At 59.9% G+C, this 54,940-nt stretch carries 56 protein-coding genes (2 of these 56 running past the window's edge); 21 read left to right on the top strand and 35 right to left on the bottom strand.

Annotated features, from left to right (window positions below):
• Window positions 1-388, top strand: partial view of a bifunctional DNA-formamidopyrimidine glycosylase/DNA-(apurinic or apyrimidinic site) lyase gene (gene mutM / locus ACSJLU_RS24270; RefSeq protein ID WP_025304697.1) — the 3' portion only. The gene continues 428 nt to the left of window position 1, outside the view; the window shows 388 of its 816 coding nt (coding positions 429-816); its start codon lies off the left edge, out of view; it ends in the stop codon at window positions 386-388.
• A gap of 3 nt (window positions 389-391) precedes the next feature.
• On the opposite strand, the gene coaD is transcribed toward mutM, so the two are convergent.
• The 3 genes from coaD to waaA are packed head-to-tail and all read right to left on the bottom strand — an operon-like array spanning window position 392 to window position 2,932.
• On the bottom strand, window positions 392-877 hold the full coding sequence (coaD, locus tag ACSJLU_RS24265) for a pantetheine-phosphate adenylyltransferase (protein ID WP_004931181.1): 486 nt from the start codon (window positions 875-877) through the stop codon (window positions 392-394).
• Window positions 878-880: 3 nt separating this feature from the next.
• Complete coding sequence (locus ACSJLU_RS24260; protein WP_025304696.1) at window positions 881-1,654, bottom strand: glycosyltransferase family 2 protein; 774 nt, start codon at window positions 1,652-1,654, stop codon at window positions 881-883.
• Entirely contained in the window at window positions 1,655-2,932 is a 1,278-nt protein-coding gene (gene waaA / locus ACSJLU_RS24255) for a lipid IV(A) 3-deoxy-D-manno-octulosonic acid transferase (RefSeq protein WP_025304695.1), read from the bottom strand.
• A gap of 125 nt (window positions 2,933-3,057) precedes the next feature.
• Here waaA and ACSJLU_RS24250 point away from each other — a divergent pair, with 125 nt between their 5' ends.
• A complete protein-coding gene (locus tag ACSJLU_RS24250; protein ID WP_043141040.1) occupies window positions 3,058-4,071 on the top strand; it encodes a glycosyltransferase family 9 protein in 1,014 nt (337 codons plus the stop codon).
• 44 nt (window positions 4,072-4,115) lie between these two features.
• On the opposite strand, the gene ACSJLU_RS24245 is transcribed toward ACSJLU_RS24250, so the two are convergent.
• The 3 genes from ACSJLU_RS24245 to rfaQ are packed head-to-tail and all read right to left on the bottom strand — an operon-like array spanning window position 4,116 to window position 7,425.
• Complete coding sequence (locus ACSJLU_RS24245; RefSeq protein ID WP_197823193.1) at window positions 4,116-5,216, bottom strand: glycosyltransferase; 1,101 nt, start codon at window positions 5,214-5,216, stop codon at window positions 4,116-4,118.
• A gap of 2 nt (window positions 5,217-5,218) precedes the next feature.
• Entirely contained in the window at window positions 5,219-6,346 is a 1,128-nt protein-coding gene (locus ACSJLU_RS24240; protein WP_025304692.1) for a glycosyltransferase family 4 protein, read from the bottom strand.
• The gene (rfaQ, locus tag ACSJLU_RS24235; protein WP_342096792.1) at window positions 6,343-7,425 is read right to left on the bottom strand and encodes a putative lipopolysaccharide heptosyltransferase III; all 1,083 of its coding nucleotides are present in this window, start codon (window positions 7,423-7,425) and stop codon (window positions 6,343-6,345) included. Before rfaQ ends, ACSJLU_RS24240 begins: the two co-directional genes overlap by 4 nt.
• Window positions 7,426-7,635: 210 nt before the next feature.
• On the opposite strand from rfaQ, the gene ACSJLU_RS24230 reads away from it, so the two are divergent.
• Both ACSJLU_RS24230 and ACSJLU_RS24225 read left to right on the top strand, forming a co-directional pair.
• Window positions 7,636-8,592, top strand: coding sequence for a polysaccharide deacetylase family protein (locus ACSJLU_RS24230; protein WP_025304690.1), 957 nt, complete (start codon window positions 7,636-7,638; stop codon window positions 8,590-8,592).
• Between the two features lie 8 nt (window positions 8,593-8,600).
• Window positions 8,601-9,695, top strand: a complete 1,095-nt coding sequence (locus tag ACSJLU_RS24225) for a glycosyltransferase family 9 protein (protein ID WP_025304689.1) — start codon at window positions 8,601-8,603, stop codon at window positions 9,693-9,695.
• A gap of 36 nt (window positions 9,696-9,731) precedes the next feature.
• On the opposite strand, the gene ACSJLU_RS24220 is transcribed toward ACSJLU_RS24225, so the two are convergent.
• The 6 genes from ACSJLU_RS24220 to rfaD are packed head-to-tail and all read right to left on the bottom strand — an operon-like array spanning window position 9,732 to window position 16,105.
• Window positions 9,732-10,709 carry a glycosyltransferase gene (locus tag ACSJLU_RS24220; RefSeq protein ID WP_342096791.1) on the bottom strand — a complete coding sequence of 326 codons (978 nt, stop codon included), beginning with the start codon at window positions 10,707-10,709 and terminating at the stop codon, window positions 9,732-9,734.
• Window positions 10,706-11,947, bottom strand: a complete 1,242-nt coding sequence (locus tag ACSJLU_RS24215) for an O-antigen ligase family protein (protein ID WP_342096790.1) — start codon at window positions 11,945-11,947, stop codon at window positions 10,706-10,708. The genes ACSJLU_RS24220 and ACSJLU_RS24215 overlap by 4 nt, the downstream gene beginning before the upstream one ends.
• A 28-nt stretch (window positions 11,948-11,975) precedes the next feature.
• Entirely contained in the window at window positions 11,976-13,142 is a 1,167-nt protein-coding gene (locus ACSJLU_RS24210; RefSeq protein ID WP_025304686.1) for a glycosyltransferase, read from the bottom strand.
• The gene (rfaC, locus tag ACSJLU_RS24205; protein ID WP_025304685.1) at window positions 13,139-14,104 is read right to left on the bottom strand and encodes a lipopolysaccharide heptosyltransferase RfaC; all 966 of its coding nucleotides are present in this window, start codon (window positions 14,102-14,104) and stop codon (window positions 13,139-13,141) included. Before rfaC ends, ACSJLU_RS24210 begins: the two co-directional genes overlap by 4 nt.
• 2 nt (window positions 14,105-14,106) lie before the next feature.
• On the bottom strand, window positions 14,107-15,153 hold the full coding sequence (gene rfaF / locus ACSJLU_RS24200) for an ADP-heptose--LPS heptosyltransferase RfaF (protein ID WP_025304684.1): 1,047 nt from the start codon (window positions 15,151-15,153) through the stop codon (window positions 14,107-14,109).
• Window positions 15,154-15,175: 22 nt separating this feature from the next.
• Window positions 15,176-16,105, bottom strand: a complete 930-nt coding sequence (gene rfaD, locus ACSJLU_RS24195; protein WP_025304683.1) for an ADP-glyceromanno-heptose 6-epimerase — start codon at window positions 16,103-16,105, stop codon at window positions 15,176-15,178.
• A 239-nt stretch (window positions 16,106-16,344) separates the two neighbouring features.
• Between rfaD and kbl the strand changes: the two genes are divergently transcribed.
• Window positions 16,345-17,541 carry a glycine C-acetyltransferase gene (gene kbl / locus ACSJLU_RS24190; protein ID WP_004931154.1) on the top strand — a complete coding sequence of 399 codons (1,197 nt, stop codon included), beginning with the start codon at window positions 16,345-16,347 and terminating at the stop codon, window positions 17,539-17,541.
• A 9-nt stretch (window positions 17,542-17,550) separates the two neighbouring features.
• A complete protein-coding gene (tdh, locus tag ACSJLU_RS24185; protein WP_025304682.1) occupies window positions 17,551-18,576 on the top strand; it encodes an L-threonine 3-dehydrogenase in 1,026 nt (341 codons plus the stop codon).
• 40 nt (window positions 18,577-18,616) lie between these two features.
• Here tdh and ACSJLU_RS24180 read toward each other — a convergent pair whose 3' ends face one another.
• The 3 genes from ACSJLU_RS24180 to gpmM are packed head-to-tail and all read right to left on the bottom strand — an operon-like array spanning window position 18,617 to window position 22,461.
• Complete coding sequence (locus tag ACSJLU_RS24180) at window positions 18,617-19,570, bottom strand: divergent polysaccharide deacetylase family protein (RefSeq protein ID WP_049205333.1); 954 nt, start codon at window positions 19,568-19,570, stop codon at window positions 18,617-18,619.
• A 2-nt stretch (window positions 19,571-19,572) separates the two neighbouring features.
• Window positions 19,573-20,907, bottom strand: coding sequence for a murein hydrolase activator EnvC (gene envC / locus ACSJLU_RS24175; protein WP_028128084.1), 1,335 nt, complete (start codon window positions 20,905-20,907; stop codon window positions 19,573-19,575).
• A gap of 9 nt (window positions 20,908-20,916) precedes the next feature.
• On the bottom strand, window positions 20,917-22,461 hold the full coding sequence (gpmM, locus tag ACSJLU_RS24170) for a 2,3-bisphosphoglycerate-independent phosphoglycerate mutase (RefSeq protein ID WP_342096789.1): 1,545 nt from the start codon (window positions 22,459-22,461) through the stop codon (window positions 20,917-20,919).
• Between the two features lie 297 nt (window positions 22,462-22,758).
• Between gpmM and ACSJLU_RS24165 the strand changes: the two genes are divergently transcribed.
• From ACSJLU_RS24165 to cysE, 5 genes are all read left to right on the top strand, one after another.
• Window positions 22,759-23,193 carry a rhodanese-like domain-containing protein gene (locus ACSJLU_RS24165; protein ID WP_016929700.1) on the top strand — a complete coding sequence of 145 codons (435 nt, stop codon included), beginning with the start codon at window positions 22,759-22,761 and terminating at the stop codon, window positions 23,191-23,193.
• Between the two features lie 28 nt (window positions 23,194-23,221).
• Window positions 23,222-23,470 (top strand): glutaredoxin 3, encoded by a 249-nt coding sequence (gene grxC, locus ACSJLU_RS24160; RefSeq protein WP_019452217.1) that lies wholly within the window; start codon window positions 23,222-23,224, stop codon window positions 23,468-23,470.
• 57 nt (window positions 23,471-23,527) lie between these two features.
• Window positions 23,528-23,998 (top strand): protein-export chaperone SecB, encoded by a 471-nt coding sequence (secB, locus tag ACSJLU_RS24155; protein WP_025304678.1) that lies wholly within the window; start codon window positions 23,528-23,530, stop codon window positions 23,996-23,998.
• The gene (gpsA, locus tag ACSJLU_RS24150) at window positions 23,998-25,017 is read left to right on the top strand and encodes an NAD(P)H-dependent glycerol-3-phosphate dehydrogenase (protein ID WP_060448503.1); all 1,020 of its coding nucleotides are present in this window, start codon (window positions 23,998-24,000) and stop codon (window positions 25,015-25,017) included. The genes secB and gpsA overlap by 1 nt, the downstream gene beginning before the upstream one ends.
• 106 nt (window positions 25,018-25,123) lie before the next feature.
• Window positions 25,124-25,945, top strand: coding sequence for a serine O-acetyltransferase (gene cysE, locus ACSJLU_RS24145; RefSeq protein ID WP_025304676.1), 822 nt, complete (start codon window positions 25,124-25,126; stop codon window positions 25,943-25,945).
• A 61-nt stretch (window positions 25,946-26,006) separates the two neighbouring features.
• Here the strand turns inward: cysE and ACSJLU_RS24140 are convergent, their stop codons facing one another.
• The 5 genes from ACSJLU_RS24140 to cpxR all read right to left on the bottom strand — a co-directional run bounded on the left by ACSJLU_RS24140 (window position 26,007) and on the right by cpxR (window position 30,213).
• Window positions 26,007-26,678 (bottom strand): DUF3313 domain-containing protein, encoded by a 672-nt coding sequence (locus ACSJLU_RS24140; protein ID WP_025304675.1) that lies wholly within the window; start codon window positions 26,676-26,678, stop codon window positions 26,007-26,009.
• 104 nt (window positions 26,679-26,782) lie between these two features.
• On the bottom strand, window positions 26,783-27,556 hold the full coding sequence (locus tag ACSJLU_RS24135) for a CHAD domain-containing protein (protein WP_342096788.1): 774 nt from the start codon (window positions 27,554-27,556) through the stop codon (window positions 26,783-26,785).
• Between the two features lie 50 nt (window positions 27,557-27,606).
• A complete protein-coding gene (trmL, locus tag ACSJLU_RS24130; RefSeq protein WP_025304673.1) occupies window positions 27,607-28,080 on the bottom strand; it encodes a tRNA (uridine(34)/cytosine(34)/5-carboxymethylaminomethyluridine(34)-2'-O)-methyltransferase TrmL in 474 nt (157 codons plus the stop codon).
• A 43-nt stretch (window positions 28,081-28,123) separates the two neighbouring features.
• Window positions 28,124-29,518 carry an envelope stress sensor histidine kinase CpxA gene (gene cpxA, locus ACSJLU_RS24125; protein ID WP_015379421.1) on the bottom strand — a complete coding sequence of 465 codons (1,395 nt, stop codon included), beginning with the start codon at window positions 29,516-29,518 and terminating at the stop codon, window positions 28,124-28,126.
• On the bottom strand, window positions 29,515-30,213 hold the full coding sequence (gene cpxR, locus ACSJLU_RS24120) for an envelope stress response regulator transcription factor CpxR (protein ID WP_025304671.1): 699 nt from the start codon (window positions 30,211-30,213) through the stop codon (window positions 29,515-29,517). Before cpxR ends, cpxA begins: the two co-directional genes overlap by 4 nt.
• A gap of 148 nt (window positions 30,214-30,361) precedes the next feature.
• On the opposite strand from cpxR, the gene cpxP reads away from it, so the two are divergent.
• The 4 genes from cpxP (at window position 30,362) to ACSJLU_RS24100 (ending at window position 34,243) form a co-directional block, all read left to right on the top strand.
• Window positions 30,362-30,841, top strand: coding sequence for a cell-envelope stress modulator CpxP (gene cpxP / locus ACSJLU_RS24115; RefSeq protein ID WP_004931122.1), 480 nt, complete (start codon window positions 30,362-30,364; stop codon window positions 30,839-30,841).
• 132 nt (window positions 30,842-30,973) lie between these two features.
• Window positions 30,974-31,876, top strand: coding sequence for a CDF family cation-efflux transporter FieF (gene fieF / locus ACSJLU_RS24110; RefSeq protein ID WP_043141001.1), 903 nt, complete (start codon window positions 30,974-30,976; stop codon window positions 31,874-31,876).
• Between the two features lie 231 nt (window positions 31,877-32,107).
• Window positions 32,108-33,070 (top strand): 6-phosphofructokinase, encoded by a 963-nt coding sequence (gene pfkA, locus ACSJLU_RS24105; protein WP_004931116.1) that lies wholly within the window; start codon window positions 32,108-32,110, stop codon window positions 33,068-33,070.
• Between the two features lie 183 nt (window positions 33,071-33,253).
• Window positions 33,254-34,243, top strand: coding sequence for a sulfate ABC transporter substrate-binding protein (locus ACSJLU_RS24100; protein WP_043140999.1), 990 nt, complete (start codon window positions 33,254-33,256; stop codon window positions 34,241-34,243).
• Between the two features lie 65 nt (window positions 34,244-34,308).
• Here the strand turns inward: ACSJLU_RS24100 and tpiA are convergent, their stop codons facing one another.
• On the bottom strand, window positions 34,309-35,076 hold the full coding sequence (gene tpiA / locus ACSJLU_RS24095; RefSeq protein ID WP_004931113.1) for a triose-phosphate isomerase: 768 nt from the start codon (window positions 35,074-35,076) through the stop codon (window positions 34,309-34,311).
• Between the two features lie 127 nt (window positions 35,077-35,203).
• Window positions 35,204-35,788, bottom strand: a complete 585-nt coding sequence (locus ACSJLU_RS24090; protein WP_043140996.1) for a DUF1454 family protein — start codon at window positions 35,786-35,788, stop codon at window positions 35,204-35,206.
• Between the two features lie 199 nt (window positions 35,789-35,987).
• Between ACSJLU_RS24090 and ACSJLU_RS24085 the strand changes: the two genes are divergently transcribed.
• Complete coding sequence (locus ACSJLU_RS24085; RefSeq protein ID WP_016929710.1) at window positions 35,988-36,407, top strand: DUF805 domain-containing protein; 420 nt, start codon at window positions 35,988-35,990, stop codon at window positions 36,405-36,407.
• Between the two features lie 11 nt (window positions 36,408-36,418).
• Here the strand turns inward: ACSJLU_RS24085 and fpr are convergent, their stop codons facing one another.
• The gene (gene fpr, locus ACSJLU_RS24080; protein ID WP_004931107.1) at window positions 36,419-37,165 is read right to left on the bottom strand and encodes a ferredoxin--NADP(+) reductase; all 747 of its coding nucleotides are present in this window, start codon (window positions 37,163-37,165) and stop codon (window positions 36,419-36,421) included.
• Window positions 37,166-37,168: 3 nt separating this feature from the next.
• Window positions 37,169-37,780 (bottom strand): helix-turn-helix transcriptional regulator, encoded by a 612-nt coding sequence (locus ACSJLU_RS24075; protein WP_043140982.1) that lies wholly within the window; start codon window positions 37,778-37,780, stop codon window positions 37,169-37,171.
• A 297-nt stretch (window positions 37,781-38,077) separates the two neighbouring features.
• Here ACSJLU_RS24075 and emrD point away from each other — a divergent pair, with 297 nt between their 5' ends.
• Window positions 38,078-39,262, top strand: a complete 1,185-nt coding sequence (gene emrD, locus ACSJLU_RS24070; RefSeq protein WP_025304666.1) for a multidrug efflux MFS transporter EmrD — start codon at window positions 38,078-38,080, stop codon at window positions 39,260-39,262.
• 194 nt (window positions 39,263-39,456) lie between these two features.
• Here emrD and glpX read toward each other — a convergent pair whose 3' ends face one another.
• The 3 genes from glpX to ACSJLU_RS24055 all read right to left on the bottom strand — a co-directional run bounded on the left by glpX (window position 39,457) and on the right by ACSJLU_RS24055 (window position 42,993).
• A complete protein-coding gene (gene glpX / locus ACSJLU_RS24065) occupies window positions 39,457-40,467 on the bottom strand; it encodes a class II fructose-bisphosphatase (RefSeq protein WP_342096787.1) in 1,011 nt (336 codons plus the stop codon).
• 129 nt (window positions 40,468-40,596) lie between these two features.
• The gene (glpK, locus tag ACSJLU_RS24060) at window positions 40,597-42,105 is read right to left on the bottom strand and encodes a glycerol kinase GlpK (protein WP_025304664.1); all 1,509 of its coding nucleotides are present in this window, start codon (window positions 42,103-42,105) and stop codon (window positions 40,597-40,599) included.
• 42 nt (window positions 42,106-42,147) lie between these two features.
• Window positions 42,148-42,993 (bottom strand): MIP/aquaporin family protein, encoded by an 846-nt coding sequence (locus ACSJLU_RS24055; protein WP_004931095.1) that lies wholly within the window; start codon window positions 42,991-42,993, stop codon window positions 42,148-42,150.
• A gap of 524 nt (window positions 42,994-43,517) precedes the next feature.
• Between ACSJLU_RS24055 and zapB the strand changes: the two genes are divergently transcribed.
• A complete protein-coding gene (zapB, locus tag ACSJLU_RS24050) occupies window positions 43,518-43,757 on the top strand; it encodes a septal ring assembly protein ZapB (RefSeq protein ID WP_004931092.1) in 240 nt (79 codons plus the stop codon).
• Between the two features lie 60 nt (window positions 43,758-43,817).
• Here the strand turns inward: zapB and rraA are convergent, their stop codons facing one another.
• The 7 genes from rraA to priA all read right to left on the bottom strand — a co-directional run bounded on the left by rraA (window position 43,818) and on the right by priA (window position 51,880).
• A complete protein-coding gene (rraA, locus tag ACSJLU_RS24045) occupies window positions 43,818-44,303 on the bottom strand; it encodes a ribonuclease E activity regulator RraA (RefSeq protein WP_004931090.1) in 486 nt (161 codons plus the stop codon).
• A gap of 75 nt (window positions 44,304-44,378) precedes the next feature.
• Window positions 44,379-45,296, bottom strand: coding sequence for a 1,4-dihydroxy-2-naphthoate polyprenyltransferase (locus ACSJLU_RS24040; RefSeq protein ID WP_015379416.1), 918 nt, complete (start codon window positions 45,294-45,296; stop codon window positions 44,379-44,381).
• Between the two features lie 96 nt (window positions 45,297-45,392).
• A complete protein-coding gene (gene hslU, locus ACSJLU_RS24035) occupies window positions 45,393-46,727 on the bottom strand; it encodes an HslU--HslV peptidase ATPase subunit (protein ID WP_025304663.1) in 1,335 nt (444 codons plus the stop codon).
• A 12-nt stretch (window positions 46,728-46,739) separates the two neighbouring features.
• Entirely contained in the window at window positions 46,740-47,270 is a 531-nt protein-coding gene (gene hslV, locus ACSJLU_RS24030; RefSeq protein WP_004931085.1) for an ATP-dependent protease subunit HslV, read from the bottom strand.
• 102 nt (window positions 47,271-47,372) lie between these two features.
• Window positions 47,373-48,299, bottom strand: coding sequence for a cell division protein FtsN (ftsN, locus tag ACSJLU_RS24025; RefSeq protein ID WP_342096785.1), 927 nt, complete (start codon window positions 48,297-48,299; stop codon window positions 47,373-47,375).
• 65 nt (window positions 48,300-48,364) lie between these two features.
• The gene (cytR, locus tag ACSJLU_RS24020; protein ID WP_038872675.1) at window positions 48,365-49,393 is read right to left on the bottom strand and encodes a DNA-binding transcriptional regulator CytR; all 1,029 of its coding nucleotides are present in this window, start codon (window positions 49,391-49,393) and stop codon (window positions 48,365-48,367) included.
• A 291-nt stretch (window positions 49,394-49,684) separates the two neighbouring features.
• On the bottom strand, window positions 49,685-51,880 hold the full coding sequence (gene priA / locus ACSJLU_RS24015) for a primosomal protein N' (RefSeq protein WP_033654545.1): 2,196 nt from the start codon (window positions 51,878-51,880) through the stop codon (window positions 49,685-49,687).
• Between the two features lie 200 nt (window positions 51,881-52,080).
• Between priA and rpmE the strand changes: the two genes are divergently transcribed.
• Entirely contained in the window at window positions 52,081-52,296 is a 216-nt protein-coding gene (rpmE, locus tag ACSJLU_RS24010) for a 50S ribosomal protein L31 (protein ID WP_004931078.1), read from the top strand.
• Window positions 52,297-52,373: 77 nt separating this feature from the next.
• Here rpmE and metJ read toward each other — a convergent pair whose 3' ends face one another.
• The gene (metJ, locus tag ACSJLU_RS24005; protein ID WP_006317756.1) at window positions 52,374-52,691 is read right to left on the bottom strand and encodes a met regulon transcriptional regulator MetJ; all 318 of its coding nucleotides are present in this window, start codon (window positions 52,689-52,691) and stop codon (window positions 52,374-52,376) included.
• Between the two features lie 304 nt (window positions 52,692-52,995).
• On the opposite strand from metJ, the gene metB reads away from it, so the two are divergent.
• Together metB and ACSJLU_RS23995 are read left to right on the top strand one after the other, a co-directional pair.
• On the top strand, window positions 52,996-54,156 hold the full coding sequence (gene metB / locus ACSJLU_RS24000; protein ID WP_060448501.1) for a cystathionine gamma-synthase: 1,161 nt from the start codon (window positions 52,996-52,998) through the stop codon (window positions 54,154-54,156).
• A 2-nt stretch (window positions 54,157-54,158) separates the two neighbouring features.
• A protein-coding gene (locus ACSJLU_RS23995; protein WP_043140969.1) for a bifunctional aspartate kinase/homoserine dehydrogenase II crosses the window boundary here: on the top strand, window positions 54,159-54,940 show its start. 1,654 nt of this gene lie beyond the right edge of the window; the window shows 782 of its 2,436 coding nt (coding positions 1-782); it begins with the start codon at window positions 54,159-54,161; the stop codon falls past the right edge of the window.

Raw genomic sequence — 54,940 nt, 5'->3', positions numbered from 1 at the left:
CTACCTGTATGAAAAATCACGCAATAAGCGCACGCTGATCAAACCGTGGCTGATGGATAACAAGCTGGTGGTCGGCGTCGGTAACATTTACGCCAGTGAATCGCTGTTCAGCGCCGGGATCCTGCCCGATCGTCCGGCGGGATCGTTGAGCAAAGCCGAAGCGGAACGGCTGGTGAAGACCATCAAGGCGGTGTTGCAGCGCTCCATCGAGCAGGGCGGTACGACATTGCGCGACTTTTTGCAGTCGGACGGCAAACCGGGGTATTTCGCGCAGGAGTTGCAGGTTTACGGGCGGGCGGGAGAACCTTGCCGCGCGTGCGGCACGCCGATCGAATCCGCCAAGCACGGGCAGCGCAGCACCTTCTTTTGCCGGCGCTGCCAGCGCTGAGCATCACTCGGCGGCGAGCTTCGCCATCAGCGCCTGCGTAACCACGTCAGGCAGGAAAGGCGCGATATCGCCGCCGTGACGCGCGACCTCTTTCACCAGTGAAGAGGAGATGAACGACCACTCTTCGGAAGGCATCAGGAACACGCTTTCCAGCGTCGGCATCAAATGGCGGTTCATGTTCGCCAGCTGCAATTCGTACTCAAAGTCAGACACCGCCCGCAGGCCGCGCACCAGGATATTGGCATTCTGGTGAGCGGCAAAGTGCGCCATCAGCTCGCTGAAACCCAGCACTTCCACATTGTCCAGATGCGAGGTGACCTGCGTCGCCAGCGCCACGCGCTCATCCAGGCTGAACAGCGGCTTTTTGCTCGGGCTGGCGGCGATGGCCAGAATCACGTGATCGAACATCAGCGACGCGCGCGTCACTAAATCCAGGTGGCCGTTGGTCATGGGATCGAAGGTCCCGGGATAGATGGCTTTGCTGGTCATGATTCACTTCTCTGAGTAGTTGCGGCCCAATGCCCATAATGCGGCATATTTATTGAAGGTATATTGCGCGTTGACCACCGCTAACAGCAACCCCTGTTTACCGTCAAGGAAACCGGCCCGCAGCAGCCAGGTTTTGACGAAGGCACCGAGCGTGTGGGTCAGGATGGACAGATAGCCGCAACGCTTGCCGGCCCGGTGGCGTTGCGTGGCCCACTCTTCGGCATAGCGCAGCTGTTTGCGCTGGAAGGCGAAGAAGTCGCGGCAGGTCAGGTGCAGCATATCGCCGCTGAGGGGGATCACTTTGGCGTCGCCGATGTTCAGCGATTCGTGCACCAGATCGTCGTTATAGCGATAGCGTTGGTTGGCGTACAGGCGGTTGACGCGGTCGGGATACCAGCCGCTGTGGCGCATGAAACGGCCAAGGAACAGGTTGCGCCGCGCACAGCTGTAGACGGCGCCGTCGTCCGGTGCGTTCAACACCCGCTCGATGGATTGCCGCAGCTCGGGGGTGACGCGTTCGTCGGCGTCGATCATCAAAACGTAGTCATGACTGGCGTAGCTTTGCGCCAGCTGACGCTGCTTGCCGAATCCTTGCCAGTCGGTGTGCGTGAAGACTTTGGCGCCCAGACTTTCGGCGACGGCGACGCTGTCGTCCTCGCTGCCGGAGTCCAGCACGATGATTTCATCGGCCCAGGCGACAGAGCGCAGGCAGTCCGGCAACAGCCCGGCTTCGTTTTTGGCGATCATCACCACCGACAGGCTTTTGCGGCTGCTCATTCAGTGACTCCGGGGCGGCAGGTGCGGTTCCAGCAGCTGCAGCAGGCGCTGCAACGCTCCCTGATTCTGATACAGCACTTCCACCGCATGGCGGCCGTAGTAGCGACGGTAATCTTCGTCGGTCAATAGGGTTTCCACTTCCTTCACCAGCGAATCCACGTCGGTCACGGTGATCAGGCCTTCGGCCTGCGAGAGCTTGGCGCAGATGTCTTTAAAGTTGAAGGTATGTGGGCCCATCAGCACCGGGATGGCGTGCGCGGCGGCTTCCAGCGGGTTGTGCCCGCCGCGTTCCACCAGGCTGCCGCCGACAAAGGCCAGATCGGCGATGCCGTACAGCAGCATCAGTTCGCCCATGGTATCGCCGATCACCACCTGGGTGCTGCCGGACGGGATTTCGCCGCTGCTGCGCAGGGTGTAGCTGAAGCCGGCCTTCTGCACCAGCTCTTTGGCGGTCGGGAAGCGCTCCGGGTGACGCGGCACCAGGATCAGCAGCAGGTCGGGGTGTTTTTCCAGCAGTTTGCGGTGCGCTTCAAGCAGGATGGTTTCTTCACCGTCATGGGTGCTGGTGGCGATCCACACCGGGCGGCGCGGCGCCCATTGGCGGCGCAATGTAACGGCGCGGGCGGCCAGCTCTGGGGTGACGGAGATATCGAATTTCAGGCTGCCGGTTACGGCCAGCTGCGAGCGTTTCAGGCCCAGTTCGATAAACCGATCGCCGTCTTCCTGGTTCTGTGCGGCGATCAGCGTAATGCGGCGCAGCATATCGCGCATGAATCCGCCAATTTTCTTGTAGCCAGCGGCGGAGCGAGCCGACAGGCGCGCATTGGCGATCACCAGGGGGATTTGCCGCTGATGCAGTGCGTTGATCAGGTTAGGCCATAGCTCGGTTTCCATGATGATCACCAGCTTGGGATTCACCTGGTCGAGGAAGCGGTTCATGGAACCGGGCAGATCGTAGGGCAGATAGACATGATGCACGTCTTTGCCGAAAGCGGACTGGACGCGTTCTGAACCTGTCGGGGTCATTGTGGTCACAGTTATCGGCAAAGCGGGGTAACGATGGCGCAGCGCCCGCACCAGCGGGATGGCCGCCAGCGTTTCGCCGACGGAGACGGAATGCAGCATAATGCCGCCCGGCACGACTTTCCCGGCGCAGAAGCCATAGCGTTCCGCCCAGCGTTTACGGTAGGCTGGAGCTTTGCGGCTGCGCAGCAGTAAGCGGAGCCAGATCAGGGGTTGGATGAGGTAGAGTAGTACCTGATATAAACGCAGCAACATTCTATCAATTTCATTTATATGGGTTATTCGGAATAGTACCATAACTGGAAGGGAAAGGCGCTAATTTGGTAACCTTGGGTGTCAGTTTCAGACAACCGGCGAGCGATTTCGCCGATAGGCTCGGAATGAAGAATATTTTAATTATTCGCCGCGACAACATCGGCGATCTTGTTTGCACTACGCCCTTGATTGAAGGGGTGAAAATTGCCTATCCAGACGCAAAAGTTTATCTGCTGATCAATAAAGTCAGCCAGGACGTTGTTAAAAACAACCCTCATCTCGAGAAAGTCTTTGTCTATAAAAAGGCCAAGCACAAGGCGAAAAATGAAACGACGTTGGGCGTTTATTTCGAACGTCTGATGATCTTCCTGAAGCTGCGCAAAATAAAGTTCGATGCGGTCATTCTGGCCAACCCGGTGCCTTGCAAATACAGCCTGCGTTTAGCAAAAATGGCCGGCGCCACCCATATCATCGGTGCCGATCTGGGCACGAAAGAGATTCAGCGCCCGTTCCGCAAGGACGATTTCCGCGGCCTCCATCAGGTCGAACACACCTACAGCTATTTATCGGCGATCACCGATCAAGCCATTCCGATCCCGCCGGTGCGGGTATTCCTGACGCCGGAAGAGCGGCAATTGGCGGTGCAGCGGCTGCAGGAACGTCTACCGTCGGTCGAACGGGTATGCGCCGTGCATATCAGCAGCCGCAGCCCGAAAAGACGCTGGCCGGTTGAACGCTATGCCGAAATCATCAACCGTCTGACCGCCGATCCCCACACCGGCGTGCTGATCTTCTGGTCGCCGCAGGGCACGCTGGCGCCGGACGACATCGGCGATCGGCAGCGCGCCGAACAGCTGCTGGCGCTGTGCCAAAACGAACGCGTCGCGCTTTATCCGACGGCGTCGGTGCGCGAGCTGTTGGGCGGGTTTGATTTATGCGACCGGGTGCTGTGCAGCGACGGCGGGCAGATGCATCTTGCCGCCGCGTTGAATAAGGACATGGTGGTGTTCTTTGGCGATACCGATAAAACGTCCTGGCATCCATGGACTGGCCGCCATCATATTTTGCAGAGTGAGTCGGGGCACTGTGAAGATGTTTCTGTCGATGAGGTTTGGCAGAAAATGCAGGCACTCAGCTAACGAAGAAAATAAGGCAGGTATCACCTGCCTTATTTATTTTTTTATTATTTTTCTTTCAGCTCAATATATTGACGGCAAATAGGGTCCAGCCCATAGCTCAGCAATTGCTGTTGATTTATCTGTGGCGGATTGGCGTAAATTTCCGCCATTTTTTCTGCCAGCGACGCTTCGTTTAATTCCGCCAACGCGTTAGCCATGCCGGCTTTTTCCAGAATTTCCGCAGGGCCGCCCGGACAGCGGGTGCTGACCACCGGCGTGCCGCACAACAGCGATTCTACCAGCACGTTGCCAAACCCTTCACTGTCGGAGCTGAGCACCAGCAGCGAGGCATGGCGAATAAATGGGTAGGGATTGGCCTGGAAACCGAGGAATAGCACGCGCTCTGCGATGCCCAAGTCTGCCGCCAGACGTTTGACCTCGGCGACGCGGGTGTCATCCCCGGTGCCGATCAAAGCCAGCGGCGCCTGAATGCCGGAGAGCGCATAGGCTTTCAGCAGGCGGTCATGCCGCTTGGTGGCGTGAAAGCGGCCGACGTGCACCAGATACTCCTGGCCGGCCAGTTCGCAAGGCGCCGCCGCCTGTTGCCGGATGGCGTCGATATCGAACGGATTGTTGATGACCGCCAGGCGGCGCGGGCGGATCGGCAAGTTCCGATGCAGATCGTCGCCGACCGCCTGTGAAACGGCGACGATATTTCTCCCCTGGTAAACGTTGGCGATTTTACGTTGCTTGAGCCAGCGATCCAGGCCCTTGCGATGGCCGAGGTAGGAAGTGGAGAGAATGCCGTGAATGCAGAACCACAGGCGATCCGAAGCCAGCCGCTTGCTGCGGCTGACGATGCGATCGGTTTTGTGCAGGTTGGAGAACACCAGATCGAACGCGCCGTGTTGGCGCTCGTGTTCGGCTATCGCCCGATCCAGCGCGGCGGCGCGGCGTGAGAGCTCGGTCAGCTTGCGCCAGGGGGCACGGCTGCGATCGGCCACCACCTGATAATCAATGCCCGGCGGGATAGGGTAATTGCAGACGTCGCGCAGCGAGATCAGACTAACTTTATGCCCCTGTTGCTGCATGCCCTGGCACAGGGTCAACACCACTTTTTCCGCGCCGCCTCCCGGCAGGCCATCGATGATCATCAGAATACGCATAGCTAATCCAGTAACCGGTTATAGAGGGAAATGAGCTGTTCGGACAGATGCGCCGGCGTGGCCGTCATAATGCGCAATCTTGCCGCTTCGCCCATGGATGATCCCAGTGCCTGGCGCGGCAGCGCCCGAATGGCCTCCGTGATGGCCGGTACGTCGAGCGCGTCCGTCACAAAGCCGTTCTGGCCAGGGGTGATAAACTCGGCGCCGCCGCAGGTGGTGCTGGTGACAACCGGCAGGCCGCAGGACATGGCTTCCAGAATCACATTCGGGAACGGATCGTACAGCGTCGGCAGCAGCAGCGCATCCGCGGCCTGATAGAACGGCAAGGTCTGTTTCTGCACGCCCATAAAGTGAATGCGATCGCCGCAGCCTAGCGACTGCGCCAGCGCCCGGTAGCGTTTTTCGGCCTTGTCTTTGCCGACCACCAGGAGGTGGCTGTCGGTCACCGCCACGGCGCGGATGGCGGCGGCCAGCCCTTTGCGCTCGAAACCGGAGCCGACGAAGACCAGGCAGTGCGCCTGTTGCGGGATCTGATATTGCTCGCGCAGACGCCGGCGCTGGGCCTCGTCGGCGGGCGGGAACTTTTGGTTGTCGATGGCGTTATAGATCACCGTGATTTTGTCGGCGGGCACGCCAAAGTCGGCGATGATTTCCTGCTTGATCATCTCGGCGTTACAGATGACGGCTTTCAGCTCCGGCGCGGCGTACATGGCGCGTTCGGCGCACATTACATAGCGGTGATAGCGATTGGAGAACAGCCATTTGCGGCGCCACTCTGGCAGCAAACGCGCGCGTTGCAGCAGCCAGCGGCGGTGTACGCCGTCGCCGGCGCGGTAGATGTCGCAGCCGGGAATGCGCTCGTGGCTTTGCACCAGATCGAAACGCTCTTTCTGCCACAGCGCCCTGGCCGCCACGGCGAAGCCTCGCTCGCGGCTGATGCGGCCGAGTTTTAACGGGTTGCACAGGTGGATATGCCAGTTGGGATTGGCGTCACCCTGCCATTCGCGGGTGATGACGTTCAGATCGAGATCCTGTTGTTCCAGCGCTTCCAGGGCGCGGGAAACGAAACGTTCGGCTCCGCCGTCCGGGCGGTATTTTTGGCGAACGATCGCCAAACGAAATGCTTTCATGCCAGCGTGCTCCGCGCGGCTGCAATCACCGCGTCTGTAGGAATAAGGTCGAGATACCGTTCGTCGGTGCCGGTATCAATGGCGTCCGGATCGGGCAGTTCGCCGAAGTCGCCGGCCCAGATCACGGCGCCGGTAGCCTGCCATGGTCGCCAGAAAGTCAGCTTGGAAGGGCCGAACAGCGCCACGCACGGCGTTTGCAGCGCGGCGGCCATGTGCATCGGCACCGAATCCACGCCGATAAACAGCTTGGCGTGATCAATCAGGGCGGCCAGTTGGCGCAGCGTCAGCTGGCCGGCCAACGAGATTACGCCCTGCGGCGGGCAGAGCGCCAAAATGCGCTCTACCATGGCTTGTTCTCTGGCGTCGGGGCCGGAGGTGATCACCAACTGGTGTCCGTCGGCCTGCAAGGCGGTGAGGGTGGCGGCCATTTTCTCTTCGCTCCAGCATTTGAAGAACCAGCGCGAGGTGGGCTGAACCACAATATAACTGCCGGTGACGCCCTGTTTCTGCAACCGTTGCTCACAGGTCTGCCAATCCTGCGGATCGTAACTCATGGTGACATGCTCATTAAGCGTGGGCAGGTTCAGCGGCGCCAGCAACGAGAGATTTTGTTCGACGGTATGCAGGTGGGCGTGATTGTCCACCGGCACCAGCTGCGTGTGACAGTGGCGCCACAGGAAGCCGCGGCGTTTGGGGAAATCGAAGCCCAAACGGATGCGCGCGCCGGTCAGGCGCGTGATGATGGCGCTGCGCCACTGATCGGCCAGATTGACCACCAGATCGTAGCGCTGCGCCTTCAGGCGGCGCAGCAGCGCCAGCTCGTGCCCCAGATGCGCGCGGACGCCCTGTTTCTTCCATTGGCGGTCGATGGCGAACAGCGTCGACAATTCCGGATTACTGGCCAGCATCTCCTGCGTTTCCTGATACAGCAGCACATCGATCTGCGCCTGCGGGTAGTTTTGCCGCAGGCTGCTGATGACCGGCGTGACCAGCAGCATATCGCCGTGATGGCGCAGTTTTATGATCAAAATACGCTGTACGGATGGGGCGGAAGTTAGTGCTGGCGCGTCGTTCATCATGAGTCGCTTTCTGGGAAACCAATCTTTGATTCTAAATGACCCGATCGCATGTGGCTACTGTTGCACGGTTTTCTTGCCGGGCCGCAAAAAAATTGCCGAGCCGGGGACGAATGCGCTTCAACGTTGTCCAAACCAGGCAGCAAAGTCGTTTGCCCTGGCGAAACGGCCTGCGTAACATAGTGCATTCTGTTGATATCAGGCTCGATATTCATGACTAAACCGGCGTTTCTCATCACCATTGATACCGAAGGCGATAATCTGTGGCAAAACCACGATCGCATCGCGACCGAAAACACGCGTTTCTTGCCGCGCTTTCAGGCGCTGTGCGAGAAATACGCCTTCAAACCGGTTTATCTCACCAACTATGAAATGGCGATGGACCCGGCTTACGTCGAGTTCGCGCGCGACGTGATCGCCCGCGACGCCGGCGAGGTCGGCATGCACCTGCACGCCTGGAACAGCCCGCCGTTGACGCCGCTGACCGACGATGACTGGCGCCACAAGCCTTATTTGATCGAGTATCCCGCCGATCAGATCCGCGCCAAGGTCGATCACATGACCAAGCTGCTGGAAGATGCCTTCCAGACCAAAATGCTTAGCCATCGCGCCGGCCGTTGGGCGTTCAACGAATACTATGCCTCACTGCTGCTGGAATACGGCTATCAGGTGGACTGTTCTGTGACGCCGCGGGTCAACTGGCAGTTTTCGCCGGGTAACCCGCAGGGCAACGGCGGTACCGATTACAGCCGGTTCCCGTCGCAGGCCTATTTCATCGATCCGCAGAACATCGCCAAGCCGGGCGCTTCGGCGCTGCTGGAAGTGCCGATGAGCATCCAGTACAAGCATTCGGCGCTGATGAATGCGTTCAAGCAGGGCTATGATCGGCTGCGCGGCAAGCGCCGTTCGCCGTCCGTCAACTGGCTGCGGCCGAGTGGCGGCAACGTGGCCAAGATGATCAGCGTGGCCGAGACGTCGCTGGCGCAGGGGCATGACTACGTCGAGTTTATGCTGCACTCCTCCGAGTTTATGCCGGGCGGCAGCCCGACGTTCAAAACTGAACAGGATATCGAAGTGCTGTACCGCGATCTGGAGCAGCTGTTTGACTGGCTGCAGCAGCGCACGGTGGGCATGACGCTGGCCGAGTATTATCAACTTAAAGCGAACTAAGCACGCACATGTCGAAGAAATGGAAAATCAAGGTTGCCGACTGGTTCTTGCGGCGCTATACGGCGAAGTACGGCCGTTTTCAGGACAAGGCGACGTTCGACGGCGCCCAGCAGTTTGACAATATCGTCATCTATTCCACCACGGCGTTGGGCGACTTCATGTTCAACACGCCGGCATTGAGGGCGATGCGGGAACGCTACCCCAACGCGCACATCACGCTGGTGGTGCACAAGAAAAACCGCGAGCTGGTGGAAAACGGCCGCTATTACGATCGCGTGGTGTATTGGGACAGCAAGATCAAGACGATACGCCCATTGCTGAAATCGCTGCGCGAACATCAGCCGGATTTGGCGCTGATCCTGCACTCCCATCTGCCTTATGACATCATCAGCGCCGTACTGGCCGGGGCGAAGTACATTATCCGCGATAACTACAGCTCGGGCATTTGCGGGCTGGAGCCTTGGCTGACCAACTATGTCTTCCATTATTACGGCCACTTCGTGCGCCGCAAGCTGGAGCTGATTTCCATTTTAGGTTGCCGCAGCGACGATCCGACGATGGAAATTCCCGTGGATTATCAGCGCGGCGTCAAAAGCAGCGACCACCCCACCATCGGGTTTCAATTGGGGGCATCGACGGAGTCGCGTTGCTGGCCGGTTTCACACTATGCGCGGCTGGCCGATGAGCTGGTGGCGAAGCACCCCAATGTACGCATCGTGCTGATTGGTGCGCCGTTTGACGACGGCAAGGCCAAACAGTTTATGAGCTTGATCGGCCCGCAAACGCAGGCCTGCGTGGATAACCAGATCGGCAAAACGGGGCTGCAAGGCTTGCTGACGTTGCTCGACAGTTTCCATGTTCTTGTCACCGGCGACACCGGGCCGCTGCATCTGGCGGTGGCGTTGAAGGTGAAAACCATCAGCCTGTTCGTGACCGCCGATTCACGCTCCACCGGGCCGATTCAGGATCCTGAACTGCACCGCATCATTCAGGTGTCGCGTACCGGCTATACGATGCCGCTGGAGGCGGAAAGCCCGATGGGGGTTATTCAACCGCAGCGGATTTATGACGAACTGGTCGCGCACGTGCCTTTAGCGCGCTAAAGGTGCGGCGACGCATCGGCCGCGAGGCCGATGCGGTTAGCGCGGCCTGCGCCCGCGCAGCTTCGAAAGCAAGGTATCCACTCGCGCATAGCGCATCTGACGGACTTTTTTGCCCGGCACGTCGCTGTTGCGGCAGACAGCGGCGGCGCGGCGCAAAATGTGCAGCGTTGCCGGCGCGTAATGATAATACCCGTACACCGCTTTCGACATGCTTTTCACCTCGGAAAAGCAGTTGGCCAGCATCAGGGCGGCCAACCGGCGCAGCGGCTCATCCCCAGAATGCTGCGCCACAAAGCGCAGCATTTTCTCCATAGCGAACAACAGATCGTCAATATCTTTGGGTTTGATATTGCGAGTGATGCCCTGGCTGTTGTCCCGATAGAAGTAGAGTTCGCACTCAAGATGGGCGATGCGGCGAGTTTTGAAATACTGAAAAGGCGTGAAAATCACGTCTTCATAGCGCCTGCCGTCTTCGAACGCTTCCCCTGCCAGCAGCGTGCGTTTATATACCCGGCTCCAGAGATGCCACATTGAGCGCGCGAACAGCGGTTGCAGGCAGCTCAGCCCCAACGATGAAAAGTCGTAGGCTACGGGCTGCGTCGCGCGGTTCTCGGATTTCGGCGGTTGTTCGGTGAACTTCTGATAATTAAAATCGATCAGGTCATACTCACCGGCGATCAGCAGGGGATGCAGGATCGCCAGATAGTCGTCGCTTAGCAGATCGTCGCCGTCGAGAAAGGTGACGTAGCGCCCGGTGGCTTGCTGCAGGCCGACATTGCGGGCGTGTGCAATACCGCCGTTGGCCTGAGAAATAAAAGCCACCTGCGGATGCTGCCGCTGCGCCAGATACCGGCTGACCAGCGCCCCCGACGCATCGGTAGAGCCATCGTCGATGATCACCACCTCAATATCATCAGAAATCTGCGTAAATAACGAATTCAGCGCAGCGATGATGAACGCTTCGTTATTATAAAACGGCACGATAACGCTGAGCAGCGGTGGCTGAATGTTCACGCGGCCTGCTCCTGTGTGGAAGTCTGTCTCGCCACGGAGAGCACTCCGGCGATCAGCGCCAGACAGAACATGGCGGTGCCTTCCGTGCTGAAGAAGATGACGTCGCTCAGCCCGTAAACGAACAGGCTGGCGCTGACGCTCAGCAACAGCGCGTTGCGCTGCGGCCGGAACGAAGAGAAGAACAGGCAGACATAGAGTGCCAGCAGCAGCAGTACGCCCCAGACGCCCTTGAGCGAATAGGTTTCCAGCAGCTCGTTGTGCAGGTGGACGTTGATATAGGGCATAACGCCAGACAGGCGAGGTTGCTGTGCGACCATCGCACGGATCTCTTCGCCGCGCTGTTCGGCGGATTGGCCCCAGGGGGCTTGTGAGCCGGTATGCCATGCCAGCGTTTGCATCGACAGCCGTGAAATGATCGAGTTTTCAGTCTGTGGCTGATCCATCAGACGCATATCGGTCTCAAAGGCCTGAATGCGTTCTTCTATCTGCGGTTTAAACACCAGGCCGCAGGCTACGAGCAGCAGCGGTACCGAGGCCATCAACGCGAGCTTGTGTTTTCTGGAAACCAGTTGCTTGGTGGCCAGCAGCGACAGACAAATCGCCACCGGGTAGACCAGCATCGCCGCGCGGGTGCCGGTGAGCACCAGCGCAGAGAAGGACAGCAGGAATGCCGCAATGTATAACACCAGACGGTAGCGGGTGCGCAGCATCAGGATGGCTTGCATCATGACCAGATCGATGGCGGTCATCAGGTAGGCGGCGACCGTGGCGCGATCGAAGTTGAGCTCTACGCGCGGGATATCCAGACGCAGCCCTTGATAGAGGGAATAACCGTTGATCGCCAGACCGGTGACGAGAGCCACAACGATCAACAGGCGCTGCACGCACAACCGCTCATTGAGCGCAATCAGCAAGATGAAAGCGGTCGCGAGCTGCAGTTTGCCGGTCGACATATAAGAGCGATAGATATTGATGTAGTCACCCGGCTGTTTGAAGTGATGCATCCAGAGGATGGTTCCCATACCTACGCTGAACATCAACGCGGGCAGCAGCAGATTTCTAACGTTGCTGAAGTAGTAGCGCGGATACAGGCAAACGGCGATAAAGGCGATGTAGCTGGAAACGTAAAACAGATTGCGTCCGGTCGCGGAACCGAAAGGGATGGTGCAAAAAGCGATGGCGCACCCCAGATAGATCAGATAGCTGAAGGCAGGGTGCGGCGTTCTGTATTTTAGCATCGGGCGTGTTTTCCGGCTCACGTTTCAATTAAGCGATAAAGGATCGCAGCGTGTCGTCGAATTCAACTTTGAACTGAGCATAGTTGAAATGCTCCGCAGGATAGCGCTGCGCATTTCGGCTCAGAGTCTGGTAGGTTTCTCGCTCCAGCAATTTCTCAACGGCATCCGCACAGTCGATATGCGACAGCAGCTTGGGCGCTACCAGGCTGTCGGTCAACGGATCGTAGACCTCATGCGGGAAGTCGACCTCGATATCGGTGAGCTGCCGGTGCTGTTCGATGGTGACCGACGGCGTCAGGCCAATGCCGCAGACCCCGTCTTTCACCGCTTCCGGCTGGCCGTCGACCTGCGGGAAGATGACCGGCACGCCGAAATAGAGCGATTCCATGCAGGACAAGCCGAACGGCTCGGTGATCGGCGTGCTCATGTAGATGTGCGTGCGATTGAAGAAACCGGCGACGTCATCCTGATAACCGCTGAAAGTGATGCGGTCGCCGAGCTGAAGCCGATCCGCCAGCGCCTCGAACGCCGCGCGATCCGGCCCTTTGCCGGCCACTTCCAGCGTGACGTCATGCCCGCGCCGCAGCAGCTCCTGCATCATCAATAAGGAAACGCTGATGCCTTTCAGGCTGACCAGGCGTGAGGCCGTGCCGATCCGGACCGGCTGCGACAGCGTTTTCGGTGTGTTGTCGATCCCCGCCGGCGTCTTGATGCGGTTGATCACCACGTGATTGGGGCAAGGCAGATTAAAGCGCAGCTCCATCACTCGCTTCGACGCGTGTGAGGCGGAAATGACGCCGTCCAGCATGGCGAAGAAACGCAGCGTCTTTTTATTCTTGGGGTAACGCCAGGAGCAGCCGTGATCGTAGTAAACCAGCTTGCCGCGCTTGGGTTTGGCCGCCAGCCCCGGCACCAGGTCCCAGACGATCACCACGTCGGCGTTGGCCCGCTCGATTTTCCACTTCAGCAAAAATTTGCGCAGGAACTGCGGGCAGCGCAGCGGCAGCGCATTGATCAGGCGGTTGGCGAAGGTGACGGGCTGATGCGCAGGCAACTGGCGGCGGATCTCTTCGCCAATGTCGCCGCTGATGCACAGGACCTGGTTGCTGCCGTCGGTGGTATCGTTGATGTACTGCAGGAACAGGCGCTCGACGCCGCCCATTTTACCCAGGTTGATAATGTGCAGTTTTTTCATGCTATAACCTTTTGCAACGCCTGCCATGCCGTATCGGCGTCAATTGTCGCCATGCTTTTTTCCGGCGAAATCAGCGAGTGCTGATTTTGCCCGTAGCCGCCGATCAGGCCGGGATCGGTTGGCCCGAACAGCGTGATGTTCGGTTTGTCGAGCGCGGCGGTCAGATGACTGAGTCCGGTGTCGACCGAGACCACGCCCTTGGCGCCGGCCAGCACGTCGGCCACCTGCTGCAGGCTGAGCTTCGGCAGCACTTCGACATGTGGAAAACCTTCCGCCAAGCGTAGCGCGCGCTGATGTTCATGCTCTGCGCCCCACGGCAGTTTGATCTTCAGCCCGCTGTCGGCCGTCAGCGCGATCAGCTCGCGCCAGTTCTGCTCCGGCCAATGCTTATCGTCACGGGTTGTCGCGTGCAGAAACACCAGATATTGACCGGCATCGACCGGCGGCTGGCTGAGAAAACGCGCGGCGATGGCGTAATCGCCGTAGCTGCCCGGTTTATCGTAGCCGAGGCTTTTGGCGAACAGCTCGCGCGTGCGTTCCACCGCGTGCTGCTGTTTGTCTATCTCATGACGCACGTTGTAGAACCAGCTGGCGAACGGCTCGCGCGCGCTCTTGCAGTCCGGGCCATGTTTGTTGCCTTTGGCGACGCGGGTGATCAGCGCGGCGCTTTTGATCAGGCCCTGCGCGTCGATCACCACGTCGTAATGGCGTTCTTGCAGCGCGCGCTTGAAGTCGCAGCGCTGCTGTCGGGTGTCGCTGCCGAACCAATTTTTACGCCAGCGGCGAATGGCCACCGGGATCACGCGATCCACTGCCGGATGCCAGGTGGGGATTTGGCTGAAACCTTCTTCCACCACCCAGTCGAAGCGGATATCGGGAATGGCCTGCAGCGCGTCGGTCAGGGCGGGCAGCGTATGCAGCACATCGCCCATCGAGGACGTTTTTACGATTAACACCTGCATGACTATTCCTCGCTGGCGACAAGTAACGGCGTCAGCGCATCCAACACTTGCTGCGGCTGAATATCGATCAAACTTTGGTGGTATCCCTGCTCGGCATCGCCTTTACGCACCTTGTGATAACCGCTGATCAAGCGGATAACCCGCGCCTTGTCGGAGAGCGGCGGCGTGAAGTCGGGGCTGCTTGGGCCGTACAAGGCTATCAGCGGTTTGTTCAACGCTGCGGCAACGTGCATTAAACCGGAGTCGTTGCTGACCACCGCCCGGCAGGCCGCGATCAGGATCACCGCCTGCTCCAGCTGGGTTTTTCCGGCCAGGTTAAGGCAGAAATCGCGCGCGTCTTCCTGCAACGCGGCGCGGATCTGTTCGCCGGCCTCGTGGTCTTTTGCCGAACCGAACAGCGCGATTTGATAGCCGCTCTCGATCAGCCGTTGAGCCAGCGCTGCGTAGTGATAGTGCGGCCAGCGCTTGGCGGGGCCGAACTCCGCGCCTGGGCAGAAGCCGACGATCGGGCGGCTGTCGGTCAGGTTGAAGGCCGAAGTAGTTTCGGCGATCTCTTCGTCGCTCACCCGCAGCTGCGGCCACAGCAGCGGCTGCGGCAGATCGTCGGCGCGCTGAACGCGGCCTTTGTCATAGGCCAGCGCCACATAGCGCTGCACCATCAGCGGGAAAGCGGCCTTGTCGAGCACGCGGACGTCGTTCAGCAGGCCGTAGCGCATTTCGCCCCGCCAGCCGGTGCGCTGCGGGATATCGGCGAAGAAAGGCACCAACGCGGATTTGAACGAGTTAGGCAGAACGTAAGCGCGATCGTAACGGTTGGCGCGCAGGGCGCGCCCCAGGCGGCGGCGTTCGCCGAGCCCCAGCGCGCCGTGGCCCAGCGGCATCGCCAGCGCCTGATTGACTTCCGGCATGCGCGCCAGCAGCGGACGGCACCAGGCCGGCGCCATCACATCGATCTCCGCCGACGGGTATTCGGCCTTCAGGGTGCGATAGAGACTTTGCGACATCATCATGTCGCCAACCCAAGAAGGGCCGATAACCAGTATTTTCATACCCAGCGTTAATTCCTTCAGCTTATGCGGTGCGGTTCAACCAGGCCATATACTCTTTCACGCCTTCGGCGACCGTTTTGAACGGTGCGTCGTAGCCGGCGGCGCGCAGCTTGGTCAGATCGGCCTGGGTGTACGCCTGATAGCGGCCCTTCAGCTTTTCCGGGAACTCGATGTATTCCACCGCGCCTTTCTGATGGAAGTCCACCACCGCGTCGGCCACCGCCTGGAAGGTTTCCGCCCGGCCGGTGCCGCAGTTGAAGATGCCGGATTTGCCGGTTTCCCAGAACCACAGGTTAACCGCCGCCACGTCGCCGACGTAGATGAAGTCACGCTTGAAGTTTTCGCTGCCGGCGAACAGTTTCGGGTTTTCGCCGCGGTTGATCTGGGTGTTCAGGTGGAAGGCGACGCTGGCCATACTGCCTTTGTGGCCTTCGCGCGGGCCGTAAACGTTGAAGTAGCGGAAGCCGCAGATCTGCGAGTCCGCTTCCGGCAGGATCTCACGCACGTACTGATCGAACAGGAATTTGGAGTAGCCGTACACGTTGAGCGGCGCTTCATACTGACGCTCTTCGATAAACTCTTCGCGGCCGCCGTAAGTGGCGGCGGAGGAGGCGTAGAGGAACGGGATTTCGCGATCCAGGCAGTAGTGCAGCAGATCTTTGGAGTACTGATAGTTGTTGTCCATCATGTACTTGCCGTCCCACTCGGTGGTCGCGGAGCAGGCGCCTTCGTGGAACACCGCTTCGATTTCGCCCAGATCGTCGCCGGCCACGATGCTGGCGATAAAGTCTTCTTTATCGATATAGTCGGCGATGTCCAGATCGACCAGGTTGACGAATTTGGTGCCGTCTTTCAGGTTATCCACCACCAGGATATCGCGATATCCCTTGTCGTTCAGTGCCTTAATGATGTTGCTGCCGATCATGCCGGCGCCGCCTGTGACGATAATCATTGGGTTACCCCTGCTAAGCTGCTGGCGGGGCACAATGCCCCACGCTCAATGGCGGTTATCATAGCATTTCATGCCGCGGCAAACAGCGGAAGGGCTCCGAATATCCCGCATTGCCATTGAAGTCCGCTTTTTGCCGTGATATCTGCTGCAATTTTAATATTCTCTCCCGCGCATTCTCGTCAGTTTGGTTACAAATCAGTAAAATATGCCGTAAATAGCCCAATCCTGGAGATAACCGAATGTCAGCGTCTTTTTATCAGCAGTTGGAACAACAGCTTGCCGCCACTCGCAGTGAAGGGCTGTTCAAGGAAGAACGCATCATCACCTCCGCGCAGCAGGCGGATATCGCCGTTGCCGACGGCAGCCATGTGATCAACTTCTGCGCCAATAACTACCTGGGCCTGGCCAACCATCCGGCGCTGATCGCCGCCGCCAAGTCGGGGATGGACAGCCACGGTTTCGGCATGGCGTCGGTGCGCTTCATCTGCGGCACCCAGGACAGCCACAAGCAGCTGGAACAGAAACTGGCGGCCTTTTTGGGCATGGAAGACGCGATCCTGTACTCCTCTTGCTTCGACGCCAACGGCGGGCTGTTCGAAACCCTGCTCGGCCCGGAAGACGCGATTATCTCCGATGCGCTGAACCACGCGTCGATCATCGACGGCGTGCGCCTGTGTAAGGCCAAGCGCTATCGCTACGCCAATAACGACATGACCGAGCTGGCCGCGCAGCTGAAACAGGCCAAAGCCGACGGCGCGCGGCACATTCTGATCGCCACCGACGGCGTATTCTCGATGGACGGCGTAATCGCCAACCTGAAAGGGGTTTGCGATCTGGCGGACGAGTATCAGGCGCTGGTGATGGTGGATGACTCCCATGCGGTGGGCTTTGTCGGCGCCAACGGGCGCGGCACCCATGAATACTGCGAAGTGATGGGCCGCGTCGATATCATTACCGGTACGTTAGGCAAAGCGCTGGGCGGCGCGTCCGGCGGCTACACCGCCGCCAAGAAAGAAGTGGTGGAGTGGCTGCGCCAGCGCTCGCGTCCGTACCTGTTCTCCAACTCGCTGGCGCCGGCGATCGTCGCCGCGTCGATCAAAGTGCTGGAACTGCTGGAAGAGGGCGACGCCCTGCGCGATCGCCTGTGGGCCAACGCGCGTCTGTTCCGCGAAAAAATGACCGCCGCCGGCTTCACCCTGGCCGGCGCCGATCACGCCATCATCCCGGTCATGCTGGGTGAGGCGAAGCTGGCGCAGGAATTCGCCAATGCGTTGCTCAAGGAAGGCATCTATGTGACCGGTTTCTTCTATCCGGTGGTGCCGAAAGGCCAGGCGCGCATTCGTACCCAGATGTCCGCCGACCACACCCCGGAGCAAATCGAACGCGCAGTGGCGGCGTTTACACGTATCGGTAAGGATCTTGGCGTTATTGCATAAGGTAAAACCATGAAAGCACTGTCAAAACTGAAAGCGGAAGAAGGGATTTGGATGACCGACGTGCCTCAGCCGGAGCTGGGCCACAACGACATCATGATCAAAATCCGCAAAACCGCGATCTGCGGCACCGATGTGCATATCTACAACTGGGACGAATGGTCGCAAAAAACCATTCCGGTTCCGATGGTGGTCGGCCATGAATACGTGGGCGAAGTGGTGGCGATCGGTCAGGAAGTCAAAGGCTTCAGCATCGGCGATCGCGTGTCCGGTGAAGGTCACATCACCTGCGGCCACTGCCGCAACTGCCGCGGCGGCCGCACGCACCTGTGCCGCAACACCGTCGGCGTGGGCGTGAACCGTCCGGGCAGCTTCGCGGAATACCTGGTGATCCCGGCGTTCAACGCCTTCAAGATCCCGGATAACATCTCCGACGAACTGGCTTCGATCTTCGATCCGTTCGGTAACGCGGTACACACCGCGCTGTCGTTCGATCTGGTCGGGGAAGACGTGCTGGTGTCCGGCGCCGGCCCGATCGGCATCATGGCGGCGGCGGTGTGCAAACACGTCGGCGCTCGCCATGTGGTGATCACCGACGTTAACGAATACCGTCTGGAACTGGCGCGCAAGATGGGCGTGACCCGCGCGGTGAACGTCAGTAAGGAAAACCTCAACGACGTGATGGCCGAGCTGGGTATGACCGAAGGATTCGACGTCGGTCTGGAAATGTCCGGCGCGCCGCCGGCGTTCCGCACGCTGCTCAATGCCATGAACCACGGCGGACGCATCGCCATGCTGGGCATTCCGCCTTCGGATATGTCGATCGACTGGAACCAGGTCATCTTCAAGGGTCTGTTTATCAAAGGGATTTACGGCCGCGAAATGTTCGAAACCTGGTACAAGATGGCGGCGCTGATCCAGTCCGGCCTGGATTTGACCCCGATCATCACCCACCGTTTCTCGATCGACGAGTTCCAGCAGGGCTTCGACGCCATGCGCTCCGGCAAGTCGGGTAAAGTGGTGCTGAGCTGGGATTAATCTCGGCAGACGTGAAAAAGGCCGGAATTCCGGCCTTTTTTTATGCTTGCGGTTTGGCTTGCGTCCAGTGTTGCCAATGACGCTTGATGAAGGTCACCGGCGGCGAGGTGGCTATGCTGTCGGCGATGACGCCCAGCGCGGTGCCGGCGTTGGCTTTTTCCTTCGGCGGTTTGACCTTGCACTGTTTGATGCCACCGCTGAACGGATTTTTCGGCTGCGGTTTTTGCGGTTTGACCGGCGGCGGGACGTAGCTGCCGCCGCCGTTGCCCTGCGGTTCGTTCAGCAGCGCGCTCGGTTTGACCAGCACGATATCGGCGGGCAGCGACGGCAGCATCTGCTGCAGCACTTTCACCGTCGCCGGACGTGGATGCCCGATGGCGATGGCGGAACCGTTGCGCCGCGCCAATTCAACCGCGCGATTGAACTGGCGGCGGATGTCGGCTTCGTTCGCGGTATCGTCGAGGAACACCTTGCGTTTGATCACTTTCACGCCGGTGCCGGCCGCGGCGCGGGTCGCCTGGCTGTTGCCGATGGTCATGCTGTCGAGGAAGTACAGGCGGTAGCTTTCGAGCGCCTGCATCACTTTCTGCATGCCCGGCAGGCTGGAGGTCATGGCGCTGCCCATGTGGTTGTTCATGCCGACCGCGTAAGGCACATTGTTCACCGCGTTGCGGATGATGCGCTGGATCTCGTCGCTGCTCATGGCAGGCTGCAGGGTATCGCGCTCCAGCGGCTGCTTGCTGAGCGGCGCCATTGGCATGTGGATCAAGACTTCGCGGCCCTGGCTGTGGGCGCGAGTGGCCATCAGGCGGGCATGCGGCGCGTTGGGCAATACCGCAACCGAGATCGCCGTTGGCATTTGCAGCACTGCGTTTTCTTCGTGAGGGCGGTAGCCCACGTCATCGATGACGATGGAGAGTTTTCCTGCCTGCGCAGCGTAAACCTGCAGCAGACAGCCTATTAACAGAGCTGTACGGGTTTTGACATAGTGCAAATCTATCTTCCCAACCACGGCAGTGGGTTAACCGCCTGTCCCTGACGACGGATTTCGAAATAGAGCGACGGCGTTCCCTGGCCGCCGCTGGTGCCGACCAGCGCGATCGGCTGGCCGGCGCGCACCTGCGCCCCGACGTTGACCAACGCGCTTTGGTTGTAGCCGTACACGCTCATGTCGCCTTTACCGTGTTCGACCACCACCATCAGGCCATAGCCTTGCAGCCAGTCGGCCAGCAGCACGCGGCCATCGGCGACGGCTTTCACTTCGCTACCTTCGCGGGCCTCAATCACCATGCCTTTCCAGCGTAGTTCGCCCTGCTGCTGTTCGCCAAAGCCGTGCAGAGTGCGGCCGCGTACCGGCCACATCAGCTGGCCGGCCGGACGACCGAGACCGCCGGTGCGCGCCATCAGCGAGCGATCGGCTTCGCTAGGTTTGTAGGTGGTGCCGGTTTTCTTCGCCTGCTGTTCCTTGATGCGCACCTGTTCGCGCACTTTGGCCGCTTCACGCGCTTCGCGTTCGGCGCGCGCACGGGCTTCGCGCTCCGCCCGGGCGATCTTGTCGCGCATGCGGGCTTCGTTTTGGCGCAGTTCCACCAGGCGTTGTTGGTCTTTTTCCAGCGAAGCTTCCAGCGCGGTCAGCGTTTTCTTGCGGGCGCCGCGCGCCTGCTCCAGCTTCTGCTGCTGTGTCTGTTGTTCGCTCAGTAAGGATTTTTGCTGGCCCTGTTTAGCCACCAGCGTGGTTTTTTGCTTCGCCAGCTCGGCGCGGGTCTGTTTCAACTCTTCGATGGTTTTCTGGCGCGCTTCATTCAGATAGCCGAAATAGGCCAGAATACGTTCGCTGCGCTGGCTTTCTTCACCGCTGAGGATCAGCTGAACGGCGCTGTGCTGCCCTTGCCGGAAGGCGGCGTCGAGCTGTTTGGCGAGGAGGTTTTGCTGGGTCGATTGCTGCTTTTGCAGTTTGGCTATCGAGGCGTTCAGGCCGGAAATGTCCTTGCCCAACTGGGTGAGCGTGCCCTGGGTGTCGCGCAACTGGCGGCTGGCCTGGGCGATGGTTTTTTCCTGTTGACGCAGCTGATCCTGCAGCGAGCTGCGCTGCTGCTGCTGCTGCTTCACCGCTTTTTCTTTCTCGGCGATGCTCTGCTGGATGTCTTTCAACTGGGATTTATTGTCTTCCGCCGCCTGGCCGGCGAGCGGCAACAGCAAGACGCCAGCGCAAAATACGCTGGCGCACATGGCGGTGAACGTCCTTGGCGCGGTGCGTTCAGGCAGCGGCCGGCTGCCTGCGTTTGCGCTTCGGGTTACCCTTGATAGTGCAAAAAACGCCTTCTCCCTCATGGAGAAGGATTATTCCACGATGAACAGCGGCTTACCAGTCATCTCTTGCGGGATTTCCATTCCCATCAGCGTTAACAGGGTTGGCGCGATGTCCGAAAGCTTGCCGCCGTCGACCGCCCGTGCCGGTTTGCCGACGTAAATCAGCGGTACCGGCAGGCTGGTGTGGGCGGTATGCGCCTGGCCGGTGGCCGGATCGCGCATCTGCTCGGCGTTGCCGTGATCGGCGGTGATCAGCAGTTGGCCGTCGACGTCGCGCACCGCGTCAACCACCTGGGCGATGCAGGCATCCAGCGTCTCCACCGCTTTGACCGCTGCTTCATACACGCCGGTATGCCCCACCATGTCGCCGTTCGGGTAGTTGCAGATAATGGCGTCGTATTTGCCGCTGCGGATGGCGCTCAGCAGTTTGTCGGTCAGCTCGGCGGCGCTCATCTCCGGCTGCAGATCGTAGGTGGCGACCTTCGGCGAATTGACCAGCACGCGGTCTTCCCCTTTGAACGGCGCTTCCACGCCGCCGTTATAGAAGAAGGTGACGTGGGCGTATTTTTCGGTTTCCGAGATGCGCAGCTGGGTTTTGTCGTGCTTCATCAGCCATTCGCCGAAGGTGTTGGCCAGCGACGCCGGCGGATAGGCGCAGGCGGTCGCGATGTCGGCGGCGTACTCGGTCAGCATCACGAAATCGCCGAACTGCACCCGCTTGGCGCGCGGGAAACCGTCGAAATCCGCGTTCACGAAAGCGCGGGTGATCTGGCGCGCGCGGTCAGCGCGGAAGTTCATGAAGATCAACGCATCGCCGTCCTGCATCGCGGCATCCGCCTCACCGGCGGCGCGAATGACGGTCGGTTTGACGAACTCGTCGTTTTCACCGCGCTGGTAGGCGGCCTGCAGGCCGGCGATCGCATCGTCGGCCACGTAGTCGCCTTTGGCCGCGGTCAGCAGGTCATAGGCCAGCTGCACGCGATCCCAGCGGTTGTCGCGGTCCATCGCGTAGTAGCGGCCGATCAGCGAGGCGATGCGACCGACGCCCAGCGCGGCGAAGGCGTCGCGGCAGCGTTGCAGCGGGGCTTCGGCGCTGCGCGGCGGCGTGTCGCGCCCGTCGAGGAAGGCATGCAGATAAACGGCTTTGGCGCCGCGTTGGGCGGCCAGCTTGATCATGGCCAGAATGTGCTCGTCGTGGCTGTGCACGCCGCCCGGCGACAGCAGGCCCATGATATGCACCGCCTTGCCGGCCGCTACGGCCTTATCGACGGCGGCGGTCAGCACCGGGTTGGCGAAGAAGTCGCCGTCGGCGATCGCTTTGTCCAGCCGGGTCAGATCCTGGTAGACGATGCGCCCGGCGCCCAGGTTGACGTGGCCGACTTCGGAGTTGCCCATTTGGCCGTCGGGCAGGCCGACATCCAGCCCGGAGGCGGCGATCAGCGTATGCGGCTGCTCCCGCCACAGAAGGTCCATCACCGGGGTGCCGGCGTTCAGGATCGCGTTGTCCTGCCGCTCCTCACGGTGGCCGTAACCGTCCAGGATCACCAGTACCATCGGTTTTTTGTTGCTCGACATTGCATTGACCTCTTATGAACTTTTTAAGCTGCGAATAGCCATGCGCCCGCCGCAAGCATGGCTGTTCGCCCTCGAAAAACCGGCTGATTTTACATCGCCGCCGGCGAGAAATAGCCCAAAGAGATCAAGGTTGCGGCGAATCGCGCGGGCTTTTATGCTCTGACCTCGGGAATTTCTCAGCGCAGCCCGCAGTTTCTACAATCGCGCTTGCTTATTGGCTGTATTTGCCGCACTCGGCAGGTATACTCTGGAACCTTGACTTATTTATCCCTTAACTGACGGGAGTTGTTACACCCCATGCTGCAAGAAATTATGCCATTCGTAAGCAGACACCCGATTCTGAGCCTGGCTTGGATCGCTCTGCTGGTCGCCGTGATCGTCATGACCTTCAAAAGCCGTTTCTCCAAGGTCAAAGAGATCGCTCGCGGTGAAGCTATCCGCCTGATCAACAAAGAAGAAGCCGTGGTGGTCGACACCCGCAGCCGCGACGATTTCCGCCGTGGTCACCTGGCCAGCGCCATCAACCTGACCGCCAGCGAAATCAAAAGCGGCAGCCTGGGCGAGCTGGAAAAACACAAAGCGCAGCCGATCATCGTCGTGTGCGCCAACGGCACCGCCTCCCGCGAGCCGGCGGAGAACCTGAGCAAGGCCGGTTTTGAAAAGGTGACGATGCTGAAAGACGGCATCGCCGGCTGGAGCGGAGAAAACCTGCCGCTGGTGCGCGGTAAGTAACCGTTTAACCTATTTGAGGTGGCAATCCATGGCTAACATTGATATCTACACCAAAGCGACCTGTCCGTTCTGCCATCGCGCCAAGGCGCTGTTGAACAGCAAGGGCGCGGCGTTTAACGAGATCGCCATCGACGGCGATAGCGCCAAGCGCGAAGTGATGATCGAGCGCAGCGGGCGCACCACCGTGCCGCAGATTTTCATCGATGGCCGGCATATCGGCGGCTGTGATGATTTATATGAACTCGATGCTCGCGGCGGCCTGGATCCGCTGCTTTAAGCAGCTTGCCGGCTCACCGAGTGTCAATAAGGACGTTTAACCAAGGGTATTACTCACATGTCAGAACAAAACAGCACCGAAATGGCTTTCCAGATCCAACGTATCTATACCAAGGACATCTCCTTCGAAGCGCCGAACGCGCCGCAGGTTTTCCAGCAGGAATGGCAGCCGGAAGTTAAACTTGATCTGGATACCGCGTCCAGCCAGCTGGCTGACGAAGTGTATGAAGTGGTACTGCGCGTAACCGTGACGGCGAGCCTGGGCGAAGAGACCGCGTTCCTGTGCGAAGTGCAACAGGCGGGCATCTTCTCGGTAGCAGGTATCGAAGGCACGCAGCTGGCGCATTGCCTGGGTGCATACTGCCCGAACATCCTGTTCCCGTATGCGCGCGAGTGCATCACCAGCCTGGTTTCCCGCGGTACATTCCCGCAGCTGAACTTGGCACCGGTCAACTTTGACGCGCTGTTCATGAACTATCTGCAGCAGCAGGCGGAAGGCGAAGGTGCCGCACCACATCAGGATGCCTGATGAACACCGTCAATGCTTCAATGACTGTTATCGGTGCCGGCTCGTACGGCACCGCATTGGCCATTACGCTGGCGCGTAACGGCCATGCCGTGGTGCTGTGGGGGCACAACCCCGCGCAAATTCAAACGTTGCAGCAAGATCGCTGCAATCAGGCGTTTCTGCCCGACGTTCCTTTCCCCGATACCCTGCTGCTTGAGGCCGATTTGGCGCGTGCGCTGGCGGCCAGCCGCGACGTGCTGGTGGTGGTGCCAAGCCACGTGTTTGGCGACGTGCTGCGTCAACTGAAGCCGCATCTGCGCCCGGACGCCCGCATCGTGTGGGCCACCAAGGGGTTGGAAGCGGAAACCGGGCGATTGCTGCAGGACGTGGCGCGTGAGGCGTTGGGCGAGGCGATCCCGCTGGCGGTGCTCTCCGGGCCGACGTTCGCCAAAGAGCTGGCCGCCGGTCTGCCGACGGCGATCGCGCTGGCGGCGACCGATGCGCAGTTCGCCGACGATCTGCAACAGCTGTTGCACTGCGGCAAGAGCTTCCGCGTCTACAGCAATCCCGACTTTATCGGCGTGCAGCTTGGCGGCGCGGTGAAGAATGTGATCGCCATCGGCGCTGGCATGTCCGACGGCATCGGTTTCGGCGCCAACGCCCGCACCGCGTTGATTACGCGCGGGCTGGCGGAAATGAGCCGTCTGGGTTCTGCGCTGGGCGCCGATCCTTCGACGTTCATGGGCATGGCGGGGCTGGGGGATCTGGTGCTAACCTGCACGGACAACCAATCGCGCAACCGCCGCTTCGGCATTATGCTGGGGCAAGGTAAAGGCGTGCAGGAAGCGCAGGACAGCATCGGTCAGGTGGTCGAGGGCTATCGTAATACCAAAGAGGTGTTGGCGCTGGCGCAGCGGCACGGCGTGGAAATGCCGATCACCGAACAGATTTATCAGGTGCTTTACTGCCATAAAGACGCCCGCGAAGCGGCGCTGAGCTTGCTGGGGCGAGCCCGAAAGGACGAAAAACCCAGCGCGTGACATAAAACGATATGTCGGGGCAGCGGAATGCTGACCCCGCAAATGACCTGGGCCGCTCCGCGCTACTGTGTGAAGCGGCCCGTTTGGCAAGGCAAAGGGGTATGTGATGTCGTCAGAAGAGTTGGAACAGGTCTGGAACAGCATTAAATCAGAAGCGCGAGCACTGGCTGATTGTGAACCGATGCTGGCCAGCTTTTTCCATGCGACGTTGCTCAAGCACGAGAATCTGGGCAGCGCGCTCAGCTATATGCTGGCCAACAAGCTGGCAACGCCGATCATGCCCGCCATCGCGGTGCGCGAGGTGGTGGAAGAGGCCTATAAGTCCGACAATCAGATGATCGTTTCGGCGGCGCGCGATATCCTCGCGGTGCGGCTGCGCGACCCGGCGGTCGATAAATACTCCACGCCGCTGCTTTACCTCAAAGGGTTCCATGCGCTGCAGGCTTACCGCATCGGCCATTGGCTGTGGCAGCAAGGGCGGCAAGCGCTGGCTATCTACCTGCAAAATCAAATTTCCGTCGCCTTCGGCGTGGACATCCACCCGGCGGCGACCATCGGCTGCGGCATCATGCTTGACCACGCTACCGGCATCGTGATCGGTGAAACGGCGGTGGTGGAGAACAACGTTTCTATCCTGCAGTCGGTCACTCTCGGCGGTACCGGTAAAACCAGCGGCGACCGTCACCCGAAAATCCGTGAAGGGGTGATGATTGGCGCCGGCGCTAAAATTCTCGGCAATATCGAAGTGGGCAAGGGCGCGAAGATCGGCGCGGGTTCGGTGGTTTTGCAGGCGGTGCCGCCGCATACCACCGCCGCCGGGGTGCCGGCGCGCATCGTCGGGCGGCCGGAGAGCGATACGCCGTCGATGGATATGGACCAATACTTCAACGGTACCAACCACGGTTTCGAGTACGGCGACGGCATTTGAACGCCGTTTGCGTATCCATTCAGGGGGAGCTTTGGCTCCCCCTGTGTTTTTCAGGCGGCGGTCAGCCCTGTTTCGGGAACTGGGTGATATCGGTAACGATGTCGTCGATCGCCGCCTTGACGTCATCCGCCGTGACCGGCGTGCTGTCGTTGTTGACGGTTTTACCGTAGGCCTTGCGTACCACTTCCATCACCGTTTTACCGGTATCCTGGTCGATCAACTCGCCTTCAATATACAGCGCGGTATTTTGCGTCCGGTGCCCGGTAGCCGCCATGGTGCTGGCAACCACTGCAGCGACCGGCACCACTTCATAGAACTTCATGTCTTCGTTTTCGGCCGAAACGGCGGTGATGGCGAGTTTGGCCACCAGAACGCGCGAGCCCGTCGGGCTTGGCAGAATGGTAAAGCGGTTCTGCAGCGCGGTTTTGATTCGCTGGGTCGCGTAGGCCTTAATCTTGTTCAGCGTGTCCTGGCTGACGCGCGCCGTAGGTTTCTCCGCCGGGAAATAGACCACCGGTTGGAAATAGATACCGCGATAGTTGGATTCCTTGTAGCTCGGATCTACCCAGCGCAGCGTTTTATGACCGCTTGGCGAGGTGGTTTCCTGCAGTTTGCTGTAATCGGACAAGAAGCCCGAATATTGCGACGTTTGGGTGACTTTGGACGAACAGCCCGCCAGCAACAGGCCCGCTGCCAGAACGGCCATGGCAACGCTCAAGCGTTGTTTTTTCATGTGGTTTCCTATGATGAGTGGTGATTACCCTTACAAAACATAGCGCATTATCTGCGCCTCATCGGGCATTTTCGGGGCCGGGCGTGCCCTGCTGCGGCCTTTTTTCAGGATCGTGATGCGCCGCCGGTTTTCGCCACCAGTGCGGGTGATAAGGCAACGAGCAAGATGTCCGCTCTGGCCAGCGCCTGGTGTTGCTCTGCTTGCCATCGGGGCAACAAGGGCCAGAGATCCGCCTGATGTTCTGCCTGCAGGCACCAGACCTCCCGGTCGTGCCAATCGCCGAGGGCGTTTTGCACCGCTTTCAGGCCCGCCATTGCGGCGGGAGAGAGGGGGAGGCGTTGCGGGTAGGCTTCGGCCGCGTAGCGCAGGCGTTTGACCAGCAGCCGCAGACGGTGGCGATCGTAGCCGGTATCAGCCAACGCCCGGCGCAATTGCCGCTGCTGGTGCTGCAGGCGTCGGTTCACACGGTGTTTGGCGGGGCGCTGCGCGATGCGGCGAAAGCGGTGCGGCCAGGCGTGCAATAGCGAAGGGAAGCTGATGAGCAGCGGGTTGGCGAGCAGTTGGCGGCAGCGGGCCTGAAAATCGCTTTGGCGCACGTTGGCCTGCCAATCGAGGCGATGGTGCGCCAATTCGACGATCAGCACCTCGAGATCGCGCAGCGGCGTCGTGAGCTTGCCCAACTCGGCGGCGGCCCGATCGAGCCGCGTTGCGCCGGGGCAGCCGCGCAACGGACGCAGCAGGCTGCGAATGCGGCGCAGGCAGACGCGCAAGTCGTGTAGCGCCTCGGTGTCTTGCGCCTGTTGCAGCCGCAACAGCGCCTCGTTCAGCGCCGATTCGAGCCGGCGAAGCTGGGTAACAATATCTGCGATGAAAGCCATGTGCCGTATCTGGAGAGGTTAACCCTTCCAGTATGGCGCGTCGTCGCGGATTACGCTTTGATCAGCGCGCCGGCATAGTCCAACTGCCGCCAGGCTTCATACACCACCACCGATACGGCATTCGACAGGTTCATGCTGCGGCTTTGCGCCTGCATTGGGATGCGGATTTTTTGCTGCGCGGGCAGCGCATCGAGGATGTCGGCAGGCAATCCACGCGTTTCCGGACCGAACAGCAGGTAGTCGCCGGCCTGGTAGCTGACGGCGCTGTGCGCCGGCGTGCCCTTGGTGGTGAGGGCAAACAGCCGCTGCGGGTTTTCGGCGGCGAGAAAAGCGGCGTAGTCGGCATGACGGTGGACGCGGGTGAACTCATGGTAATCCAGCCCGGCGCGGCGCAGGCGTTTGTCGTCCCACGGAAAACCCAGCGGTTCGATCAGATGCAGATTAAAGCCGGTATTGGCGCACAGGCGGATGATATTGCCGGTATTGGGTGGAATTTCGGGTTCAAATAAAACGATGTTCAGCATGTTGCAGGCCCCTCGTGAACGAGGGGCGCAGGATAGCAAACTCTTACTGTTCTGTCTTAGACGATAGGCGTTGATGATGCAGCGGCAGCCACAGCACCAGCCGCAGGCCGCCAAGCGGGCTGTCTTCGGCCTTCACCCAGCCGCGATGCTGGTTGACCGCCGCCTCGACGATCGCCAGGCCGAGGCCGGTGCCGCCGGACTCACGGTCGCGCGCTTCATCGGTGCGGTAGAACGGACGGAAGATCTGCTCGCGGTCTTCGGCGCTGACGCCGGGGCCGTCGTCGTCAACCTGGATGGTCACGCCCTGATTGTCGGCGCTGAACGCCACGGCAATGCGGGTGTGTGAATACCGCAGGGCGTTGCGCACGATGTTTTCCAACGCGCTGTCCAGCGCGCTCGCGTTGCCGAACAGCGTCCACGGACCTGGCGGCGCAGCGATCTCCAACTGCTTGCCCATCTGTTCCGCTTCGAAACGGGCGTTGTCCAGCACGTCGGCCCACAGTTCGTTGGCCTTCAACTGCTCGCGCGCCAGCTCGCCCTTTTGCTGCCCGCGCGACAGCGCCAGCAGATCGTTGATCATCGAATCCAGCCGCTGCGCTTCGGTTTCGATGCGCGCCAGTTCGTGCCCTTCGCCGTGGCGGCGGCGCATCAGCGCGGTGGCCAGCTGCAGGCGCGTCAGCGGCGTGCGCAGCTCGTGCGAGATGTCCGAGATCAGCCGTTGCTGAGCGTTCATCATGCGTTCCAGCGCGCTGACCATCTGGTTGAAGCTGGCGCCGGTGGCCAGGAACTCCTGCGGGCCGGCCTCCAGTTCCGGATGCTGCTTCAGGTTGCCGCGCGCCACGTCATCGGCGGCGTTCTTCAGCTTGCGTGCCGGTTTCGCCAGGCTCCAGGCCAGCCACAGCAGCAGCGGGGCGCTGATCAGCATGGTGACGATCAGCAGCAGCAGCGGCCGGTCGAACATCAGGTTGATGAAATCGGATTGCGGGCTGTTGGCGGGACGGATCAGGTACAGCTGGTAGTTGTCTTCGCCGTCGCGCACCGCGAACGGCCCGACCAGCTCGACGCGGCCGTACTTTTTCTTCTTGGGATGATCCGAATTATCGGATTGGCCGATGAAGTTGCGGACGATCTGCATTTCGTTGCGCTGCGCGCCGATCACCCGGCCTTCGCTGGTGACCAGCAACAGGCGTTGGCCCGGCGGCGCCCATTTGTCGATGGCGCGGAACAGGCGGCGCCACCACATCAGATCGTTGGCCGGATCGTTTTGCAACTCGGCCTCGACGTGCTGTTCCAGCATCAACCCCTGCCGCTGCTCGCTGTCGAGCAGCGAGGTCATTTGGCGGGAGTCGAGCTTGGGCACCATCAGCACCAGCATTAGCACCAGGGCTAACGTAAACCAGAAAATGGCGAAGATGCGTGCCGTCAAACTGTTGATCATGTTGCAGATACCATCAAATAACCACGCCCGCGCAGGGTTTTGAACCACGGATGCCCGTCTTTGCGATCCGGCAGCTTACGCCGCAGGTTGGAGATGTGCATGTCGATAGCGCGATCGAACGGAGTCAGGCGTTTGCCCAGCACTTCCTGGCTCAGCAGTTCGCGCGATACCACCTGCCCGAGGTGTTGCGCCAGCAGGTAAAGCAGGGTGAACTCGGTGCCGGTCAGATCCAGCACCTGGCCGTCGAAGCTGGCCTCCTGGCGGCCGGGATTCAGCTGCAGGCCATCGACATCCAGCGTCGGGGCGCCGCTGTCGACCTGCTGCTGCTGTTCGCTCCAGTTGGAACGGCGCAGAATGGCGCGAATGCGCGCGACTAGCTCGCGATCGTTGAAGGGTTTCGGCAGGTAATCATCGGCGCCCAGCTCCAGGCCCAGCACGCGGTCCAGTTCGCTGCCGCGCGCGGTCAGCATGATGACCGGTGTCTGGTGATGTTGGCGCAGTTCTTTCAGCGTATCGATGCCGTTTTTCTTCGGCATCATGATGTCGAGCAGCAGCAGATCGATGGAGCTGTCCAGCAGCGACAACGCCTGCTCGCCATCGTGCGCGACGACGATATTAAAACCTTCCATTTCAAGCAGTTCTTTTAACAGCGAGGTCAACTCGCGGTCGTCGTCAACTAACAGAATCTTGTTCATTATGATTTACCTCCAGACGCAAAATACGTCATCAACTGTTGCCATTCCATGACTTTACGTAGTTTTACATGCACTGACGCAGGTTTTCAGGTGTAGCGGTACACTGCTCCTCGTTGATTCGCAAAGTGAGAAAGCTTGAGGAGTTGAAATGCGTAAGGTGACCGCATTAGTTATGGCATCACTGCTGGCAATTGGTTCGACCGCTGCCTTCGCTGCCGACACTATACCGGACACAGCCCAACCTCCCGGCAACGACGCGATGACCCGAATACCCGGCCAGCACCATATGTTCGACGGTGTCAGCCTCAGCGAACAGCAGCGCCAGCAAATGCGCGATTTGATGCGTCAGGCCCGGCACGATCTGCCTGGTGTCAATGTAGCTGAAATGGAAGCCATGCATAAACTGGTGACCGCAGAGAAATTTGACGAAGCCGCCGTGTACGCCCAGGCGGAGAAGATGGCCCAACAGCAGGTCAAGCGCCAGGTCGAAATGGCCCGGGTGCGCAACCAAATGTATAACCTGCTGACGCCAGAGCAAAAAAGTGTTTTAGACCAGAAACATCAGCAGCGTATGCAGCAGATGGAGCAACAAATTTCTGGTTTGCAGCAAGCTTCTGCCCAGAAGTGAAGTACGACTGAGTAGTCCCCTGTTTTTCCTTGCCATAGACACCATCCCTGTCTTCCCCGCCATGATGGCGGGGTTTTTTTTATCCGACATTTCGCTATATTGAGCGCCACACCTTTTGACCGGGATCCCTTAATGGAACAGCGTTATGCTCGCCTGGTAAAGTCCGCTGCGTTGGCCGCAACTGCGTTGGCGTCGTCGCTGCTGTTGATCAAAATCGTCGCCTGGTACCACACCGGTTCGGTCAGCCTGTTGGCGGCGCTGGTGGATTCGTTGGTCGATATCGCCGCCTCGCTGACCAACCTTCTGGTGGTGCGTTATTCGCTGCAGCCGGCCGATGCCGAGCACACCTTCGGCCACGGCAAAGCGGAGTCGCTGGCGGCGCTGGCGCAAAGCATGTTTATTTCCGGCTCCGCCCTGTTTCTGTTCCTCACCGGCTTCCAGCACCTGTATGCGCCGCAAACGCTGCGCGATCCCGGCGTTGGGATCGTCGTGACGGTGATCGCGTTAATCAGCACCCTGATTCTGGTCACCTATCAACGTTGGGTGGTCAGGAAAACCCGTAGCCAGGCGGTGCGCGCAGATATGCTGCATTATCAGTCAGATGTCATGATGAATGGTGCTATTCTTATCGCTCTTGGGCTAAGCTGGTACGGCTTCCACCGGGCAGATGCGCTGTTCGCGCTGGGCATCGGCGTATACATCCTCTATAGCGCGCTGCGCATGGGCTACGAAGCGGTGCAGTCGCTACTGGATCGGGCGTTGCCGGATGACGAACGCCAGGCGATTATCGAGGTGGTTTCCTCCTGGCCCGGGGTGAAAGGCGCGCACGATCTGCGCACGCGTCAGTCGGGGCCGACGCGTTTCATCCAGCTGCATCTGGAGATGGAAGACACGCTGCCGCTGCGTGAGGCGCATCGGTTGGCCGATCAGGTGGAACAGGCGTTGCGACACCGTTTTGCGGGGGCGGACGTCATCATTCACCTGGATCCGTGCTCCGTGGTGCCGCCGGGTAGGCAGGGGCATTGGGAGCTATAATCAGATAGAGGCATAGCGCGAAGTATTATCATGAATATCTGAGTTAGCTCAGCGTGCCATGCGGTGTTTTTACCGTTATATTGCGTGACTTGAATCAATTCAGCTGGGTGTTTTTGATATAATATCCAGCAATAAGCCGTAAAGCTGGTTTTCTGCAGCCGGAGAGGTTTCAAGACGATCGGCGGAGACAGAATTCTTAAGAAATTGCATCTACACAGTTCAGAGGTAGTCATGATCAAGAAAATCGGTGTACTGACGAGCGGCGGTGATTCGCCGGGTATGAACGCTGCAATCCGCGGCGTTGTGCGTTCTGCGCTTTCAGAAGGTCTGGAAGTTTTTGGTATTTACGATGGCTACCTTGGCTTGTACGAAGATCGCATGGAGCAGCTGGACCGCTATAGCGTGTCCGACATGATCAACCGCGGCGGCACCTTCCTCGGCTCGGCCCGCTTCCCGGAGTTCAGGGATGAAAACGTGCGCGCCAAGGCGATTGAAAACCTGAAGAATCGCGGCATCGACGCGCTGGTGGTGATCGGCGGCGACGGTTCCTACATGGGCGCCAAACGCCTGACGGAAGAAGGCTTCCCGTGCATCGGCCTGCCAGGCACCATCGATAACGATGTCGCCGGTACCGACTACACTATCGGTTACTTCACCGCGCTGGAAACCGTGGTGGAAGCGATCGACCGCCTGCGCGATACCTCCTCGTCGCACCAGCGTATCTCCATCGTGGAAGTGATGGGCCGTTACTGCGGCGATCTGACGCTGGCGGCGGCGATTGCCGGCGGTTGCGAATTCATCGTGCTGCCTGAAATCGAATTCAATCGCGAAGATCTGGTGTGCGAAATCAAGGCCGGTATCGCCAAGGGTAAAAAACACGCCATCGTGGCGATCACCGAGCACATCTGCGACATCGATGAGCTGGCGCGCCACATCGAGCAGGAAACCAAGCGTGAAACCCGCGCCACCGTGCTGGGCCACATTCAACGCGGTGGTTCACCGGTCGCCTACGACCGCATCCTGGCCTCGCGCATGGGCGCCTACGCCATCGAACTGCTGCTGCAGGGTTACGGCGGCCGCTGCGTCGGTATCCAGAACGAAAAAATGGTGCATCACGACATCATCGACGCGATCGAAAACATGAAGCGTCCGTTCAAGGGCGACTGGCTGGAAACGGCGAAAAAGCTGTACTGATTCGCCGCTCTCCGCGCGCCGAAAGCCTCCGCATGCGGGGGCTTTTTTATGCTTGTCGGCGACATATTCCAGAATCATCTATCCCAAAATTTTTTATTCTTTAATTGCCGGGAAAGTTTCTGGCAGGCTCTGATGCTAAATCAACCGATTGAGGTTGCGTTAATTTTCTGGGAGAGCTTGTCGATGCGTAAATGGGGTGTAGGTCTGACATTGGTGCTGTTGGCGTCCGGCGCCATGGCGAAGGATATTCAGTTGCTGAACGTGTCATACGATCCGACGCGTGAGTTCTATCAGGCTTACAACACGGCATTCAGCAAGCACTATCAGGCGGAAACCGGCGACAAGGTGACGGTGCGACAGTCGCACGGCGGTTCCGGCAAACAGGCGACCTCGGTGATCAACGGCATCGAGGCCGACGTGGTGACGCTGGCGCTGGCCTATGACGTTGACGCTATCGCCGAACGCGGGCGCATTGAGAAAGACTGGATAAAACGCTTGCCGGACAACTCGGCGCCTTACACGTCGACCATCGTCTTCCTGGTGCGCAAAGGCAACCCGAAGCAAATTCATGACTGGCCTGACTTGATTAAGCCGGGCGTGTCGGTGATCACCCCGAATCCGAAAACCTCCGGTGGCGCCCGCTGGAATTACCTGGCCGCCTGGGGCTACGCGTTGCACCACAACAACAACGATAAGGCCAAGGCGCAGGACTTCGTCAAAAACCTGTACAAGAACGTCGAAGTGCTGGATTCCGGCGCGCGCGGCTCGACCAACACCTTCGTTGAGCGCGGCATCGGCGACGTGCTGATCGCTTGGGAAAACGAAGCGTTGCTGGCGGAGAAAGAGCTGGGCAAAGACAAGTTCGAGATTATTACGCCGAGCGAATCGATCCTGGCCGAACCGACGGTGTCGGTGGTGGATAAGGTCGTCGATAAACGTGGTACCCGCGACGTGGCGACCGCCTACCTGAAGTATCTGTATTCACCGGAAGGGCAGACTATTGCGGCGCAGAACTATTATCGCCCGCGCGATGCGGCGGTGGCGGCCAAGTTCGCCGGGCAGTTCCCGCAGCTGAAGTTGTTCACCGTGGATGACACTTTCGGCGGCTGGACCGAAGCGCAGAAGGTGCACTTCGCTACCGGCGGCGTGTTCGACGAAATAAGCAAACGCTGATGCCGTTTGAGAGGCAATAAAAAACCCCGGCAAGCCGGGGTTTTTTTATGGCAAGCCTAGGGCAATCAGGCTTTTTTTGCTGCGGCAGCGGCTTTGACGATCACGGCGAAAGCGTCGGCTTTCAGCGAGGCGCCGCCAACCAGCGCGCCGTCGATGTCCGGCTGGGAGAACAGCTCTGCGGCGTTCTTGTCGTTCACCGAACCGCCGTACTGGATGATGATTTCAGCGGCAACCGCGGCATCGTGTTTGGCGATGTGATCGCGGATAAATTTGTGCACGGCCTGTGCCTGTGCAGGGGTCGCGGATTTGCCGGTACCGATGGCCCAGACCGGCTCATAGGCGATCACGGTGCCTTTCATCGCCGGTGCGCCCAGCGTTTTCAGCACGGCGTCGATCTGGCGCGCGCACACTTCTTCAGTTTTGCCCGCCGCGTTTTCCGCTTCGGTTTCACCGATGCACAGTACCGGGATCAGGCCGGCTTCTTTCAGCACGGCGAATTTCTCGGCGATCACTTCGTCGCTTTCTTTGTGGTAGGTACGACGCTCGGAGTGGCCGATGATGATGTACTGGGCGCCGACGTCTTTCAGCATGTTGGCGGAAACTTCACCGGTGAAGGCGCCGGACAGGTTAACGTCCACGTTCTGCGCGCCCAGCGCGATGCGGCTGCCGGCCAGCGCGTGCTTGGCCTGATCCAGATACATCACCGGTGGGGCGATGGCGACGCCACAGCCGTCAACGCTGCTCAGCTCATTGCGCAGACCGGCGATCAGTTCGTTGACCATGTGAGTGCTGCCGTTAAGCTTCCAGTTACCCATAACTAATGGATGACGCATGTTTTTTCCTCCAACTAGGGAACGCGAGAGTCGAAATGACAACTGCCGGACCGGCAGTTTACCTGCCCAACAGTATAGAGATCATTAAGCGCGAAGGCTTTGCTTTTCGTCATTAAATGCCGCGCCATTACGGCTCGGAAAGCGCTAGCTTAATCGGTTCAACCGCGAAGGTTACGCCTTTATCGCCGTTGTCCGAGACGACATAGCGAATGGCGCCGACCTGCTGTTGGTAAAAGCGCGATCCTTTGCCTTTTTCCAGCAGGCTGTTCACCTTGTTCTGGCTCTGCTCCACCGTCAACGCCGGTTCGAACTGGCGCATCAGCGCCGCCATGTAGTTGATGGCGATGGCGCGCGCGGCTTTTTCTTCATTGGCCTGCTGCAGCGGCAGATGAGTGATCTGCAACGTTTTGATTTTACCGGTGCCTTTCTCCAGCGCGGTGGAGGCATACAGGTTTTCGTTGAGTTTGCTGGCGGCGCGCGTCAGCAGCGGCGAATCGTCTTCGGTGGCGGGAATGGCGCGGAATTCGCCAATCGGCAGCTTCGGGTTGTCGCGATTGTATTTTTCGCGGAATTTGACCACCGTCAGATCGAACGTCGGCGCCCCGGCCAGCAGGTAAGGTGCGGCGGGTGCTGCATCGGCGGGCGGCGGATCGGCCCAGGCGCTGGCGGCGGCCTGCAACAGGCAGGCAATGACGAGGGTTTTTCTCAGCATGGCGTATGGCATCAAGGACAAAGATGGCTCCGATTAAAGCGATAACTCGCGGGCCTTGTCAAAGATCCCACGCCATTATCGGTTCGCTGACGAGAAAGCTGTGCGGCGCACCGCGTTATGCGAGGCGGAAAACTCGGCCCGGCAGCGCCTATGTTACACTGCGGCGCAGAATATGGGCAGGCTTAGAGCGCAGGAATCGATGACGTTACAACAGTGGTGTTTTTCTTTTAAGGGTCGCATTGGGCGGCGCGACTTCTGGATCTGGATGGGGCTGTGGTTGGTGCTGATGGCGGCGGCGTTTACGCTGGCCAATTATCAGCTGATCGCCATCCAATCCATCGCCTTCTTTATCGTGGCGCTGCTGTGGCCGACGGCGGCGGTGCTGGTCAAACGCCTGCACGATCGCAACAAGGCCGGCTGGTGGGCGCTGCTGCTGATCCTGGCGTGGATGCTGGCGGCAGGGAACTGGCAGATGCTGGCGCCGATCTGGCAATGGGGCGTCGGGCGTTTCATCCCGACGCTGATTATCGTGATGATGATGATCGATCTGGGCGCCTTCGTCGGCACGCCGGGAGACAATCGGTTCGGCCCGGAAGCCGAACCGGTGAAGTTTCGCTGATCCCCTTTGGGTTACCAGTAGTGTTCGCTGGTGATGTGGCCCGGTTTACGGCGCAGGTGTTTGCGCATCTGGCGGTGGTCTTTCAGCGTTTGCTGGGTGTCCCGCACCATCTGCGGGTTGCCGCACAGCATCACGTGGCTGGTTTCGGCGTCGATGGTCAAGCCGATCGCCGCTTCCAGCCGGCCGTCCTCGATCAGCGCCGGCACGCGGCCGGTCAGTGAACCGGGCGTTTCTTCGCGGCTGACGACGGTCTGGATACGCAGCTTGCCGTTGTAGCGTTGCTGCAGTTGTTGCATCAGCGGCAGGTAGCTCAGATCGCGCGCGAAACGCGCGGCGTGCACCAGCACCAGGTTGTTAAAGCGTTCCAGGCCGACGCCCTGCTGCAGAATCGATAAATAGGGGCCGATGGCGGTGCCGGTCGCCAGCATCCACAGCGTGTCGCAGTCGGGCACCTCGTCCAGCACGAAGAAGCCGGCCGCTTCTTTGGTCACCATCACGTCCGACCCCGGCCGTAGCTGATTGAGGCGCGGGCTCAGTTTGCCTTCCGGCACCGTCACCAGATAGAACTCCAGGTTGGCGTCGTCGGGGGCATTGACGTAGGAGTAGGCGCGTTGCACCCGTTCGCCGTCGATCTCCAGCGCCAGTTTGGCGAATTGCCCGGCGGTGAAAGGATCGATGGGGGCATTGACCACCAGGCTGAACAGCCCGTCGGTCCATTGTTTTACCTGCGTAACTTTGCCGTTTACCCATTCAGCCATACTCTAAAGCTCCCGTGGTCGAATCAAATAAGCACAATGTCGTGAGCCGGAAATGGCGTGCGCGGTGCGCTCTACCCGGTAGTTGTTACCGAACAGGCGATGAAACAGCTGCAGTTCGGAATTGCACAGGCTGCTGCAGTTGGAACCGGCCACGCCGATCGGACAGTGGTTTTCCACCAGTAGCGCACCGTGCGGATGGTCGAGCAATTCTGCCATGTAACCGTCGTGTTGCCGCAGACGCACTAGGCGGGTTAACCGGTCCTGATGGCTGCGTTCGGCGGACAGCTCTTCGGTGTAACGCAGATAAAGCTGCTCTTCGCGCGCGCTGAGCAACGGTTCCACGCCGGCGCCGCCAAACAGCTGCAGCGCGGATGCCCGCAGCCGCTCCTGATCGGCGGCCACATAGGCGTGCCCCCGTTCGGTCAGCGACCAGTAGCGCGTCGGGCGGCCGACCTTGCTGCGCGCTTCTTCGTAACAAACCAACTCACGTTTTTCCAGGGATTGCAGATGTTGTCGGATGCCCATCGGCGTGATGTCCAGACGCTCCGCCAGCATTTTGGCCGAGTGCGGGCCGAGAGCCTTTAACTGCAATAAAATCAGCTCAGGTGTTTTCATGAACCAAATCCCTATGGTGTTATTTTATTTCAAGTTGATGAAAATAATTATCGATTAAATGCTAAAGCCCGGCTACTGCAAGGGCGCTATTTTTAACTCCAAAGCGTTAGACGTACAGTTTAATTTACGAGCCTGGTCGGGTTTGCTGCCAGTGTGACCTGGATCAATATCTGCCTGAAACTCGCTAAAAAAATCAGATTTGATTAGTTTATGCCGCCATAGAGGGCTGCTCGCCGTTCTGGCTGCTGCAACGGCCATACCGGGACGCTGTGACGAGTTGAAACGTTAACGAAGATAATGAGAAAACTAGAGAATTTTCACCTGCTGGTGATGCTTATCCTGTTGGTTGCCGTCGGCCAGATGGCGCAAACCATTTATGTTCCCGTGATTGCTGATATCGCCCACGATCTGTCGGTTCGTACCGGCGCCGTGCAACGGGTGATGGCGGCGTATCTGCTAACCTACGGTTTCTCCCAGCTGATTTACGGGCCAATATCGGATCGTATTGGGCGTCGTCCGGTGATCCTGACGGGTATGATGATCTTCCTGGTTGGCGCGCTGGGCGCGTTGCTGTCCACCAACCTGACGATGCTGGTCGCCGCCAGCGCCATCCAGGGGATGGGCACCGGCGTGGCGGGCGTGATGGCGCGCACCATGCCGCGCGATCTGTATGCCGGCACCGCGCTGCGCTATGCCAACAGCCTGCTGAACATGGGGATTTTGGTCAGCCCGCTGCTGGCGCCGGTGATCGGCGGCGCGCTGGCAATGGTGTTCGGCTGGCGCGCCTGTTACGCCTTCCTGCTGGCGCTGTGCGCCTGCGTCGCCTTCGCGATGTTCCGATGGTTGCCGGAAACCCGCCCGGTGCAAACTGAAAAACGCCGCATGCTGGCCAGTTTCCGCCAGCTGCTGAGCGACAGCACCTTCAGTTGCTATCTGGTGATGCTGATCGGCGCGCTGGCGGGGATTGCGGTATTTGAAGCCAGCTGCGGCGTGTTGATGGGTGGCGTGTTGGGGTTGAGCGGCCTGACCGTCAGCATCCTGTTCATTCTGCCGATCCCGGCGGCGTTTTTCGGTGCCTGGTACGCCGGGCGCGACGGCAAAACCTTCCACACCCTGATGTGGCATTCGGTGCTGAGCTGTCTATTGGCGGGAGCGATGATGTGGATCCCGGGCTGGTTCGGCGTGATGAATATCTGGACGCTGATCGTGCCGGCTGCATTGTTCTTCTTCGGCGCCGGCATGCTGTTCCCGCTGGCGACCACCGGGGCGATGGAGCCGTTCCCTTACCTGGCCGGCGCGGCGGGCGCGTTGGTGGGCGGTATGCAGAACATGGGGTCCGGTCTGGCGACCTGGCTTTCCGCCATGCTGCCGCAAACCGGGCAGTTCAGCCTCGGATTGCTGATGTTCGCGATGGCGCTGTTGATCCTGCTGTGCTGGTGGCCGCTGTCCAACCGGATGCAGCATCAGGGACACACCGCATAACGACAGGGCGCCATTCGGCGCCCTCATACCGTTGACAAAAGGGAGAAAAAACGTGGTTTTTCTCCCCTTTGTGGCTATTAGCCGAAAATCAATAAATTGATTTTCCTTGTTTTCTATTCGCTGCTCTCTGCCAACCCGGCAAGGGCATGAGGTTTGCCATCAATCATCAGGGCGCCATTCGGCGCCCTGTTTCGTTACAGCAGAAACTCGTGCAGCGCCGGGTCTTTGCGATCCAGATAGTGGGTTGAACGGATGCGGCGGATGGTGCGCGACTTGCCGCGGATCAGCAGGGTTTCGGTTGTGGCCATGTTGCCCTGGCGGCTGATGCCCTCCAGCAGATCGCCCTTGGTGATGCCGGTGGCGGAGAAGATCACGTTGTCGTTGCGCGCCATCTGATCCAGACGCAGCGCCTGACCGGCTTCGATACCCATTTCCCGGCAGCGCGCCAGCTCCTGTTCGCCGATGCGGCGGTTTTCGGCGCTGTCGCCTTTCACCTTATGGCGCGGCAGCAAACGCGCCTGCATGTCGCCGTCCAGCGCGCGGATCACTGCGGCTGAGATCACCCCTTCCGGCGCGCCGCCGATGCCATACATCACATCGACCTCGCTTTCCGGCATGCAGGTGAGAATGGAGGCCGCCACGTCGCCGTCAGGAATGGCGAATACCCGCACGCCCAGCTGCTGCATCTGCGCGATGACGCCGTCGTGGCGCGGTTTGGCCAACACGATGACCGTCAGCTGTGACAGCGGTTTGCTCAGCCGCGCGGCGACGTTCCGCAGGTTCTCCGCCAGCGGCAGATTGAGATCGATGGCGCCGCGCGCCGCCGGGCCGACCACCAGCTTCTCCATGTACATGTCCGGCGCGTGCAGGAAGGTGCCGCGATCGCCCACCGCCAAGACCGCCAGCGCGTTGTATTGGCCCATGGCGGTCATGCGGGTGCCTTCGATCGGATCAACAGCGATGTCGACCGCGTCGCCCTGGCCGCTGCCGACCTGTTCGCCGATATACAGCATCGGCGCTTCGTCGATCTCGCCTTCGCCGATCACGATGCGCCCATCGATGTCCACTTTGTTGAGCATGATGCGCATGGCGTGGACCGCCGCACCGTCGGCGGCGTTCTTGTCGCCGCGTCCCAGCCATTTGTAGCCCGCCAGCGCAGCGGCTTCGGTAACGCGGGAAAATTCGATGGCTAATTCACGTTTCATGGCAAACCTGTCTGTGAGAAAGGGAAGAAAATATCGGCAAAGTCTATCACAGCGCGGCGCCGGCGGGGCGGGGCAAAAAAAAGCGCCGCCCGCAGGCAGCGCAATTGGGGGGTAACGGCAAGGCTGGGTTTAGTCGTGATCTTCCCACGCCTGCGCGCGTGCCACCGCTTTTTTCCAGCCGCTGTAGCGGTAGTTGCGTTCGGTGGTTTCGATGCTTGGGCGGAATTCACGCTCAATCACCGCTTTGCTCTTCACCTCATCCAGATCGTTCCAGTAGCCGATGGCCAGGCCCGCCAGGAACGCGGCGCCCAACGCCGTCGATTCACGCACTTCAGGGCGCTCTACGCGGGTGCCGAGGATATCGGACTGGAACTGCATCAGGAAGTTGTTGGCGACCGCGCCGCCGTCCACGCGCAGCGATTGCAGGCGGGTGTTGGCGTCGGCCTGCATGGCGTCCAGCACGTCGCGAGTCTGGAAGGCGATGGATTCCAGCGTGGCGCGGATGATGTGGTTGCTGTTGGCGCCGCGGGTCAGGCCAAAGATGGCGCCGCGGGCATACGGGTCCCAGTAGGGCGCGCCCAGGCCGGTGAAGGCCGGCACCACGTAGACGCCGTTGCTGTCTTTCACTTTGGTGGCGAAATATTCGGAGTCGGCGGCGTCGCTGATCAGTTTCAGCTCGTCGCGCAGCCACTGGATAGACGCACCGCCGATGAACACCGCGCCTTCCAGCGCATAGTTCACTTCGCCGCGTGGGCCGCAGGCGATGGTGGTCAGCAGGCCGTTTTTCGAACGCACCGCTTCTTTGCCGGTGTTCATCAGCAGGAAGCAGCCGGTGCCGTAGGTGTTCTTCGCCATGCCCGGTTGAACGCACAGCTGGCCGTACAATGCCGCTTGCTGGTCACCGGCGATACCGGCGATAGGAATACGCGTGCCGCCCTTACCGCCGATGTTGGTCTGGCCGTACACCTCGGAGGAAGGACGGACTTTCGGCAGCATGGCGCGCGGGATATCCAGCACTTCCAGCATGCGCTCGTCCCAGTCCAGCTCGTGGATGTTGAACATCATGGTACGTGAGGCGTTGGTGTAATCGGTGACGTGTACGCGCCCCTGGGTCATCTTCCACACCAGCCAGGTATCGACGGTGCCGAACAGCAGTTCGCCGCGTTTGGCGCGCTCGCGGGCGCCTTCGACGTTGTCCAGGATCCACTTCACCTTGGTGCCGGAGAAGTACGGGTCAACCACCAGGCCGGTGTTGTGACGGATGTACTCTTCCAGGCCGTCGCGTTTGAGCTTCTCACAGATGTCGGCGGTACGGCGGCACTGCCAGACGATGGCGTTGTAGACCGGCTTGCCGGTCTCTTTTTCCCAGACGATGGTGGTTTCGCGCTGGTTGGTGATGCCGATGCCGGCGATCTGATCGGAATTGATGTCGGCTTTCGCCAGCACTTCTACCAACGTCGAGCTTTGCGACGCCCAGATTTCCATCGGGTCGTGCTCAACCCAGCCGGCCTTTGGATAGATCTGCGGGAATTCGCGCTGCGATACCGCAACGATGTTGGCGTCGTGATCGAGCACGACGGCGCGTGAGCTGGTGGTCCCTTGGTCGAGTGCGACAATGTATTTTTTTTCTACAGTCATGGTAATTATCCTGCTGTTGTTAACCGTGTAAAACTGCACCCATCACGCTTTGCGCTGCTGGGTCTTGGCGTCGGGCTCTTCTTCCGTCACGCAGACGTCGCACGGCAGGTGGCGGCCAATCAGCGCGCGGTAACCGAAAGCGCCCAGGCCACAGCCGACGATAGGAGCGAAGATCGGCACCAGGAAGTATGGGATGTCGCGTGCGCCGGTGAAGGCGACTTTGCCCCAGCCGGCCAGGTAGGCGAACAGTTTCGGGCCGAAGTCACGCGCCGGGTTCAACGCAAAGCCGGTCAATGGTCCCATGGAGGCGCCGATCACGGCAATCAGAATACCGATCAGCAGCGGTGCCAGCGGGCCGCGCGGAATGCCGTTGCCGTCGTCGGTCAGCGCCAGGATCAGGCACATCAGGATTGCCGCGATCACCATTTCTACCAGGAAGGCCTGGCCGACGGAGATGTGCGCGTTAGGGTAAGTCGAGAAGATGCCGGCCAGTTCGAGGCTTTCGTTGCTGCCGCGCACCATGTGGTGCGCCGCTTCGAAGTCGAAGAACAGGTTGTAGTACAGCCCGTAAACCAGGGCGGCGGCGCAGAAGGCGCCGGCGATCTGCGCAATGATGTAAGGCACCACTTTGCGCCCGTCGAAGCAGGCGAACAGCCACAGGGCGAGGGTGACCGCCGGGTTGAGATGCGCGCCGGAAATGGCGGCGGTCAGATAGATGGCCATGGCGACGCCGAGGCCCCAAATGATGCTGATTTCCCACTGGCCGAAGCTGGCGCCCGCCAGTTTCAGTGCGGCAACGCAGCCTACGCCAAAGAAGATCAGCAGCGCCGTGCCGAGGAACTCGGCGATGCACTGGCCTTTTAATGTCGGACTGGTGGTTTGGCTCATAATGTTGGTGTCCTGCAAAACGGCGGTTGTTGGTTTATAGGCTCAGTTGGGTAGAGATCCGGCCTATGGGCACAGTTTTTTTCATCTCGTCCAATTATTGAATGAGGACGTGATGTAAATTTATCGTTAACGAACATAAACGAGAAATAGCGAAATCAAAATGTGTGTGGCGCGTCATAAAATTGAGCGATTTCGCGTCGTTTAGTGTTCTTTCTGAGCCATAAAAGTGTGATCTGACCAGTGCTTTGGTGAGGGCTGTTAACAACTCGCGGCGATGATGGTGGGGATTTTCAGTTTTTACTGATGGTGAGGGCAGGAAAATTGCAACAGACTGCGCGATGATCCGGTATGTTGCTAGACAGGCGGAGACTGGCTACTTACAATCGTTTTTAACGAATCGAGACTGGCGCGCCTTCCGTAACGGCGCGCGTCACTGAGCGCGATGCAATATTCGCAGTAGCTGCAGCCGACGTTGCGGCCGCTACTTATAGATGTACGCCTTGCTATCATGAGGGGACTGAAGCATGTCATTTGAAGTATTTGAGAAACTGGAAGCAAAAGTACAGCAGGCGATTGATACCATCACCTTGTTGCAGATGGAAATTGAAGAGCTGAAAGACAAAAACAACTCTCTGTCGCAGGAAGTTCAGGCTGCCTCCGGCAACCACGAAGCGCTGGTGCGCGAAAACCAACAGCTGAAAGAAGAACAGCACGTATGGCAAGATCGCCTGCGCGCGCTGCTGGGCAAAATGGAAGAGGTCTGATTCCTCACGCCATGCAGCAACGAAAAGGGCGCCTCAGGCGCCCTTTTTCATGTCCGAAAATCACTCGATGTCGAGCGGGTCTTCGGAGAGGATGATGCCGGTGTTGTCGGCATACAGGTGATCGCCGGAGAAGAAGGTGACGCCACCGAAGTTGACGCGGATATCGCTTTCGCCCACGCCTTCGCTTACGGCACCCGCCGGGATCGCCGCCATCGCCTGAATGCCGATGTCGAGCTCTTCCAGATCGTCCACCTGGCGCACCGCGCCGTACACCACGATGCCTTCCCATTCGTTCTGGGCGGCCAGGCGCGCCAGTTCGGCGTTGATCAGCGCCCGGCGAACCGAACCGCCGCCGTCGACCAACAGCACGCGGCCGCGGCCGTTTTCTTCAAGCAGATCGAATAACAGGCCGTTATCCTCAAAGCATTTCACCGTGGTGATCTGCCCGCCAAATGAAGTACGCCCGCCAAAATTGGAGAACAGAGGTTCAACAACGTTCACCTCTTCATGATAGATGTCGCAAAGTTCGGAAGTATCGTATTTCATAGGATTTTACGTCTGTTTGCCGCAGGAATGTTCAGTATATCCCTTTATTCGCCCTGTTGGCAAAATCATCAGTTTTTAACTGAGCGCCACGCCGATGGCGAACAGCAGGTTGGCCAGCAACGCCGCCTTGACCATGTGCTCCAGCATCGGCCGCATGCCGACCGGCGTCGGATCGCGCAGCACGCGCAGGCCGTGGCGCACCAGCAGCGGGATCGCCAGCACGAACAGCCAACCCCACGGACTGTGGAGGTTGAACAGCGTAAACAGCGCGAAACACAGCACCGCGCCGCCGAGCAGCAGGGCATGGTAAATGCGCGCCTTGTGCGGGCCGAGACGCACCGCCAGCGTATTCTTGCCGTTTTCGCGATCGCTCTCGATATCGCGCAGATTATTGATGTTGAGCACCGCCGTCGCCAGCAGGCCGCAGGCGGTGGCCGGCAGCATCACGACGCTGTCGAAGGTGTGCGTTTGCAAATAGTAGGTGCCGGCCACGCTCAGCCAGCCGAAGAACACCAGCACCGAGATGTCGCCCAGCCCCAAATACCCGTAGGGTTTGTTGCCGACGGTGTAAGTGATCGCCGCCACGATAGACAGCCCGCCCAGCACCAGGAAGCCCACCACGTCGCTGGGTTGCTCGCAGGCGACGGCGATCAGCGAACAGCCGGCGAGGGCGATCAGCACCACTGTCACCACCAGCGCCCGCTTCATCTGCGCCTGGGTGATCATGCCTTTTTGCATGCCGCGCAATGGCCCGATGCGATCTTCTTTGTCGCTGCCTTTGACCGCATCGCCGTAGTCGTTCGCCAGGTTGGAGAGGATCTGCAGCAGACCGGCGGTCAACAGCGCCAGCAGCGCCACTTCAGGTTTCAGGCTGCCGTGCCAGGCGGCGATCGCCGAGCCGACCACGATGGAGGCAAAGGCCAACGGCAGGGTGCGGGGGCGTAGACTTTCCAGCCAGGCGGAAATCGGGGTGGTGGAGGTTGATGAGCTCATGTTTCGCTTCTGTCAGTAAGTTGCGGTGTCCGTTAGAAATAATTGTGGGAGGCAATGCCTCCCACACAGATGACTGACAAGACAATGATTGAGCGATTATAGGATAAAACGACTCAAATCTTCATCCGCCACCAGTTCATCCAGATGACTGCGCACGTAATCCGCATCAATTGTAATGGATTGGCCATTAATTTCACTCGCATCGTAGGAAATATCTTCCATCAGACGCTCCAGCACGGTGTGCAGACGACGCGCGCCGATGTTCTCGGTGCTTTCGTTGACCTGCCACGCGGCTTCGGCGATGCGGCGGATGCCGTCGGCGGTGAACTCGATATTGACGCCTTCGGTGCCCATCAGCGCTTTGTACTGTTCGGTCAGCGATGCGCTCGGCTCGGTCAGGATGCGCTCGAAGTCTTCGGTAGTCAGCGCCTGCAGCTCAACGCGGATCGGCAGACGGCCCTGTAGTTCTGGGATCAGATCCGACGGGTTGGCGGTCTGGAACGCACCGGAAGCGATGAACAGGATGTGGTCGGTCTTCACCATACCGTGCTTGGTGGATACGGTGCAGCCTTCCACCAGCGGCAGCAGATCGCGTTGCACGCCTTCGCGCGAGACGTCCGGGCCGGAGCTCTGGCCGCCGCGCTTACAGATTTTGTCGATCTCATCGATAAACACGATGCCGTGCTGTTCAACCGCTTCGATCGCCTGCTCTTTCAGCTCTTCCGGGTTCACCAGCTTGGCGGCTTCTTCTTCCACCAGCAGCTTGAAGGCTTCTTTGATCTTCACCTTGCGCGGCTTTTGCTTCTGGCCGCCGAGGTTCTGGAACATCGACTGCAGCTGGTTGGTCATCTCTTCCATGCCCGGAGGCGCCATGATTTCCACGCCCATCGGCGCCGCGGCCAGATCGATTTCGATCTCTTTATCGTCCAGCTGGCCTTCGCGCAGTTTCTTGCGGAATGCCTGACGGGCGGCGGACGGCTCCTGATGCTCTTCCGGCTGGCCCCAGTTGTTCTTGGCCGGCGGGATCAGCACGTCGAGGATGCGCTCTTCGGCCAACTCTTCGGCACGGGTGCGGTTTTTCTCGATCGACTGCATGCGCACCATTTTGATGGCGGCATCGGTCAGATCGCGGATGATGGAGTCCACTTCTTTGCCCACATAGCCCACTTCGGTGAACTTGGTGGCTTCAACCTTGATGAACGGCGCGTTGGCCAGCTTCGCCAGACGACGGGCGATTTCGGTTTTACCGACGCCGGTCGGGCCGATCATCAGAATGTTTTTCGGGGTCACTTCGTGACGCAGCATCTCGTTGAGCTGCATCCGGCGCCAGCGGTTGCGCAGGGCAATGGCGACAGCGCGTTTGGCCTTGTTTTGGCCAATGATATAGCTGTCCAGTTCGCTGACGATCTCGCGCGGGGTCATTTCAGACATGGTATTCGATCCTTACGCTTTGGAAGGCAATTCTTCAATGGTGTGGAAATGGTTGGTGTAAATACAGATGTCGCCGGCGATGTTGAGGGATTTCTCAACGATGTCGCGGGCGCTCAGCTCGGTATTTTCCAACATGGCGCGGGCTGCGGCCTGGGCGTACGGGCCGCCGGAGCCGATGGCGATCAGATCGTTTTCCGGCTGCACCACATCGCCGTTGCCGGTGATGATCAGCGAGGCGGTTTCATCGGCGACCGCCAGCAGCGCTTCGAGCTTGCGCAGCATGCGGTCGGTGCGCCAGTCTTTCGCCAGCTCGACGGCGGCTTTCACCAGGTGGCCCTGATGCATTTCCAGTTTGCGTTCAAACAGTTCAAACAGCGTGAAGGCGTCAGCGGTGCCACCGGCGAAACCGGCGATCACTTTGTCGTTATACAGGCGACGCACTTTCTTGACGTTACCCTTCATCACCGTATTACCCAGGGTTGCCTGGCCATCACCACCGATGACGACCTGGCCGTTGCGGCGTACGCTTACAATTGTTGTCACGAGCAGACCCTCGTTAAAGACGGAAAGAAGTCCCCGTAGCGCCTGCTTTCGCAGACGCTACGAGGCATATTGAGAGTATAGATGGGGGGGGATTGACGCTTTTCAACCCCCAACGGAGAGGGGAATGCAACTCGACATGCCGACGCCCTTCAGGCGCGAAAGGGTTTTGTCCGCGGCGGCGCGGCTGCTGTACGGGCCGAGCACCACGCGATTCCAACCGCCGCCGGCGGTGATGCGGCTCTCGATGCCTTCGAACGCCAGGCGCGCACGCACGGATTCAGCCTGATCGGTGGCGCGGAACGAACCGCATTGCACCATCCACTTCTGCTTCGACTCCGGTTTGGTTTCCTGCTTGGCCGTTTCCTGTTTCACTTCCGGTTTGGGCTCCGGCTTCGGTTGCGGCTTCGGCTCAGGCTGTTTCACCTGCACCGGTTGCTGGGCAGTCGGTTTTGGCTGCGGGTGCACCGGCGCGGTAGTGGCCCCGTTGCTGAACGGGTTGCGCGGCGGCTGGCTGACCTGCTGCTGTTGCTGTACCGGCTGCTGCTGCATTTGCTGTTGTTGCATCTGCTGCTGGCGGGTGCTGCGCGCGTTGGCCTGGCCCGGATCGTTATACGGCACTTCGTTCAGCTGCGTCGGGCGCTGCTGCATATCGGCCTGCATCTGCTCCAGCAGCTGCCGCTGTTCGGCGGTCAGCTGAGTTTTGGAATTGAGCTCGCCGCCGGCCGTCGGTTCGGTCGGGGTTTGCACGCCGATCTGCCGGTTTTCCAGCTCTTTGATGTAGCGCCAGCGCTCTTCCGGCTTCGGCGGCAGGCCGTTGCCGGGGCGCGTGGTGTGCGCAGGCAACAACGGCGCGTCTTCCGGCTTGTTGTGGGTAATGAAATAGAGGCCACCGACAAAGACAACCAGCAACGCGGCGGCTAACGCCAGCACGGTTTTGGAAACCTTCGGAGAACTGCGTTTTTTACGGCTGGGGGTTTTACGCTTAGCTCCTGCTGCGCGCCCACGGCTTACATAGTCTTTTTGTGCCACTATTATTCCGCTGTGTCCTGATGAGAGGATAAGTCCGTCATGTTACTGAACCCTAAAATATTTGACTAGCGTTTCGGGGCAGCGGTGCTGCCTCTGATAATCAATTCACTGTCCAATAGCCGGGAGCCGCTGGCCACCGTCTGGCCGTTCAACTGCTCCAACAGCAACAACATCGCCTGCTGGCCGATCTGGAAGCGCGGCTGCGCCACCGTGGTCAGCGGCGGATCGCAATACTGCGCCAGCTTGAGGTCATCAAAGCCGACGATCGACAGATCCTGCGGTATCCGCAGCCCCATTTTCTTCGCCTGGGACAGCACGCCGATCGCCATGACATCGCTGTGGCAGAATACCGCCGTTGGCGGTTTCGGCTGCGCCATCAGCGCCGTCAGCGCTTGCGCGCCGGCTTCGTAGGTAAAATCACCCCGGGTAATATAGCTGCTTTCGACGGTAATGCCATTACGACGTAGCGCTTGAACGTAACCCTGCAGCCGATAATGGCTCAGCGGCATCTGTTCCGGCCCGGCGACGCAGGCGATCTGCCGGTGGCCCAATTGATGCAAATAATGCACGGCTTCAAAGGCGGCGGTCAGGTTGTCGATGTGCACCGTCGGCAGTTCCAGCTCGGGGGCGAACTCGTTGGCCATCACCATCGGCGGCAGGTTGCGCTGTTCTTCCTTGCTGGCATCGAACGGCAGGTTGGAGCCCAGCAGCAGCATGCCGTCGATCTGTTTGGTGATGATCAGATTGACGAAGGTGCGCTCTTGCTGGTTTTGCTGCGCGCAGTCGCCGATCAGCACCAGATAGCCTTGTTGGGCGGCGGTCTGTTCGATCCCCTGGATCACATCGGCGAAAAACGGATCGCAGATGTCGGGCACGATCACCAGGATGGTGCGGGATTCGTTGCGCTTGATATTGCGTGACAGAGCATGAGGAGAATAACCCACGGCCAGGACGGCCTGTTCCACCTTCTGGCGCGTCGGCGTTGACACCTTTTCCGGGTTCATCAGCGCACGCGATACGGTAGCCGTTGAAACGCCCGCCATTTCGGCGACGTCTTTCATGGTCGCCATGGATAACTCTTTCTTGTGTTCCAACGCCTTTCTCCTTGCGTCAGCCCCATGCCGACGCCACTACTGCTGTTTGCTCACAATGTCCGGCATGCGGTGGCGAGATTGTTGTCATTGAGCGCCACTCGCGTTCGGGCACTCCGTCGCGCTGCGATGTGGCGACAAAATTTGCCCTCGCAGACATTCTAAACAGAATACGCCCCGCCTTTGTTACCTAATTTGCATAAAAAATGTGACCTGAGAAGGTTTTTTAGCGTTCGCTCGCAATTTCAAGGGTAAACGTTTGCACTGCGGCAGCTAAATCGGACTTTTCCGGGATCAGCTGTCGATCGGATCGACATCCAGCGTCCATTTCACCTTGCGCGTTTGCGGCAGGGTGCCGATCAGCGGCAGCGAGCTTTTCATCAGCTGTTGCAGGACGCGCCGCGTCGGGTGCTGCAGCAGCAGCTGCCAGCGGAAACGGCCGCCGCGTTTGGACTGCAGCGCCGGCACCGGGCCCATCACCCACAGCGAGTCGTCCTTCAGCGGGCTGGCTTCCAGCAGGTTGCGCAGCTGCTGCAGGAACAGCGGGGCCTGCTGGTTGTCGTGATCTTCGGCGCGCACGATGATGTGGCTGGTGTAAGGCGGCAGAAACACGCTGTTGCGCTCCGCCAGCGTCTGTTTGGCGAAGGCGTCGTAACCCTGTTGCAGCAGCACCTGCAGCAGCGGGTGCTCCGGATGGTGGGTTTGCAGCAGCACTTCCCCCTGCTTGCCCGCACGGCCGGCCCGCCCGGAGACCTGGGTATACAGCTGAGCGAAACGCTCGGCGGAGCGGAAGTCGGCGGAGAACAGCGCGCCGTCCACGTCCAGCAACGCCACCAGGGTGACGTCGGGAAAATGGTGGCCCTTGGCCAGCATCTGCGTGCCGATCAAAATGCGCGCTTCGCCGCGATGGATATCCGCCAGATGCTGCTCAAGCGCTCCCTTGCGGCTGGTGGTGTCGCGATCGATGCGGGTGATCGGCGTATCGGGGAACAGCGGCGCCAGCTCCTGCTCCAGCTGTTCGGTGCCGACGCCGACCGACACCAGGTGGGTGGAGCCGCACTGTGGGCACTGGTGCGGCACCGGCCGCTGGCTGTCGCAGTGGTGGCAGCGCAGCTGGCGCTGATGCTGGTGGAAGGTGTAGTAGTGATCGCAGCGCTGGCATTCGGCGATCCAGCCGCACTCGTGGCACAGCAGCGCCGGGGCGTAACCGCGGCGGTTGAGGAACAGCATCACCTGATTGCCGGCTTTTAAATGGTGCTGCATGCTCTTCAGCAGCGGCTGCGACAGGCCGACCTTCAGCGGCAGCCCCTTCAGATCGATCAGGTGCTGCGCCGCCGGTTTGGCGTTGCCCGCGCGCTGGGTGAGCTTCAGTTGGCGGTATTTGCCCAGCTGCACGTTGTGCAGCGTTTCCAATGCCGGGGTCGCGGAGCCCATCACCATCGGGATATCCTCTTCCCGGGCGCGGAACACCGCCAGATCGCGGGCGTGGTAGCGCCAGCCTTCCTGTTGTTTATAAGAGCTGTCGTGCTCTTCGTCGATGATGATCACGCCCAGCTGACGGAACGGCGTGAACAGCGCCGAGCGGGTGCCGATGACGATGGCGGCTTCGCCGCTGCGCGCGCGCAGCCAAACCGCCAGCCGCTCGCTGTCGTTCAGGCCGGAGTGCAGTACGTCTACCGGCGCGTTGAAGCGCTCGCGAAAGCGGGCGATGGTTTGCGGCGTCAGGCCGATTTCCGGCACCAGCACCAGCGCCTGCCGGCCTTTGGCCAGCACGTTCTCCAGTACGCTGAGGTAGACCTCGGTCTTGCCGGAGCCGGTCACCCCGGCCAGCAGCCAGGCGGCGAACTGCTCATCCTCGCTTCTGATCGCCCCGACGGCGGTAGCCTGTTCAGTGTTCAGCCGCAGCCGCTCGCCGAGCACCGCGAAGTTGGGGCGCCAGTCGTGCGTATCCGCGACCTGAGCGCGCAGATCGATCAGCCCTTTGGCGCGCAGTGCCTGCAGGGCGCTTTCCGTCAGCTCCAGCTGGCTGACCTGGTGGCGATAGACCGGGCGTTGCAGCAGCGCCGCCAGCGCCTGCTGCTGTTTCGGCGCGCGTTTCAGGCTTTCGGGCGGGGTGGCACGCCCCTCTTCGGTGGCGAACCATTGCCACAGCGGCGCGGCTTCGGCCGGTTTGCCTTGCCGCAGCAGGATCGGCAGCGCATGGAACAGCACCTCGCCGATGGGGTAGTGATAGTAATCGCTGGCCCAGCGCAGGATGCGCCACAGGCTGGGGGAGAACAGCGACTCGGCGTCGATCACGCTGTCGATCGGTTTGAGCTTGTCCAGCGGCAGTTCGCTGGTGTCGCTGCAGCCGGTGACGATGCCGATCGCATGCTGCCTGCCCCAGGGCACGCCCACGCGCGCGCCGGCCACCGGCTGCATGCCGGGCGGCAGCAGATAGTCGAAGGTGCGGGCGAGGGGGACCGGCAAGGCAACGTGTACGACGGGCATGATCTCATCCAAATTGAAAAAAAGTGGGCATCAGTTTACACGGCGCATCGGCAAATGTACGGTTCCGATTGCGCGCCTCGGCTAATGCTGTATAATTTGCCGCCTTTGGTATAATTCGATACCAAAATTCTATTATCAACCACGTGTGGTGTCTGGCGAAACAGGGCTGGATAGCGACACGGCCTTAACTGAGGTTTCCCATGAAACAAGGTATCCACCCAAAATACGAAGAAGTTACTGCTAACTGCTCTTGCGGTAACGTGATGAAGATCCGCTCCACCGTGGGCCACGATCTGAACCTGGACGTTTGTGGCGCATGCCACCCGTTCTACACTGGCAAGCAGCGTGACGTTGCTACCGGTGGCCGCGTTGACCGCTTCAACAAGCGTTTCAGCGTACCAGGCGCTAAGAAATAAGATTTCTTATCGTCCGATGAAAAAGGCGCCTTGGGCGCCTTTTTTCGTTTCTGCCGCCGGCGTTCGCCGGGCGGTTCTCAATATTCCCAGGTATCGGGATCGACACCCAGTTCGCGCATCAACACTTTTGCGGCTTCCGGGATTTCATCGCTGCGCTCTTTGCGCAGGTCTTCATCGTTCGGCAGCGGCTGGCCGGTAAAGGCATGCAGAAACGCTTCGCACAGCAGTTCGCTGTTGGTGGCGTGGCGCAGGTTGTTCACCTGGCGACGGGTCCGTTCGTCGGTGAGGATTTTCAGGACCTTCAGCGGAATGGATACCGTGATCTTTTTGACTTGCTCGCTTTTTTTACCGTGTTCAGCGTAAGGGCTGACATACTCGCCGTTCCACTCAGCCATGGGACACCTTAACTTTGTCAGAAAAATTACAAAATTCTAAAAACCGGCCAATTATGCCCGATCTTCACTGTTCTCACTAAATAAATGTCAATTTTACGCGACCAAGGTCACTGAATGCCCCGCTTCGGTCAGGCATTGCCGCTTAACATCTTATCGTCATGTCATATCGGCATAATTTTAGCGGGTATTGTGTCATTGCTCAATCTATACGCAAAGAAGTTTAGATGTCCAGATGTATTGACGTCTATCAATCCTGCGATTACTCTTTAGGCCTCATTCACCGAACCGAGAGCCGAGCGAGACCATGACGCGTAAACCAGCCACGATTGCCGTACGCAGCGGCCTGAACGATGACGAACAGTACGGCTGCGTCGTCCCGCCGATTCATCTGTCCAGCACCTATAACTTTACCGACTTCAACCAACCCCGAGCCCATGACTACTCGCGCCGCGGCAACCCGACGCGCGACGTGGTGCAACGTGCGCTGGCGGAGCTGGAAGGCGGCGCCGGCGCGGTGATGACCGGCAGCGGGATGTCGGCGATCCATCTGGTGACCACTGTGCTGCTGAAGCCCGGCGATCTGCTGGTGGCGCCGCACGACTGCTACGGCGGCAGCTATCGGTTGTTCGACAGCCTGAGCAAGCGCGGCGCCTATCGCGTGCTGTTCGTCGATCAGGGTAATGAAGAAGCCTTGCAGCAGGCGCTGGCACAAAAGCCGAAGCTGGTGCTGATTGAAAGCCCCAGCAATCCGCTGCTGCGGGTGGTGGATATCGCGGCGATCTGCGCGGCCGCGCACGCGGCGGGCGCGTTGACGGTGGTGGACAACACCTTCCTCAGCCCGGCCCTGCAACAGCCGATCGAACTCGGTGCCGATCTGGTGGTCCATTCTTGCACCAAATACCTGAATGGGCATTCGGACGTGGTGGCCGGCGCGGTGATTGCCAAAGATCCCGAGCTGGCGGTCGAATTGGCTTGGTGGGCGAACAATATCGGTGTAACCGGCGGTGCGTTCGACAGCTATCTGCTGCTGCGCGGCATGCGCACGCTGTCGCCGCGCATCAAGGCGGCGCAGCAAAACGCCGAAGCGATTGTCGGTTATTTACAGCAGCAACCGCTGGTGAAAAAGCTGTATCATCCCTCCCTGCCGGAAAATCCGGGGCATGAGATCGCCCGCCGGCAGCAGCGTGGTTTCGGCGCGATGCTGAGTTTTGAACTGGACGGCGATGAAGCGGTGCTGCGCCGTTTTCTCTCTGCCCTTGAGCTGTTTACTCTGGCAGAATCGCTGGGCGGCGTAGAAAGCCTGATCTCGCATGCAGCGACCATGACCCACGCCGGCATGGCGGCGGAGGCGCGGGCAGCGGCCGGCATCTCCGAGAGCCTGCTGCGCATTTCCGTGGGTATTGAAGACAGTGAAGATTTGATTGCCGATCTGGAACGCGCTTTCCAGGCGGCGGCAACGAGGTAAGCATGAATGCAATTGCTGTAGCAGGGCCGGTGAGCGGGCGTCAACTGCACAAGTTTGGCGGCAGCAGTCTGGCGGATGTGAAGTGTTATCTGCGTGTGGCCGGGATTATGGCGGAATACAGCCAGCCGGGCGACATGATGGTGGTATCGGCCGCCGGCAGTACCACCAACCAGTTGATCAACTGGCTGAAGCTCAGCCAGAGCGATCGCCTGTCTGCGCACCAGGTGCAGCAGACGTTGCGTCGTTATCACAGCGATCTTATCAGCGGCCTGTTGCCGCCGGAAAGCGCAGAGCCGCTGATCGCCGAGTTCATTCAGGATCTGGAACGTCTGGCGGTGCTGCTGGACGGTAAAGCTGACGAGGTGTGCTATGCCGAAGTGGTCGGGCACGGCGAGATCTGGTCGGCGCGCCTGATGGCGGCGGTGCTCAACCACCTGGATATGCAGGCGGCCTGGCTGGATGCGCGTGATTTCCTGCGCGCCGAACGCGCCGCGCAGCCGCAGGTGGATGAAGGCCGTTCTTATCCGCTGCTGCAGCAATTGTTGGCTCAACATCCGGGCAAGCGCCTGGTGGTGACCGGCTTCATTTCGCGCAACGACGCCGGGGAAACCGTGCTGTTGGGGCGCAATGGCAGTGATTACTCCGCCACTCAGGTCGGCGCGCTGGCCGGCGCTGCGCGCGTCACCATCTGGAGCGACGTGGCCGGGGTATACAGCGCCGACCCGCGCAAGGTGAAAGACGCCTGCCTGCTGCCGCTGCTGCGCCTGGACGAAGCCAGCGAGCT

It is taken from the genome of Serratia bockelmannii (assembly GCF_051803255.1).
Classification (GTDB): domain Bacteria; phylum Pseudomonadota; class Gammaproteobacteria; order Enterobacterales; family Enterobacteriaceae; genus Serratia; species Serratia bockelmannii.
The sequence above is the reverse complement of the archived record's forward strand: the minus strand, read 5'-3'. Positions and strand labels throughout refer to the sequence as shown.

Bases quoted from the DNA above. Each gene is read 5' to 3' on its own strand.
- coaD (WP_004931181.1), bottom strand. From the start codon at position 877: ATGACCAGCAAAGCCATCTATCCCGGGACCTTCGATCCCATGACCAAC.
- ACSJLU_RS24260 (WP_025304696.1), bottom strand. From the start codon at position 1,654: ATGAGCAGCCGCAAAAGCCTGTCGGTGGTGATGATCGCCAAAAACGAA.
- waaA (WP_025304695.1), bottom strand. From the start codon at position 2,932: ATGTTGCTGCGTTTATATCAGGTACTACTCTACCTCATCCAACCCCTG.
- ACSJLU_RS24250 (WP_043141040.1), top strand. From the start codon at position 3,058: ATGAAGAATATTTTAATTATTCGCCGCGACAACATCGGCGATCTTGTT.
- ACSJLU_RS24245 (WP_197823193.1), bottom strand. From the start codon at position 5,216: ATGCGTATTCTGATGATCATCGATGGCCTGCCGGGAGGCGGCGCGGAA.
- ACSJLU_RS24240 (WP_025304692.1), bottom strand. From the start codon at position 6,346: ATGAAAGCATTTCGTTTGGCGATCGTTCGCCAAAAATACCGCCCGGAC.
- rfaQ (WP_342096792.1), bottom strand. From the start codon at position 7,425: ATGATGAACGACGCGCCAGCACTAACTTCCGCCCCATCCGTACAGCGT.
- ACSJLU_RS24230 (WP_025304690.1), top strand. From the start codon at position 7,636: ATGACTAAACCGGCGTTTCTCATCACCATTGATACCGAAGGCGATAAT.
- ACSJLU_RS24225 (WP_025304689.1), top strand. From the start codon at position 8,601: ATGTCGAAGAAATGGAAAATCAAGGTTGCCGACTGGTTCTTGCGGCGC.
- ACSJLU_RS24215 (WP_342096790.1), bottom strand. From the start codon at position 11,947: ATGCTAAAATACAGAACGCCGCACCCTGCCTTCAGCTATCTGATCTAT.
- ACSJLU_RS24210 (WP_025304686.1), bottom strand. From the start codon at position 13,142: ATGAAAAAACTGCACATTATCAACCTGGGTAAAATGGGCGGCGTCGAG.
- rfaC (WP_025304685.1), bottom strand. From the start codon at position 14,104: ATGCAGGTGTTAATCGTAAAAACGTCCTCGATGGGCGATGTGCTGCAT.
- rfaF (WP_025304684.1), bottom strand. From the start codon at position 15,153: ATGAAAATACTGGTTATCGGCCCTTCTTGGGTTGGCGACATGATGATG.
- rfaD (WP_025304683.1), bottom strand. From the start codon at position 16,105: ATGATTATCGTCACAGGCGGCGCCGGCATGATCGGCAGCAACATCATT.
- kbl (WP_004931154.1), top strand. From the start codon at position 16,345: ATGTCAGCGTCTTTTTATCAGCAGTTGGAACAACAGCTTGCCGCCACT.
- tdh (WP_025304682.1), top strand. From the start codon at position 17,551: ATGAAAGCACTGTCAAAACTGAAAGCGGAAGAAGGGATTTGGATGACC.
- envC (WP_028128084.1), bottom strand. From the start codon at position 20,907: ATGAGGGAGAAGGCGTTTTTTGCACTATCAAGGGTAACCCGAAGCGCA.
- gpmM (WP_342096789.1), bottom strand. From the start codon at position 22,461: ATGTCGAGCAACAAAAAACCGATGGTACTGGTGATCCTGGACGGTTAC.
- ACSJLU_RS24165 (WP_016929700.1), top strand. From the start codon at position 22,759: ATGCTGCAAGAAATTATGCCATTCGTAAGCAGACACCCGATTCTGAGC.
- grxC (WP_019452217.1), top strand. From the start codon at position 23,222: ATGGCTAACATTGATATCTACACCAAAGCGACCTGTCCGTTCTGCCAT.
- secB (WP_025304678.1), top strand. From the start codon at position 23,528: ATGTCAGAACAAAACAGCACCGAAATGGCTTTCCAGATCCAACGTATC.
- gpsA (WP_060448503.1), top strand. From the start codon at position 23,998: ATGAACACCGTCAATGCTTCAATGACTGTTATCGGTGCCGGCTCGTAC.
- cysE (WP_025304676.1), top strand. From the start codon at position 25,124: ATGTCGTCAGAAGAGTTGGAACAGGTCTGGAACAGCATTAAATCAGAA.
- ACSJLU_RS24140 (WP_025304675.1), bottom strand. From the start codon at position 26,678: ATGAAAAAACAACGCTTGAGCGTTGCCATGGCCGTTCTGGCAGCGGGC.
- ACSJLU_RS24135 (WP_342096788.1), bottom strand. From the start codon at position 27,556: ATGGCTTTCATCGCAGATATTGTTACCCAGCTTCGCCGGCTCGAATCG.
- trmL (WP_025304673.1), bottom strand. From the start codon at position 28,080: ATGCTGAACATCGTTTTATTTGAACCCGAAATTCCACCCAATACCGGC.
- cpxA (WP_015379421.1), bottom strand. From the start codon at position 29,518: ATGATCAACAGTTTGACGGCACGCATCTTCGCCATTTTCTGGTTTACG.
- cpxR (WP_025304671.1), bottom strand. From the start codon at position 30,213: ATGAACAAGATTCTGTTAGTTGACGACGACCGCGAGTTGACCTCGCTG.
- cpxP (WP_004931122.1), top strand. From the start codon at position 30,362: ATGCGTAAGGTGACCGCATTAGTTATGGCATCACTGCTGGCAATTGGT.
- fieF (WP_043141001.1), top strand. From the start codon at position 30,974: ATGGAACAGCGTTATGCTCGCCTGGTAAAGTCCGCTGCGTTGGCCGCA.
- pfkA (WP_004931116.1), top strand. From the start codon at position 32,108: ATGATCAAGAAAATCGGTGTACTGACGAGCGGCGGTGATTCGCCGGGT.
- ACSJLU_RS24100 (WP_043140999.1), top strand. From the start codon at position 33,254: ATGCGTAAATGGGGTGTAGGTCTGACATTGGTGCTGTTGGCGTCCGGC.
- tpiA (WP_004931113.1), bottom strand. From the start codon at position 35,076: ATGCGTCATCCATTAGTTATGGGTAACTGGAAGCTTAACGGCAGCACT.
- ACSJLU_RS24090 (WP_043140996.1), bottom strand. From the start codon at position 35,788: ATGCTGAGAAAAACCCTCGTCATTGCCTGCCTGTTGCAGGCCGCCGCC.
- ACSJLU_RS24085 (WP_016929710.1), top strand. From the start codon at position 35,988: ATGACGTTACAACAGTGGTGTTTTTCTTTTAAGGGTCGCATTGGGCGG.
- fpr (WP_004931107.1), bottom strand. From the start codon at position 37,165: ATGGCTGAATGGGTAAACGGCAAAGTTACGCAGGTAAAACAATGGACC.
- ACSJLU_RS24075 (WP_043140982.1), bottom strand. From the start codon at position 37,780: ATGAAAACACCTGAGCTGATTTTATTGCAGTTAAAGGCTCTCGGCCCG.
- emrD (WP_025304666.1), top strand. From the start codon at position 38,078: ATGAGAAAACTAGAGAATTTTCACCTGCTGGTGATGCTTATCCTGTTG.
- glpX (WP_342096787.1), bottom strand. From the start codon at position 40,467: ATGAAACGTGAATTAGCCATCGAATTTTCCCGCGTTACCGAAGCCGCT.
- glpK (WP_025304664.1), bottom strand. From the start codon at position 42,105: ATGACTGTAGAAAAAAAATACATTGTCGCACTCGACCAAGGGACCACC.
- ACSJLU_RS24055 (WP_004931095.1), bottom strand. From the start codon at position 42,993: ATGAGCCAAACCACCAGTCCGACATTAAAAGGCCAGTGCATCGCCGAG.
- zapB (WP_004931092.1), top strand. From the start codon at position 43,518: ATGTCATTTGAAGTATTTGAGAAACTGGAAGCAAAAGTACAGCAGGCG.
- rraA (WP_004931090.1), bottom strand. From the start codon at position 44,303: ATGAAATACGATACTTCCGAACTTTGCGACATCTATCATGAAGAGGTG.
- ACSJLU_RS24040 (WP_015379416.1), bottom strand. From the start codon at position 45,296: ATGAGCTCATCAACCTCCACCACCCCGATTTCCGCCTGGCTGGAAAGT.
- hslU (WP_025304663.1), bottom strand. From the start codon at position 46,727: ATGTCTGAAATGACCCCGCGCGAGATCGTCAGCGAACTGGACAGCTAT.
- priA (WP_033654545.1), bottom strand. From the start codon at position 51,880: ATGCCCGTCGTACACGTTGCCTTGCCGGTCCCCCTCGCCCGCACCTTC.
- rpmE (WP_004931078.1), top strand. From the start codon at position 52,081: ATGAAACAAGGTATCCACCCAAAATACGAAGAAGTTACTGCTAACTGC.
- metJ (WP_006317756.1), bottom strand. From the start codon at position 52,691: ATGGCTGAGTGGAACGGCGAGTATGTCAGCCCTTACGCTGAACACGGT.
- metB (WP_060448501.1), top strand. From the start codon at position 52,996: ATGACGCGTAAACCAGCCACGATTGCCGTACGCAGCGGCCTGAACGAT.